The sequence below is a fragment of the Methanomassiliicoccales archaeon genome (assembly GCA_029907465.1).
Lineage (GTDB): Archaea > Thermoplasmatota > Thermoplasmata > Methanomassiliicoccales > JACIVX01 > JACIVX01.
Genome location: JARYLV010000005.1, coordinates 1 through 57,671 on the forward strand (window position 1 = coordinate 1; position 57,671 = coordinate 57,671).

Consider the following 57,671-nt stretch of genomic DNA (forward strand, 5'->3'; position numbering starts at 1 on the left):
CCTTAAAACAGTGATCCGCCCGTCCTTGATGCGTACGAGGGCTTTTGCCATTTCAAGCAGGTGTTCTCCCATCGAAATCCCTTCTGAATTGTCGTTGATCTCTTCTGACCAATGGCCGAATGAATTTTCTCATCAGTAGATTATTGCGCTGTCTTGCTACGATCCTGAACCCCATATGTTCATAAAATCCGATTGCTTCTTCATTATTTGATTGAACCCATAGTTCTACTCGCTCTGCATTTATGCGCGAAGCGATCGTCTCTATCCTCTTGATCATCGCTGCACCATAACCACGGTGCTGATATGCCCTTGCTACCTGTATTGAAGCGATAAAAACTCTCTTGTCCTCGATAAAAATGCAGTAATATCCGATGATCTTGCCATCGATCTCTAGTATTTCCGTTCTTGCGTCCTCGTCACATAGTGTATCAATAAGGAGCTCATCTTTCCATTCGACGCCCCAGGCCGATTGAATGATGTGAGCCATGTTGTCCCGACTGATCTTGGCGAGCACTGGCAGATCGTGCTTCTGAAATGAGCGGAACGACAATGAGAGGAATCTGTCAAGCCCCATGCGTGCTCAAAAGAGGAATGCCCTGACTTAACCTTTTCTGATTCTTTCTATTGAATTTTTAGGACCTAGGCAGTCGTAAAAGAGAGGAGCGCACTAAGCTATGAGGGAAAGAAATTAAATAGTTGCTTGCTTGTCAAAGTCGCAAGGTGTAATACATATGGTATACATTACTGAAGAGGCGACGAAGTTCCTGAACGATATTATCGAAAAGAATGACAAGAAGGGATATGGGATTAGGATCTACATCGCAGGAATTGGATGCTCCGGTCCCCAATTTGGAATGGCGTTTCAAGAGAAGAAAAATGAGGGCGATATCGAGGACAAGCAGGAAGGCTTCTCATTCTATTATGATGAGGAAACTCAAGAACTGCTTGAAGGTTGCAAAATCGACTACATTGAAACGCCTCAGGGCTCTGGTTTAATCATCCATAATCCAAACATCAATGGCTGCGATTCGTGCGGCGGCGGATGTCACTGATTGAAACACTCAATCAGGTAAACTTCAAACACTTTTGCTATCCTTTCCAAAATCTTCTTTTATGATTCAGCTGATTTGATCATGTGTTCGTTCAGCATCCCCTCATCAAGCCAAATAAAATCGAGGACAGAGCTTATCAGGCCTCACTTTCAAGAACATGCCTGGAAACCTCGACATTGATCGTCCTCCCAACGGGAATGGGAAAGACAGTCATTGCGTTACGCGTGATTGCTGAAATCCTTCTCAAAGAAGGTGGAAAAGTCCTCGTTCTTGCGCCAACAAAACCTCTCGTGGAACAGCATGCGTCATTTTTGAGGGAAAACCTCGTTGGAAAAAGGGTCGTATGCCTGACAGGCGAAGTTGATCCAGGAGAGCGAGAAGTCTGCTGGCTCGAAAATGATGTCATCGTTTCAACCCCGCAAGTCATTGCAAACGATCTGAGGTATGAAAGGATCAGTTTGCGGGATGTCCGGTTGATCGTTTTCGACGAAGCTCATCGGGCAGTTGGCAATTACGCTTACGTAAGAATTGCTGAAGAGTTCAAAGAATACGGCAGGTTGGTCATGGGTATGACGGCCTCCCCTGGGAGCAGCGGGGCGAAAATCGAGGAGGTGTGCAGGAATCTTGGCATCCAAAGAGTGGAAGTCCGCTCCGAAAGTGACCCAGACGTTGCCCCATATATGCAAGATGTCGAGATGCAAATTATCGAAGTCGACATCCCTGACGAGATGAAAGGGATCATTAGAATCCTAAGAGCGATGTTCGAATCATGCGTCCGAGACCTAATTACTCTCGGACTGATGGATGAAAAACGTCCAGTAACAAGAAAATACCTTTTAGAGATAGGTGAGACAATCCAGGAAAGACTTAACTCTGGTGAGAAGAGAAGTCAGCTGTACAGGGGGTTGAGCCTCCAGGCAATGGCGTTAAAAATCAACCACGCACTCGAACTCGCGGAAACGCAGGGAGCTACCGCACTGGCTAATTATCTTGAACGTATAAGATCCGAAGCGATGTCAGAAAACGGATCGAGGGCGTCAAGATCCATCGTGCAGTCAGATGATTTCGAAAGAATCAGAGACATGCTTAGAAGGACAAAAATGGAGCATCCAAAACTCTCCAGGGTTATGAGCATCGTGTCGAATCAGATCATTGCTCGCCCCGAATCCAGAACGATTGTATTCACCCACTATCGAGACACGTGCGAACTTGTCGCGAGCAAGCTCTCGAAGATCGAAGGTGCGAGGGTCGCAAAACTCGTAGGCCAGGCAGAAAGAGGGGAAGAAAAGGGACTCAAACAGAAAGAGCAGGTTGAGGTCCTCGAAAAATTCAGAAAAGGAGATTTTAACGTGATCGTTGCGACATCAGTCGGAGAGGAGGGTCTCGACGTCGCCTCGACCGATCTGGTCATTTTCTATGAGCCTGTGCCATCTGAGATCAGGAGCATACAGCGAAGGGGAAGAACAGGAAGACAAAGACCTGGACGGGTTGTCATCTTGAAGACGAGGGGGACGAGGGATGATGCTTACTTCTTCACAAGTCAAAGAAAGGAAAAGGCGATGAGACGGCGGTTGTTCCAGATCAACAAAGAACTTCAGAACATGGAGTGTACAGCAGAAAAAGGGGGGAAGGGTGAGTCAACAGAGCTTAAGAGGGATCAGAAGGAAGGCGGGCAAAAAACTGTCTTTGACTTCCTATGAAATCCTTCAATTCTGGAAAAGAATGCAAGCCTTATATTCTCATCAGTTTTATCTTAATGAATTATATACTCAGACTCTAATTGATAAGGTATGCTTTACAGAGAACTTGTGCGGGTTTACGAAGCGCTTGAGTCTACAACGAGCAGGCTCGAGATGACTGATATTCTTGCTGAATTCTTCAAAAGTGCGGATTGCTCTTCACTGAGGAAGATTATTTATCTAACACAAGGACAGCTATACCCTGATTTCTATCCTCAGAAACTGGGGATCGCTGACAAGCTTTTATTGAAAGCGATCAGCTTCACATCTGGTGTCAAGGAGCAAGTGGTCCAGGACCTTCTCGTGAAAGAGGGGGATCCTGGCAATGTGGCTCAAAAGGTCTTCCAAGGCAAAAAGCAGACAACGCTTTTTTCTACTTCACTGACGCTGGATAGGGTTTATGACAATCTCAGGAAAATTGCAGAAGCGGAGGGTAGCGGGTCGCAAGAATTGAAAATCAAAATGCTTGCAGACATCCTCCACGATGCAACGCCTGTTGAATCGAAATATATTGCGAGGATTGTAACGGGCAGGATGAGGCTCGGAGTTGCTGACATGACCGTTCTCGACGCGCTAGCACAAGCCTTCGCGGGAAAAGGTGAGAGGGACACGATCGAAAGGGCTTTCAATATTACCTCTGACCTTGGCCTTGTTGGTGAAATACTCTGCAAGGAAGGCGTCGAGGCATTGCGCAAGATAAGTGTGTCTATTGGAAATCCGATCAGAGCGATGCTGGCTGAACGCCTGTCATCACCCAAAGAGATTCTTGAGAGAATGGGAGGACGTTGTGCATTTGAGTACAAGTACGATGGCGTAAGGATCCAAGCGCATATTGATTCACAAAAAAGGATTAAACTTTTCTCGCGCCGTCTCGAGGATATAACAGACCAGTTCCCTGATGTCGTGAACGCATTGCGAGAGGCTTTTGTTTCAAGGGATGTGATCATTGAAGGAGAATGTGTTCCTGTCGACATCAATACGGGGGAAATGCTTCCATTCCAGGAGGTCTCACATAGGAGGGGCAGAAAGTATGATCTCTCAATCGCTGTGGAGGACTACCCCGTTCGAACCTTTCTCTTTGACTGCCTGTACCTTGATGGCACTGACCTGACCAGATCTCCTTTTCTGGAGAGGAGGAGGGCGCTCGAAAAGTGCATCAAACCGTCAGAAGATGTCAGATTATCTGAAATAAGAATCCTTGACCGTGTCGAGGATGTCGAACGGTTTTTCGAAGAAGCTCTCAAGGATGGCTGCGAAGGACTTATGGCAAAGTCCATCGGAGAGGATTCGATTTACCGCGCAGGTGCACGCGGTTTCCTCTGGATCAAATACAAGAAAGAATATAGGTCGGAGATGTCAGATACCGTTGATCTGGTTGTTGTCGGCGCATTCGCTGGGAGAGGGAGGCGGAAGGGAGTATACGGAGCGCTCCTTATGGCAACTTACAATGACAAAGAAGATACGTTCGAAACAGTTTGCAAACTGGGGAGTGGTTTCGATGACGCGACGCTCGCAGCTCTTCCGTCAATGCTTGAACCGTACAAACGGCAAACAGTCCATCCGAAAGTCAGATCAAAGCTAGAAGCGGACTACTGGTTCGAGCCCGCCATCGTCATGGAGGTCCTCGGATCAGAAATTACGTTGAGCCCGACCCACACCTGCTCGTATTCGCTCATAAAAGAAGATGCAGGGTTTGCGATCAGATTTCCGAGATTTACCAGCCGATTCCGCTCGGATAAGAACCCGCGTGAAGCGACGACGAGCGCCGAACTTACAGAAATGTACAAGCGCCAGTTGAAAAGAATTGAAGAATAGTGGCGTCATCAAAAAGCTTTATAAAGAGAAGTAAGATAAGAGCGGCCATGGAACTTGAACTCATTGAAAAAGGCAAGGATTCAATCAAGATCCGTATTAAGGACGCTGACATGACATTAATTTCTCCACTCGTTAGTGAGCTTTTGCTCGATGAGGGTGTTGCCGAGGTCAAATTCACAACTGGTCACCCGGAACTAGACTTCCCAGTTCTTTATGTAAGGGTGAAGAACGGTAAACCTCAGACCGCACTTAAGCGCGCATCCAAATCACTGGCAAACCAGTTCAAAGAGGCAAGAGAAAAACTCGAAAAGGAATTGAAGTAGGTCATGGATCACATCCCAAGCCACCCCAGAGAGAAAGAGTTGGGTATAGAAGTTTTCTTCACCGATACGCCAGGCATCGGTGGAAAGTTGAGGAAGGAGCCAGAGGATTTTATCGTCGAGGAAATTTCGGATTTCCCAGAAAAAGATGAGAACGGTCGCTATACAATTGCAAAAGTGACCTCAATCAACTGGGAGATGAATCGACTCGTGAGGCACCTCGCTAAGAGCCTAAGGATCAGTAGGAACAAGATAGGCTTTGCTGGAACGAAGGACAAGAGAGCGGTTACCACACAGCTGATGTCTTTTGATGCCCCTATTGAAAATGTCACTTCATTGTACATGCACCAAGTCGCTATCACCGATGCATATCGTGCTCGAAAACCGATCACGATCGGTGATCTCATTGGCAATTCTTTCAAGATCAGGATCAGGGAGTGTCTATATCACGATGAAGAGCTCGCAAAAATCCTCAAGGAGACCCTCTCGATTTTGGAGCAATCTGGTGGTTTCCCCAATTTTTTTGGGATCCAGCGTTTCGGTGTGATTAGGCCCGTGACCCATCACGTCGGTAGGTACATCATCAAAGGTGATTTTGAAAGGGCAGTCATGACTTACGTAGCAAATCCGATTGATTACGAGAGTGAAGAAGTTAGAGAGGCCCGCAGAAGGCTCGAGGAAACTAGAGATTTCGAAACTGCTCTCAGGGTCTTCCCGAGAAAACTTGTCTTTGAAAGGACCGTCATTTCACATCTTGTCAAACACCCTGGTGATTACGTCGGTGCTATTCGATCACTCCCAGAAAATCTCCAAATGATGTTTGTCCACGCATATCAATCATATTTATTTAATAAGATTCTCAGCGAAAGAATCAAGAGGAATTTGCCACTCAACCGGCCAGTCGTTGGGGATGTCGTTCTGCCTGCCGATGCAAGAGGATTACCAGATCACGATCACTACGTTCTCGTAACAAAGGAAAACGTCGACCTTGCGGAGAAAAGAGTTGCAGAAGGGAAGGCATTTGTCAGCGGCGTTCTGTTCGGTTCAGAGAGTGAGTTGGCAGAGGGAGAGATGGGAGCAATCGAGAGAGAAATCATCGAGGGCGAGGGGATCACCAAGAGTGATTTCGTTGTCCCTGAACTACCACAGTGCAGCTCGAGGGGCAGCAGAAGAGAGCTTCTTGCGAGAATAAAGAATTTAGAGTATTTCGTTGAGAACAATGAAGTATTGATCTCATTCTCTCTTGACCGCGGTTGTTACGCGACGGCCCTTCTCAGGGAAATCATGAAAGGAGACGTGACATCTTATTAGAGATCCATTGTCATAGAACCTGCGCAATCATAACCGCGTCCAGTCCCTCGAGCCCTTATCCTCTTCGCCCTGATCTGCTTTTTCCTTGGCCACTCTCGCTTCTTTTGACGCTTCCGGTTTCTCCCCTGGTTTCACGCCTTTCTTATCAATGGGTGTGCCACATCTCGGACAGTAATTCGATTTTGTAACACAATCTGCGCAAAGGAGCGTGCCGCAGGACGCACACCGCGTCACTGCCTGGCTTCCATGGAACAAACACCGACGTCCTTTAAGATCCTCAGTCTGTGGTGTTGCTTCAACCTTCCTTGTCTCCCCATATAACCTCGAATAGAGTTCCTGCTCCGTTCGCACCTTGGGCTTCTCCACCGGCTCTTTCCTGATATCAGGTGCCTTAGACTTCTCTTCCCTTTCCACGTCCACGAGCCGCACGCGCTCTGGTATTTCTTTGACGCGTACTGTCGGGGCTTTATACGCCTCTGTTTTCAATGACCTGAGAATACCAGCAAGTTTCCTCGCGTTATAGATTCCCAGACCGAGGTTTTCCATCAAACCGATTGCCGAGCGCTGCTCCTCAGGTAAATTGAGTGCCGCCCGAATGAAACGATCGGAACGCTCATCCGCTGCGGCGCCAGAGAAGTCGATTTCATTGACCGCCTCGATGTATGCTAGTACCTTCTTGGCCTTCCTGATATCTCTTTCTGGCATGTTCATAAAGACATCGCACAGGCGCAATCCGTATCTCCCCACGTTAGGATTTCTGTATGCAGCCAGTATTATCGATCGCGATAGCCGTTCGTATTCATCGAACTCTTCGTCGGTCAATGTATTAATGTTGACACTTTCCCTCTGGTCGAGATACCGCATCACATCATCAAGGTAGGAGAATGGGACACCTGCATCACGGAAGACTTCTTCCCTCGTGAGCCTCTTTCCCGCCCGATACTCATACTCGAGAAGTTTCTCAGCATGCACTGCGATCTCTTTCTCCCTGAGTCTCGCCTCTGCTACCTTCAATCCCTCTATTGCCAGCTCATAATTCCTATCGAGTTCCAAAGCCTTTTCAAAAGCCCGTTTGGCCTGTTCGTATTTTTCGAGACTCAATAATGCGGAGCCCTTTCCAGCCCAGGCAACCTTTTCCTTTGGGTCAATCCCTATCGCCTTGTCATAAGACTTGATGGCTTCCTCCGCATTCTCCAATTTCTGCATAATATTTGCTCGGACAATCCACGCTTCCTTGTCGTTCGGATCGAGGTCAATAGAACGATCAATGCTTGTGGTGGCAGCCGTTAAGTCGCCTAATTTCATCTGAACGGTCGCCATGCTCAACCACACTGAAGGGGTGTTGGCATCAATGGCAATAGACCGCTGATAACTTTCCAAGGCTTCTTCGAGCCGATTTAACTTCTCCAGGGCTTTCCCCCTGAAACGATAGGTCGCGGCGTCCTCAACGCCAAGTTCAATCGCCTTCGAGTAGCAACTCGCTGCCTCTTCATAATCCCCCATCCTAAAGAGTACACCGCCTTTGTATTTCCAAGCCTGTGCATCTGAAGGATCAAGCTGGAGGGCGTGATCAAACGACTCAATCGCCTCCCCGAGCCTGTCGAGTGATGCAAGCGCCCTCCCTTTATCGGTGTGGAATCTCGCATTTGACGGGGACATCCTGATACACTGCTCAAAAACCCGCAGAGCGTCGACGAAGTTGTGCATGAGAAGCAAAGCTCTTCCCTTATTATCAAGAGCGTATGGGTCGGTCGGATCCAATTTGAAAGCCTGGTCAAACGCCTCTACGGCCTCTCTATACCTCCCTAGTTCCGTTAGAGCGAGACCCTTGTGGTAAAATGCGACCTTGTCTGTATTGTCTATCTTGATCGCTCTATCATAATTTTCAATGGCCTCATCAAAACGGCCGATTTTTTCAAGTGCCATCCCCCTATCAATCAGCGCGAGCTTATTCCGCGGATCGATATGGAGAATACGTTCTGTCACGCTAAGGATTTCATTCAGATCCCCACCCGCGATGACCGCTAACTTTTTGTGTTCCAGGATGCTCAAATCGTACGGATCAATCTCTAGTGCCCTATCAAAGGATCTGATTGCCTCGGCGAGATCGCCAATACGGTGAGATGCAACACCTCTGTCGAACCATGCATTCTTGTTGCGAGAATCTAGCTTTATGATAAGGTCGCAAACCCCTATCACTTCGCTGTATTTTTCGAGTGCTTTTAGAGACTGCTTCTTTGCTTCAAGGACCTCAAGATCTTTCGGCGAAATATCGAGCGCGCGATCAAAGGCGGCGACGGCTTCGTCATGCCTATTCATTTTTGCAAGCACGTAACCCCGGCGAATGTGCACAAATCGGTTATCGGGGTCAATAGTGATCGCGACATCATACGATGAGAGTGCCTCTGGATACCTCTCGAGCCATTCAAGCGTGACGCCCTTGCTGATCCATGCATTCTTGTCATCTGGATCAAGTGACAGTGTCTTTTCATAACAGGCAAGGGCTTCTTCGAATCTCTTCGCACTTTCCAGAGCAAGCCCCCTAGAGTACCAGAGCTTGCTGTCCTGAGGATCAATATTGATGCCTCTTGTGAAAGCTTCTGCTGCTTCATCAAACCTTCCGAGCGCATAGAGACTGTCGCCACGCACACGCCAGAAGATCTTGTTCGATGGGTAAGAGGTCGCGCCAGCCGATGACCATTCAAGCGCCTCATCATATCGCCTCAGTGTGAAAAGGGCGATCGATATGTTCTTGAGCGCTTCTTCATCAGTTGGATCGACTTCAAGCACCCTTTTGTACATTTCAACGGCGTCGATTCTCTTATTAAGCCTGTCAAGTGCAATTGCCTTGTCCATGAGGGCGAATTTATTCTTGGGGTTGATCCTGAGGATATGATCACATGCCTCTAGAACATCCTTGTCCTTCTCGAGGTGCTTGAAGCACTCCTTGAGAATAACAAAGGTGCTCTCGCGATCTGGCTGTATTTTTGACGCTTTTTCAAGAGCCTTGATCGCCTCATGGAGCTTTCCAGTCTTGTAATAAGCGAAACCCTGGTCGTGCAACGCATCAACATCATCGGGACGTAACGAAAGGATGACGTTGCAGACGTCGATCAAATCATCGTATCTATTCAGGGCGTACAGCGCAATCCTCTTTTCCTTAAGCAACTCGGGCTCCCGAGGAAAACGCTCGAGCGCACTCGATACGGTCTTCAACGCTTCTTCCACCTGGTCGATTTTCATCTGGGCCTCCGCCTTTGTAACAACCCATTGGATGTCGTCAGGACTCAATTCCAGCAGCTTTGAACAGCACTCGACGAGCTCCGCATTTTTATCTAGTTTTTTCAGAACACTGCATTTTCCTTCTAGAGCCGGAAGATAATTATTATCGAGTTCTAGCGCCCGATCATATGACCTCAGTGCCTCTTCATATTTACCGAGTTGCTCCAGCATTGTCCCCGCTTCAAGCCAGGTTTGTTTATGAGATGGTTCAGATCTCAACGCTTCGCGGTAGTGCCGCAAGGCATCATCTACTTCGCCTTTTTCCCTATGAGAGCGGGCCTTGTTAAGATGTGCCGTGAAATTGCGAGGATCCAGGAGCAGCACTTCATCGTACACCATCGCTGCATCGTTATACCGGTTGAGGACAACAAGTGCATTTCCCTTGGCGAGAAGGACTTCTAGGTTCCGGGGAGAGAGGGAGATGGCTTCGTCCAATATTTTAAGGGCTTCCTCGGCTTTTTGATTTCGCATGAGGGCCTCTCCCTTTTTCCTCAGCCATGTTATCTTGTCCGAGGTCTTGGCGAGGATAATATCGTAATAGGAAATGTCGTTGGGATCGAGTTCGACGATCTTCTCGTAGCAACGGAGTGCTTCCAATTCTCTGCCACTGCCGTCAAGAATTTTCCCTTTCTCCGCCCACGCATTTTTATTGCTCGGATCCTGAGCAATCACTTTGTCAAGTACCAGCAAAGCCTCTTCGACCGAACCGATGGCTGCAAGTGATTTTGCCCTACAGATCGCCGCGCTGACAGAGCTGGGGGTCAGATTCGTAGCTTTGTCGACAGCCCTGACCGCCTCCTCAGGCAAACCAACTTTCAAATAAGCTTCGGAGAGAGACACCAAGATCTCTGAAAATTCTTTTGGATAGTTCTTCACATTCGGGATTTGCTCAAAAATCATATCTCTGGCTTTACCCAGTTCAGATTTTGCAGAATCAAGCTTGCCAGAACTAAATCGCAAATTGGCATCATCAATAATTTTTCTCGCTTTCCGCAATGTTTTTAGCTCCGCATCGAACAATGATTGAAAATATCCCATCCCATCACCAAACACTGCTTAAATGCCCATTTAACCTCAAAAAGCTTTTGGCCAGACACCCAGAACAATCTTTGATTCCTCGACCTTCTACGCTGATGCAGCAAGAGCGGGTAGAGGTGTGGATATATTTGAGAGAACCCCGAAAAACGAGATGCCGTTACTGTCGATATCCTGGCGAGGCTGCAGGTAGAGGAATCTAAAATGCAAAAACTTAAGTATAAGTGATCACATAATGATTTTTGTCTGACAATAGTCGGACAGAAACCTCTTAAGGGATGGGATGCAGAATTGACAGGAGATCACCAAGGCGAAGAGTTGCTGGAATTTGATTCGCGCGTTGCTGACTGGATGCGCAATCATACTATTGGCGATCTAAAGAGATTGGCACAGGAAATGGAGTTATCTGGTATTGATGCGAGGGAAGTGTGGGGATTTATTGATGATCTTCTTCCTGTTGCAATGAGTATGACAGGAAACTTGCCAGAAACCACGAATATCGACCTTGAAGAATTTGTTCTAGCCTTACCGTGATCTCCTGGGAAGGGGTGTATCAGACACCCCTTCGGATCATTTTGACAGAAAGTGGGTGTGAGTCTGGAACACTTTTTTGGTTTCTTTTACAGTCCGATAATTCTTGCAATCCAGACACCGACCGCTAAAAATTTAAAACCGATCGTTGTTAAGGAGGAATGAGAGAATATGCAGGTGTGATCTAGTCTGGTTAGGATTTTGGCCTTCCATAACCGATATCGATCGGTTGAGGACAGCCAACGGCCCGGGTTCAAATCCCGGCACCTGCACTTTTTTGTAAAATCTTCCAATCACAACTGCAGACACTCCCGCAAGATTTTCTTGATCGTTCTTTCTTTAACGTTCAAAAATGGATTGTCGCCGTTCGATTGATAATAGTTTGTCGTCAAAGTCTAGTGATATCCGCGATGATTTTTTCCCCGTAAACAACCATGCTCCCCTGGCCTTTACTGGCATTTTTCTGACTATTTTCAATAAAGATAGTCGCTCGTCTCACAATATCCTTGCATCTTTTTATTTCGAGACGGAATTAATTAGACCTACTGGTATTGTGGTAGTATCAAAGTACAATGCACAATGACTAATGTAGACTAGAATCTGATTCTGGCATGAAAAACATCTTTTCTTCTCCAATTAAATGGCCCATATTCTCTCAATGAATGTGATCCATTCACTACGCCGGAAATGGAGCCAATTACCGACAAAAGGGCAAGTAGCAGTTTAAATTGTGGACTACAGATACCTTCATTCGTGCAAGGATTCCTCTATATGAATTCGCGATAATCGTTTATGAAAAGATGAAGCGGATTCGGAATGCGCAAAGGAACGTGACTTGTTTCTCAACAACATTAGGCATTCATCGGCTTTTCATCGGGGATTGTCGTTCATAAACTCTGAATAATCCAGTCAAATTCTGTACGATAGAAGCGCTGAACTATTGGGTCTTTATTTAAACTGGAGGGGAAAGGTTGCAAAGCTTGTCCAATCCGGCAAATAAGCCGTGCCCAGTCTAAGATTTCTGACAGGAAATTGGTGAAACTCAAGCAATCGACGATGACCGGATTCGCTTTTGCATATGAGCGAATGTTAGTCTATACTACAAGATCTTTTGATTTAAGCAGTACTTTTGTCTAGCAGATGATCGAAACACCAAGATGTAGAGATCCATCGATACATCGGTGTCAAATCGCAAAAAACGTATTGGTCTTATCTAGGGGGATATAAGAACTCTATTCCAGAGGAATTTGAGTCTGGTAGGGAGTTGATCTTGTGCTGATACGCATGTTAAAAAGTAACAGTGGGGGGAAGGAGGCCTCGATTTCCCCCACTGAGGGATGGCTGTTCATCCTGAATTCCATCAAATAGCCTGATAGATACGCCAAACAATTTGTAGACTTCTTCCCAATCGTAGTGTTGAACGTCTGCTTCAAACATCAGGACACTTCCTATTTGCATCGATCAATTGCCGGTCACCTTTAAAAGGAATGCCGGGAGAGGTCACCGAAAGTACTCCAAAGATAGGCAGATAAACTACTCTTGTGCCAGATGCCTGACATTTACAGCCTCGCCACGCTTGGAGCGTACCATCTCTTCCCCGCACATAGAGGCGATCCCAACTGCCTTCAGCGACCCGTCTCTCAAAACAACTGCTTCATCGCCGATTCTTAAACTCCTATCCGCGTCCCTGACGCCAGCGACGAAAAGATTTCCCTTCAACTCAAAATCCTCGATCTCGACCCAATTTCTTCTTATCGGCAGAATCTTTTCAGCGCCTCTTAATGTTAAAGAGAGCATCCCTCGCTCTGGGGTGAGAATAGCGACCTGTTTGTCATCTTCCATGATTTTTAGATAGGGATACTTACCCCGCACTTCACAACCCTCGAGGAGGATTTCTCCACCGTGCCCAAATTGAAATCGCGCAATCGATTCCAGTTGACAGAGGCGATCTTCCTCTTTGCTCACAACCGGCAGATCCTTGCATATCCTCGCCAGTTCCACCTTCAAGGTCTCAAGTGATTCCCTCGATGTCGGGCTGCCGACGGAGGTGGTAAGACAATCGATACTCTCACTAACAAAATCCATCTCTTCCCCCAGATGGCACACAGTGGCCACATAATTATGTTTGGCAAGTGACCTGATCATATCTACCACAATCGACCTCTCTTCCATATCCCAATGTCCCGTCACCGGCACGTCGTAATGAGCAGCTGGATAGAATAATTCAAGTTCCATTGGAACGAGACCTAGAGGCGAGGTCACAACCACCTGATGCACGACCCGCCAGTTTTCAATCGACGTGATGATGTTTTCAATAATCCGATGCGTCCGAGAAAAGGAATAAGGTTTTTTAGCTGAACAAGGGAGCAGGAGGAGAACCTTCTTGCTCGAAGGTGGCTTGTAGCGCTCGAGCATCCTTCGTCGATGACGCCAGACATCAGGTCTATAAAGTGATTCTTTCGAATTGCAGAAGATCTTCTGACCAGTCACTGGCGTGTATTTCTCTTGGTACTCATAGAATTCCAGATCAAGAATTCGGAGAACCGCAACAGCCCAAGGATTGACATTTGCACGTAGTTCGACAAATTCCCTCAGGTGACCTCGTTTCATCATGAGTTTTACAAGTTGAAGCTCTCTCCACGCAGATTCCAAATTGAATTTAATAATAGACTCGCAAGTGTCGCCGGGAGATAACCATGACGTTTGATCGGCAGGCACCGATCCCTCTGGAAGACACAAGAGTCCGAGATTGCCGCTGTAGATCAGAAAAGATGAGTCGAATAAATCGACTCCGAGATAAACGAGAACCGCGAGATTACTGGGATCCATAATCCCTGGCAGGTAAATCAGCTTGCTTGGTCCAATCGCCTCCCTCAACCTCACAATGCTCTCAACGAGCAATCTCGCATTTCTTCTAAGCTCAAACGCTCCCTCTAATGAAACGATTTCTGCGCTTGAATTTTCGATTCCTATACACCGATTAGTGATCTCACCTGGTGCAGCTCGAACAATCGCCGCGTCCTCTGATACCCGTGAGATACCATCACCTTTCGCTGAGAGCCACGATAATGTTGGTTTGACATAGTCCTCTGGTGGAAACGCAATCAGTCGCCGATTGCATGAATCGATGATTTCGCGCTGGCCCTCATCATTTGCTTTTATAAGTAATTGAGCGAAGGATGGCAGGGGATAATTTCTAGACGAAAAGAAAAGAATGTTAGGCGTTTCAAGTATCGTTTCACCGCGTGACCACTTGGCGATCCTTCCGGGTCCTCCCCTGGAAATCACTTCGATCATATTCAGCGTATGAGAATCCGGACAATTTAAAGAATTGTCTATGATCCCATAAAAGAAAAAATAGTTACAAAGAAAAGATTGAAGGATTTCAGAACGTCGTAACGAGCCGGTGTTCCGAGATGATTGAGCGCGCTTCTTCCCAAGTCACCATTTCAACGCCCGTCATTGTCTCGATCTCGCCTACTCTTTCAAAAAGGTCCTCTCGAACACAGTATACAGGAGCATCGAAATCGAGGACATCCTGGATCGCCTCGATGTTCGAAGGCATTTGAATCGTATCTGGTTTCTGGGATGCAACTGCGTTCAGCGTCCCGTCACCAATCAACACGACTGATGTTCTTTCGATGATGCCACTTGCGATCATTGCGAGAGCAAGTCGAAGCCCTGCGAAAGCATCTTCCGTACCATATGGTGGCTTTGTAATCAATACAGCGATACTTTCAGCCATTGATTCACCTTGCCAACGTTATCATTCGATCACTTTCTGCAATGAATTTCGATAGGTCGTTGGTGAGGCTCCCGATCTTAGAACCTTTGATTTCCTCACCTCTCTTGATTCCGCGTGCCGCACAGCAGGTTTCACAAACCGCAATCGTCGCTCCCTTGTCAGCGAGTTCCTGAAGGATCTTCCCGATATTGGGAAACCGTTTTGGATCCTGCCCTTCCTTGATCGTCATAACCCCTTCACCGTATCCAAAAATGTTAACTTTGTAACCCTTGGCGATCGCCGCCTCAGCGATTTTCACCATGACGTTGGCATCCATATTCATCATTGTTCCAGACCTAATATGAATCGTCAGTGTCTTTGCCATAAAAACGCCTCCATCTAGATCCTCGATCATACGGTAATTATCTGATCATATTCTTCCATGATGAGATCGACGACGGCAGGGTAATCAATGACTTCGTATCCCTTCGCATCTTGTTCGCTGAACCCTCTAGCTTTTAAATCGTCTGAGATTATGTACGCCCTACCAACGATATCGAGAAGCTCTTTACTCCTCCTTCTGTCGACGGCGAAATAAACGGCATCCTCAAAGAGAACAGCAGCTCTCTTTTCGTTCCCAGCGATTTTATGGAGATGTTCCAGAGAGTGATACTCAGATGGTGATTTAAGCAGTACGAAAAGAACTGAGGGCATTGTATCACTATCCTATGAACAACTGTATGTCTGAGTCAGCGGCGATGTTCAGGAATGCGGCAGCTCCAAGCACCTTCACGCCATCAATCATGTCTTCCTTCTTCACTTGCATGAGATTCATCGTCGTACTGCAAGCATAAACATTAACGCCTAGCTCTATGGCCATTTTGAGCTGATTTGAAAAGTCCTCAATTCCGATTTTCGCCATGCGTTTTCTGAAGACGCCGGTAAATAGTCTGTATATCCCAGGCAATTTTGGGTTCGCTCCTTTCTTGAGTAGACTCAAACCGAAAAACGTGTAGAAGACATGGACTTCCATTCCCATGCTTGCCGCGGTATTGGCCAGTATGACTGACATCATCGCCTTATCAAAGGTTCCTTCTGAAACGACTATCGATAATTTCTTTGCTTCTGTCATTCGCTTCCCTCCCTGATTCATTAACTAGTATGTCAAAACCGCCTTGGCTTCGCCGATTTCCTTTACAAGGGTCGGGGCGTTTACGACGACGGCCCCATCGATCAAATCACTCGGTTCAATCCCCCTTTTTTTCATGCAGGGCGAACAAACAAGGAGTTTCCCACCACTACTGAGGTACGATTCAATCAGTTCGTCGACTGGTGGGAAACTGGATTCGTGAACCATTTTCGCATATCCTTTCTTTGCAAGATACACGCCCATCGATTGTAGTGCGACAACTGGTTGCATCTCAGACGCAAGTGCCGTCACCGCGACAACAAAAGGTAGCGTTGCCTTTTCTGGATTATCTTCTGCATGTGTTGCAATAATCAATAACTTATCCATTCCAGTCACCTCATTTCTTTTTTATAATATACTTATAAACTCCCCCTTCCTCCTTCATCTCAACGAGTTCATTTCCCGTTCTCTTGCACCACGCTGGAACATCTTCCTTGGAACCGACATCGTCAGCAATGAGTTCGATGAGGCTGCCAGGCTCCACTTCCTTGATCTTCTTTGCCAGTTTGACGATCGGCATCGGACACATAAGTCCTCTGCAGTCGAGTATTTCTGTTTTCATAAAACACTCTCCTCACGATTTTTTTTTAATCGGTTTTGCACGGTTGTGCAACAAATATATATAACCACTCGCTTATAAGCCTTTCGTATTACAGATTAGGGGAGAATTATGATACCCGAAAGACTCCTCTCAGAGGTTACAACCTGCCAAGACATCGCCAAATGTGCTTTCAATCTCAATGATTTTGAGCTACTTGTCTACAGGAAATTATCAGAGGTCGGTCCATCTAGTGCCAACAAGTTGGCCGAAATATTGGAAAAGGAAAGAAGCACTGTCTATAGAGCGCTCCAGAAACTCGTCGCATGCGGTTTGTGTTACAGAGAGACCAAAGGGATCGAGAGAGGAGGGTACTATCATCTTTACACAGCGATCGACCGAAGGGAATTAAAACAGAAACTCGAAGAGTGCGTCGAGAACTGGTACTCAAAGCTCAAGGAAGCACTTTCAAAATTTGGCTGATCCGTGCAAGACTCAGACCATTGTTAACATCTTATGTCCAACTATAACTCCCAAACGCAGGATGGCAACATCGAAGAGGTCATATAGGCACTTCGATAATTCAGAAATGAGGAACATGAGCACATTCAGGAATTCTGACATCGTTTCCATACGCGACTTGTCGAAAGAGAGTATTGAACAGATCATGGACCTCGCCGAAAGGATGATCCCTTATGCAAGAGGTGAAAAAAAGACAAGAGTGCTGGAAGGACGCATTCTCGCTAACCTCTTTTTCGAGCCCTCGACGAGGACGAGACTATCGTTCGAAAGTGCGATGGTGAGGCTCGGTGGCGAAGTCCTCGACGTTTCTTATCCGTTGATGACATCGGTCGCAAAGGGAGAGACGCTCGCTGACACAATCCGAATGGTTGAATCTTACGCAGATGTAATTGTCCTGCGACACCCTCATGAAGGAGCGGCGAGACTTGCGGCGCATTTCTCTACAAAACCAGTTATCAATGGAGGAGATGGCGCAGGTCAGCATCCAACCCAGACAATCCTCGACCTCTTCACGATTCGAAGAGAAAAAGGGAAGATCGAGGGAATGAATGTCGTGATGGTTGGCGATCTTAAATATGGGAGGACTGCACATTCTCTCGCCGAAGCGCTCGCACTTTTCGGGGCTCATTTGTGGCTCGTAGCACCTCAGAACTTACAGATGCCTAAGGAAACAATAAAGGAAGTTGAGCGATTGGGCCAGAAACCGAAGCTTGCTTCGAAACTGGAGGAGGTTATCGCAGAGGCAGATGTCCTCTATGTTACGAGAATCCAGAGAGAACGTTTTCCTGATCCGAGTGAGTACCTCAAGGTTGCTGGCTCTTACAGAATAGACAAATCTATTCTGAGGGAAGCAAAGAAAGACCTCATTATCATGCACCCATTGCCGCGCGTTGATGAAATCGCACCAGAGGTCGACAACACGCCTCACGCAAGGTACTTTCAACAGGCATTCAACGGTGTGCCAGTAAGAATGGCGATTTTGCTTCTTCTGCTAGGAGTGGATGTCAATGAAGGATTTTAGAGTGACGCCAATAAGAAATGGTACGGTCATCGATCATATCGAATGTGGAATGGCGCTGAAGGTTCTTAGAATCATCGGGGTCGACGGTGAGAAGATCCATTCAACAGTCAGCGTTCTAATGCACGTGCCTTCAAAAAAAGCTGGATGGAAGGACGTTGTGAAGGTAGAAGACAGGGAACTCGATCCGAGCGAAGTCGACAAAATTGCGCTCATCTCTCCGCGAGCGACGATTAATATCATACGCGATTTCAACGTCGCGGAGAAATACAAGGTCAGACTGCCAGATGTTGTCAGAGGTATTGTCCGATGTGGAAATCCAAACTGTATCACCAACCTATCAGAGCCAGTTGAGCCGGAATTCGTCGTGGAGTGCAAGGATCCGCCGATCCTTCGCTGTATCTATTGCGACAGAATTCTAGAAAATATATCAGATCATATTATCTGAATTATCTTAGCCAGATTAGCTCTTCTTTCGCGCGGATGACGATTCTTTGAAGATCGTCAAGAACACGGAGATCATCCATTTCTCGGTCTACAGTAGCGACGATGAGGAGATTTGGGTTGAACTCCGTAATGAATAATTTTTTCTTTTCAAACACGGCGAGAACATATTCCAATTTTTCTTTCATGTTCTCCGTCTTTGTCGATTCCGCTGATGAGTAAATGATTGCGATCATCGCTGAGAATGTTTCGGAGGGGATCTGAGAGAGAGATTTGCCTGCGATCATCAAACCAGTCTTCGAAATGATGAAGACATTCTGAATAGAGGGGTTTTTTTCCATCTCCTCGCGAATGATATTCTCAAGCACACTTTCAATCGATTTTGCTGGCCTCAAGAGGATCCCCCAGAGCGAATCGGAAATCGACTTACCCAGATAATATAGAGTACCACATTAGTGAAATATCATTTAATGATTTCCAAAGTTTGGGAAGTCTTTTGAAAACAGATGGGAGAAAAATGGCCTGAATTTCTACCGACATCCGCCTGACCCAAAGTCATCAAGTTTTTGATGTCATCTATTAACACCTCTGAGGCATCAATTAAATAAAGATAGATCATTACAAACTGATGGTGAATTCGGTGCCACTGCGACTTGACACCCTAAAATGCACAGGATGCGGGCTTTGCGAACTCGCTTGCAGTTTTAGGAGAGACCGCGTAATTACGACGATGAGATCAAGCATCATGTTGCATCTCGATGACAAGAAAAACTACTTTGGCGTCATGATCAAAAGACCTGACGATGAACTCGTGCTTGGCCGGCCTGAAGGAATCGAAATCCAGGGGAAAGGTAATCGGGGGGAGGAAGATGGTGCGGGTGCGAAGCCCATTCTACTCAGAGAAGAATGTGACGAATGTAACGGCGAGATTCCATACTGCGTGAAGATTTGTCCTTCTGGTTGCCTCTATGAAGGTGAATAGTATGGACTATATGTACACTGGAAACATGATCATTGTTGACCTCGAAAAGGGAGAAGTCCATGAACGTTCACTCGACGATGACATAGTCATCCGTTTCCTCGGTGGCGCTACCGTCAACAACACCCTCTATCAGGAATTTCAAGACAAAGACCCAGTCATCATCGGAACAGGACTTTTCACTTCCTCGATGATCCCCTGCTCATCAATGTCTATCATGACTGCGCGATCTCCGATCACTGGGAAAGTAATGCACGCTCCAATCGTGAACTTCATGGGTGCAGAGCTCAAGCTTGCGGGGTTTGATTTTATCGTCATTTATGGAAGATCTGACGATCCTGCATACCTTTGGCTTCATGACGAAATTGCGGATATACTGCCTGCTAAAGAGATTTGGGGAAAGGATACTTGGAAGACTGTTGACTACATAAGAGATGAGCAAGGCGAAGATAGAATTCAGGTTGTTTCTATTGGTCAGGCGGGTGAAAACAAAGGTACGATTGCTCAGTTCATTGTGAACTATTGGTCAGAGGGGGACAAAGTCGGCTTTGGTGCGCGGTTGGGCGAAATGCAGTTGAAGGCGATTGGTACGAGAGGAATGGGTGAGCTCGAAGTCGCTGACGCGGAACCTTTTTTTGACTTGTGTGTTGCCGCAATAGAGGATGCGAGAAAGAGAGTTGATGGGGCCCAAGGGATTCGAAGTCTCATCCCTCCATCCGCATCTTTAAAGAATTTTGATGAGATCAAGCATCGTGATTCCGCATGCTTCGGTTGTCCCTGGCCCTGCAGGACTTTTGTGAAATACAATGAACCCGCATCTGTACTTAAAGAGGGGGTCGAGGAACCAGGCGTACTGATTGTAGATGCTCCTGGCTATCTTGCATTTCTTAACGCAGGCTTTGACGCAATCGAATCAGCAAGACTACTTGAACTATCAAGCAGACTTGGCATCGAGCCAATAAATGCCTCAAACCTCATTCAAGGCCAGGAGTTTGAAAACGCTAGGAAATCCCTCGTTAACCTGGCATCACAAAAATCTGATGTATCCTCGGTCGTATCGGTTGAAGGGGCATATAGACCAGACGTCTTCAGTCCCTTTGCCCCCAATGGCGGTGATGAAACCGCAATCGCACTTGCTTATATTCTTGGCATTTGCCCACGGTATGCAGCGAGACTGGGGATCGATGTCGAGCGTGTCTCGGAATTCATCAAGGTCTGCATTGATTTGGATATGGAACCATCGAGTTTGAAATCGCTAGCGAGAACTATTTTCACGTGAGTTATGTTGGGACGGATTCTTGGTACAGGGATCATCGGTGATGATATGAAAGTGATCATTGTGACGGGCATGCCAGGCGCAGGAAAAGAGGAGTTTGTCAAAGTCTCGAAAGAGATGGGGTTCGACGTTGTGAGAATGGGCGACGTTGTACGGATGGAAGCGGCAGAGAAGAAAATCGCATCAGATGACCAGAACATCGGGAATTTTGCTCATTCAGAGCGATTGAAATACGGATACGATATCTGGGCGAAAAGAACGGTTCCTCTGGTAAAGAGCAAAAAAACGGTCATTGATGGATGCAGGGGAGAATCGGAACTGTCCATATTCAAGGACGCATTTGGTGAGGATCTAATCGTCATCGCGATTCATGCTTCAGCGAGAACAAGATACGATCGCCTCAAGAGGAGAAATCGATCGGACGCGCCAGCGAATTTTGAACAGTTTCAGGAGAGGGATCAAAGAGAGCTCAGATGGGGGCTCGGCAATCTCATCGCTCTGGCCGACCGCGTAGTCGTCAACGAGGGGACACTCGAGGAATTCAGAGAGAACGTGCGAGCGCTTTTGAAGGAAATAGATGGAAATGAAGTTCAAGACCGTTAGATTGTGCGCAGGCGATGCCTTTTCAGTCATACCGCAAGAGCCGGTCCGGTTCGATCTAGATCAGGCGGCTGCAATTCTTGAGAGGTATGGAATGGATATCATCAATCCAGGTGTGATGATCATCGCAAGACAGAATGATGTTGAGATGACCATCTATACAAATGGGCGGCTTTTGATCCGTCCGATCCGCAACAGAGAAGAAGCTGAATCAATTGCGATTGAGATCTATCGGCGCCTCAAAGATGCAAGGACAGAACAATCCTCGACCCCTAGTTGAGCGGGATTCCCTTCTGAACGGCGAGCAAAGAGACGATCCTCTTGAATTCATCTCTCGATATGCTTCCGACGAATTCATCCCTTGAATCCAAAACAACTACAAAATCATTCTGTGGTGACATGATCTTGAGTATTTCGGAGGCGTCCATGTAGTCCCTCACATAGGGCATCGAGGGATTTACAATTTGAGCTACCTTCACGTTACTCCTCTCATTCAGAGGAACGCTTGCGACCGCCTGAGAAGTAATGATGCCCAGAAGTACACCATTCTCGACGACGGGATATGTTAAGCGTCGCTCCACTATCATTTTCTTCAAAGCTTCATCGACGCTCATTGATGGTTCAAGCCAGTAAACATTTGGATTCATGATCGTGTGAACCTTCACGCCCTCGAGGGCGAGCATGAGTTTCGTCATCTGTGCTTCTTCCGACGCGCCCGTGTAAATAAAGAGAGCGACGAGCACGATGAAAATATCAAAGAAGACGATCCCGATCACTATCATTGCGACGGCGATTCCTTTGCCAATCTTCACTGCCATATCCGTTGCCCTTAACATCCCGACTTGGGACGCGAGTATCGACCTCAGAATCCTTCCTCCGTCCATCGGAAAAGCAGGGATGAGATTGAATCCTCCGAGCAACAGATTATAGAAGCCAATCGTGCCGCACATGATTCTTAAAGCTTGAATAGGCACGTTTCCTCGCGGAAGATCGTTGAGAAGTAACGCAATTGCGATGAGAACAAATCCAATTGCAAAACTCGTCGCGGGACCAGCAAATGCCATGGTGCCCTCAACTCTTGGATCACGCGGCGTCTCCTCGAGGTGCGCCACACCACCAAACAAGAAAAGAGTGATGCTCTTGATGCGATACCCGTGCCTCAGCGCGATGAAGGAGTGACCAATCTCATGGAGGAGAATGGTGAGGAAGAAAGTGATCGCACAAATAGCACCGAGCACCAGCTTCGCGGGAAGGGAGACGTCAAGAAATGAAAAGCCAAAAATAATGCCGTCAATTTTCACGCCAGTAAATGCAAAAAATGCCGCAAAGATCGGGATAATGATGAGAAAAGTGAAGTGAAAGTAAATGGGAATTCCCTTGATCGATCCCATGCGGAGTGATGTACGCACAGACAGTTATTCATTTATCCTGTCTATTTAATATTCGCTCAAGGTCGTCCAGAACTTCCGATCTTTATCAACCAAGTGGTCAGTTACGACTATCTTTCGACTTCAAAGAATTCAAGAACATCGCTTCATGCATAACCTTTATTTCCCCACAGGACCCGTCGCGAATCCAATTATCCTTATCAGTCTACCGTTGTAACGATTTTGTATGGAAACTGTTGGTCTTAGATATTGATATTAAGAACCCACAGGATTGAAGTTTCGAGTTTTTTGTTTTTTTTTCCTCGCGCTTACGTGAGCCGATCATTAAGTCCTGGCTAGACTAAATTGATGGTGACATCTTGTCTGGAGTCCTCAAAATTTTCCAGACATCATTCACATTCTTTTATCTACGAGAACAAGAATATGCCGCTTTCCCCCATGTCCGAACTTCAATCTAAGAACTTTGGGATCGATCCCTTCTGCAACAGAGGGATAATCATTATTTCGAAATTCCCCACCAGGAAAAATTACGATCGCTGATACTCATAAAATTCTTTTGAATTGTTTACAAGAAAAGTTCTAGACCATTGGGATTTTTGACCGATTCATTACGTTAATCACTAAAATTCATTATTTCTATGAACCTCTGTCATGCAGCGATGACGAAATCGATGTTCACAAAACCAGCTTTTTGATACAAAAGAAATATATATAATATAAGGAGCAATTATAACACAAAAAGCAAGGGGGTCAGATGAATAAGTTTTGTGGAGCTGTGCTCTTATCTGTCCTGCTGATGATCACAGTTCCACTGGTTTCTGAGAGACCTGAAATTGGTCAACATCAGAGTATTATCTCCCAAGCACAGCATTTTCTTTTAGAGGGTGAAAATGGTCCTGCCGGGAATTTCGATTTGTTCACAACAGTACTTCGAACGAAAAATGACCCGGCATTTATTCGAGTTGGTGATTTTAATAATGATAGTCGTAAGGACATCGCGGTCGGGAGTGGAGTTAATAAAACGATCGAGTTATTCTTTCAAAGGACAGATGGGACCTTTGCCATTGAGCCCAGCAGGACAATCAATCTCGGTTCCACAATCACCGGAATGGCAATCGGCGACCTCGACGGTGACGGTACCGATGACATTATAGTGACCTCGGCAACAATTCGACGGGCATACTTGCTTTATCAAAGATTTGACTATAGCATTAGCTACAAGGACGCAAGGCCAGATCCATATGGTGTCGTCATAAATGATTTCGATGGGGACGGATTCAATGATTTTGCATATGTAAGTTACAATTCTTCCATAAGCCCAAATTGCACCTTCACCGTTCATTTGAAGAAGACTGGCTTCTTTCCGGAAAATTATGTGAGGTTGGATATTCCAGCTGGTCTTTTCAGGGCTACTCTCATTGAAACAGCGGATTTAGATCAAGACGGACACCCAGATCTGGCGATTGGAGATACTGATTTTAGCAGAATAGCAATTTATAAAGGAGGTATAGTCAGCGGTATTCCCACTTGGACCCAAATTCAGATCATAGACTCAAGTTCTCTGAGAAATCCGATCGAAATGCATTTTATACAAGTCGATATGCTTGGGCCAGAAGAGCTTGTTGTGCTTTCAGAAAGAGATAATAAGATTACCATTTTCAAGTATGACAGCGCAATCCGGCAATTGATCGAATACATTACAAAAGAAAATCTTGATGATCCAATAACAACCACAATGCTGGATGCAAACGATGATTCAATTCACGATTTGATCTCTGTCTCAAGAGATTCTTGCCTCGTAGAGATTTTTCTAACAAAACTAGCCTTGCCATATGGCGAGCCGAATTTCACTTTTCCATCAAATGCATTTCCTCTGAAAGCAATTTCTGCGGACATTAATAACGACAGCCTCGATGATTTGATCATTTCAGCAGATGCTACTTCTTTGAATGGATCGATTACCATCTATTATAGACTTAAATCTGGCTTCCTTAGTAATGCGAATGAAAATATTTTTCTCGATGGAGGGAGCCTGCCGACATCGATCGTCCAAGGAGATTTTGATAAAGACGGGATCGTGGAAATTGGTGCTATATGCACGAACAACACTTTGAAATTCCATAAAATTAGCCAACATGAAACAGGATCGAAAGTAACTGGAATATCACCGTTTGAAGCTAAGACTGCGGATCTGACTAACGACACAGTCCCAGATATCGTTGTTTCGAACTCAGGGAGCAACAATATTACATTCTATTTTGGTGGAGACGCCTTTTTTCAAAACCAAGCAGTTTCATTATCACTACAGATAAATGAATCACTTGACAGCCCAAGAGGTATATCGATCAACGACATAAATGGCGACGGGAGACCTGATGTGGTCATCGCATGCGACTTTGGGATCCAGATATTTTTCAACATAGGAGCTCCTTCATATTTCGACGAATTCCATTCTTCCACAATCTTAGCGCCGGGGAGTAGTTACACTCATCTCACAACTGGTAATTTTAATGCGGGGTATGAGACCACGATGAGATGGCCTGCGATGATAGACATCGCAGCCTTCAATTCCAGCGCCCGTAAGCTAGAGATTTATTTCCAGCATTATCCTTCCCATTCTTTTTCGATCCTTCAACGAGCGGAATTCGTTCCAGATGCCTCGTCGGTTGCAGTCTCCCTGAACTCTGGGAAAATCAATAGCGATTCTCTGGTAGATCTTGTCGTGCCATTGAATAACGGGTTATTAGTGGTTTATATTCAGAAGACTGGCTTGCCAAATGGATTCTCAGATGGTTCAGGTTCAAAGTTTTCGACGTTTTTGCAGAACGGAATTTGGACTGGATCCATCGGTGATCTGGACGATGATGGGTTTGATGAAATTGCAGTCATGTCTAACCGCATCGGGTTAATCTCTAGTATTGAGTTCGACGGTTCCGCATTTAAACACATCCAGTCTTTTTCGTGTGGCGGTGGTTTTGGAAATCTATTGGTTGCAGATGTGAATGGTGATCTGAGACACGACTTACTGATTTCATCACCACTCTCTGCTGCAATTTCAATCAATTACCAGAATAATCTCCCGCCCCGCGCCCTCGCCCTTTGCGCGAGCAGTCCTCCACTCCAAGAGGGCACAGGAGTTTTCTTCGATGGCCGCAACTCTTCCGATTCTTATTCGGACAGGGCTTCCCTCAACTACACATGGTTTTTTGGTGATGGCCATATATATTATGGCGATACAGCTTTTCATATTTTTATGGCTGATGGGAATTATAATGTTTCATTGAGGGTCATTGACAGAGGGGGACTTTCGAACTACAGCAATATTACAGTAATCATCGAGGATCTATCTCCAACCGCCTCTTTTAATATCAACCCCAGTGAGGTCAACGAAGGTTCAGCGGTTGAGTTCGTTGATACCTCGAGATCATATCCTGACCCCATCATTTCTCGTCGGTGGGAATTTGGCGATGGAACTATCGTCGACGGGAATAGCAGTTCAGTCACACATACTTATATGAAAGACGGCACCTATCGTGTCAATTTGACCGTCACGGATTCCGATGAGTCAGTGAGTTCAACTTCCATTGAAATTCGTGTGCGTGACAACATTCCCTCCGTTTCTTTTATTGTATCACCTGCTTCTCCGATCGAGAATTCAAAAGTCTCTTTCATCGATAACTCTTTCTCGTATCCAGATACCATTGTCGCTTGGAACTGGGAGTTTGGAGACGGTGGTACCAGTAATGAGAAGAACCCTGAGCACATCTATTCTCAGAATGGAACCTTCACCGTAGTCCTCAGGGTTTGGGACGAAGACGGGAGTACTAATTCCTCTTCGCTGGTCGTTCAAGTGCGTGATTCCGTTCCTACGGTTCTATTCTCCTTCAATCCGCTGGATCCAAAAGAAGGTCAGCCAGTAATGTTTGAAGATAACTCAACAGCGTATGACGGAATTGTGTCCTGGTCATGGGACTTTGGTGATGGGACACATTCTAGCGAGAGAAATCCAAGCCACTATTACGCTGACAATGGCACATTTAATGTGAGACTTACTGTCGTCGACGGGGATGGGTCGGTTGCCTCTTTTGAGAGACAGCTCTCTGTCAAAGATACATCCCCCGTTATACTCAAGATGAGCGCACGATCAAATGGTGGCCAGATTATCGAGGATGCGGAGATAAGTATAGAAGTTGAAATAGGACTTGGATGGGAGAGCCCAAAGAATTTAGGATACTTCTGGGACTACAATTTTTCTGGCACCTTTGATATTTCTGAAATCACGCAAGTAAACAAGACAGTTCACTCCTACCCTAAGCAGGGTACATACTTAGTCGCGGTCAGAGTATGGGATTCTGATTCTTTCGTTGAGGAAAGCATCATCATAACTGTTTACAACGTAAAACCTGAGGCCAAGTTTTCCTATAGGCTCGTGCAAAGCGGGGAAATTCGATTTGATGCAAGCCTGTCAGAGGACACTATGAGCGATCTCACTACTTTGGAATACCAATGGAACTTTGATGATGGCAGAGGATGGTCAAATTGGAGCCGTAACCCGGTTGTCCTTCACATGTTCGAGAGTGATGGCAACTATAGTGTCTCGCTGAGAGTGAGGGACGATAACGGCGCAGTGGATGAGACGAGCGCGTGGGTAACCGTTGACAGAAGCCCGCCAAGCATAGGGAACATCATGGTTGGAGAGGCTATCGTGGGAAAAGCGATCACGGTAACCGCGAGCGTTGAAGACAATATCGCTCTGAGAAATGTGACCTTGTTTTACGAAGTTAACAATGAGACCTTCTCAACGCCGATGCTCAAAAGCGAAGGGTCGAGCAACATCTGGGTGGGTCAGATCAAGAGTTTAAACAAGACAGGGATTATTGTTTATTGGATTGAAGCAGTCGATGTCAGTGGGAATAAGTTCACAACGGGGAAGCTTGAAGTCCTTGTCACCGAGAAAGCGATCCAACCCTCTTTTTGGATCTTGGGCTTGAGCATCGCTGGGCTTGTACTTGGCGGTTTGTACGTATACGTAAGGCAGTTCTCGACAGCTGTTGATGAAGTCTTTGTGATCTACGAAAATGGATGCCTTATCGCCCACGATACACGCCGGTTGAAACCTGGAATGGATAATGATGTTCTCAGCAGTATGCTCGTCGCGATCCAGGACTTTGTAAAAACCGCATTCAAGGACGAGGACACAACAGCACTCAAACGGCTTGACTTTGGCGAAAAGAAAATCCTTGTTGAGAAGGGAGAGAAGATTTACCTGGTCGCTGTTCTCCACGGAAAGTATGACTCAAAGATCGCACAAAAGATGCCAAAAATTCTGAACGAGATCCATCGGGATTACGGCAGCATCTTTGCACAATGGGACGGGGATCTTGAAAAGGTGAGAGGTGTACGGGATAAAGCCCATCTCCTTTTTGCAAGAGAATGGAAGATCCCAGTCGAATTTTTCAAGTCGATCAGAAAACGCCTTAGTATTGAAAGAGCTCTGACGGTCGAATGCCCGATATGCGGTGAAAAGATTTCACCAAAGAATAGTCAGTGCCCCTCATGTGGGGCCGAGTTAGACTACGCCGATATATCTGAACTTGAAGATCTGGCAAAAAAAATTGGCCAGGGAGAGGGAACCCCAAGTATCAAGAATGAAAGTGGAGATCAGAATATAAAAGGACCAAACGATTCAAATGAAGACGGGTTGTGAAGTAAGCCACATATGTCCATCGAAAGGGAAACTTATCGATCGCCCACTCAATTGAGTGACTTATGAAGTATTATCTAAAACAAGATTGTTTACACAGACTCCTAATTCTGAGCCATAATTTCATAACTACCTCGATGTATTTATCGCCGTGTCTCCAGCCGAAACCCTCGTCCTGTTGGTGGTGCTCTGCGGCCTCTTAGCGGTCCTAGCCTATAAATTCAAATTGCTCAGCGCAAGCGGTAGCATAGCGTCAATCGCTGTGGGACTCACTATTGGCTGGTTCGGATCGATCAGTTGGTTACTCATCCTCATCGTCTTCGTACTCCTCGGATTTCTTGTCACCCGATATAAAATACAGCTCAAAATGGCAGGAGGATTACAGGAAGGCAAGAGAGGGGAGAGAACATACCGTAATGTGCTCGCCAATGGGTTTGTTCCATTGGTTATCGCTTTGGTCTCGTACTCCCTGGATTTGCAAAACGAACTGATAGCTCAGATCGCTTACCTTTCCGCGATCAGTGTCGCAGCGGCCGATACTACCGCAAGCGAGCTGGGTGTATTGAGCCCTCGAACCTATCTAATAACGAATTTCAATCGAGTGGCACCTGGCACAAATGGAGGGATATCCCTAGCAGGGACAATCTGGGCTGTCATCGCAGCAACCTTCGCATCAATAATCGGCTGGTTGGCGATTGTGCCAGGTATGTCGATTGATGTAATGGTGGTTATACCCATCTTTGCTGGCGTATCTGGATGTATGATCGATAGCTTCATCGGCGCTACGCTCGAGAACCGTGGATTTGTCTCAAAGCTCGGTACCAATGTCATTTCAATGCTTGCCGGCACTGTAATTGCCGTGAGCATCTTTCAGATGGTCCAGTAGAATTTACAATAAGCGCCAACAAGAAGGATTTGTCATTATCTAAAGCCATAGTCGCATCTGCTATGCATGTTACGTGAGATGGTTCAACCCAAAACAATTATCGACTACAATATTAATTAACATGTAGGGAATGGGTTGAGATAAGAGAATTAAAGTGACGCTGATGATGAAAGTAAATCTGAAGCGAGGAAACCTTTACTTGTTGCATGGAAGGGATCCAGGCAGACTATTCAATCTTTGCAATAGCGCTAGAAATCAGGGCAGCAAGATCCTCTGTATTACAAGGATGCATCCCGATCAATTAGGAGAGGAATACGGAATTCCGCAGGAACAAACTATTTGGATTTCACAAACGGTAGGGCCACGGAATATTAACCCGCAGAACATGGGAATCCTGACAGAGACCGTCGTTCGATTTCTTTCAGCTAATATAAAATCGATCGTTTTTCTTGAAGGACTCGAGTACCTCATAGCACAAAATGACTTCACTAAGGTATTGAAGTTCATCAATCATGCGTACGAAGCGGCTGCGATAAACAGAGGCATTATGGTTTTCTTGGTAGATCCCCGTGCTTTCTCAGCGAGGGAAATGGCGTTTCTCGAAAAATGTGCTGTCGCGATTTGCGAAGGTGATGAAGTTGTTATGAAAATGTCAGATTGAGTCTCCCGGGCATCTTATGTTTCATCTTTAGTTTCAATTGAGACGCCTGGTCGTTTCAATCAACAAATTATTTATAGATGCTTCCTGTTTAAGCGACACAACGCGAATGGTATGACGGCCATAGCGGCGGGGATACACCCGGTCTCATCCGAACCCGGCAGTTAAGCCCGCCCACGTTCCCTGTTGTACTGTGGTGCGCGAGCCCACGGGAAGCAGGGATCGCTGTCAGCCATTCGCACAATTTTTCACGATCAACACAAGGCAACAATGACCCCATCAACATTTCTGCATAAGCAGACTCATTCGAAGGTTAATTTGAGCAATAAAAGATTTAAGCATCAATGATCGTAATAGGAACCTAGAGTCGGTGCCGCTGATGGCTATTTCGTGGGATGTAATGGTCATTGCCGTCGGCGTGACGGTATTTGCGATCGTCGTCTTCTTTGAGCTGAGATATATGAGGTCGAAAAGGAAAGACAAGATCGAGACGGTGTTAATACGAGATGAAGCGTACAACGCATTGATTACTACCAGCGCTGTTTCAAAGGCCCTGAAAGAGAAGAACAAAGATACAACAGATGCAGATCGATTGATTTTCGAAGCGGAAAGAGCCTATCAGAGGAGAGATTATTTAACTTGTAAGGAACTGACTGACCAAGCCAAGGAGGCGCTCAGACATGCAAAATCAAAGGATTTTGAGGTTTTCGAGGAGATCGCTTCAACACCTGCACCGCAGGAGGAGCCAGTTGTTCCATTCCAAGAAGTCAAGAAACTCCCTGTGAACTACATCGAGTCAAAATTTATGATCGAGAGTGCACGGATAGGTATCGAGACAGCGAGCCAAAGAGGTTTGGACACAACGGCTGCGAGGGCCTATTTGGAAAGTGCTCAGAAATGTTTTGCAAGTACCGAGTACACGGAAGCGCTCAAATACGCGTATAAAGCGAAGAGGTGCGCGGATGGACAGACCGTCGATCGACCTGCATCGGCGGAAAAGAAAGATGAGGAGGAATTGAAGGAACGATCTGACGAGGCGGAGAAATGTTTACAATGCGGAGCATTGGTCAGATCTGAGGATAATTTCTGTGGTAAGTGCGGAGCAAAAATCAATAGGATTCCTAAATGCCCCTCCTGCTCCGCCGAAGTCGATCCTTCCGATAAATTCTGTAGACGATGCGGGACGAAACTTTAGTCTTGGCGTTCTAGAAGACATTTGCGATTCCCCGTCATTAAGGGAGACGCCATTAGGAGAATGATTTCGCAGATACGACTCAGTCTTTTGAGAAACACATGGACCCCCTCCATGTTCTGGAGCTTCGTCAAATTTATAACGACAACAATTCGACTATCAGTCTCTGAGAACCTTTTTATATACACCTTCTGATGCTTTTGCTGGTTGAATGATCCTCGTGAAATTAGGCGGTAGTGTCATCACGGAAAAGAGTCAACTGAGGAGTTTTCGCAAAGAAAACGTCGAAAGATTGGTCGATGAAATAAAAAGCGCGAGAAAGAAGATCATTCTTGTTCATGGAGCCGGATCCTTCGGACACCTACTTGCCAATGAATACAGCCTGCAAAAGGGTTTTATCTCAAACAACCAGATACCCGGTCTTGCAAAAGTAATGGTCGATGTGAGGGAACTCAACCTGAATGTCATGAAAATTCTCGAGGAGAAAGGCATTGCTGCTGTCTCCATACCTCCGAGTACATCAACAAGATTGAACTCTGGCGAGATCGCCTATCTTGATTACGACCTGTTCGAACGATTTATCGAACTAGATACGATGCCCGTGACATTTGGCGACGTCTGCCTCGACAAGAGACAGAAGTTCGGGATTTGTTCTGGCGACCAGCTCATGGAAAAACTTGCGAGCCATTTCAAACCGGAAAGGGCGATATTTTGCACGGACGTCGATGGCATTTTCTCATCCGATCCAGCATCAAATCCCGATGCTAGATTGATCGAAGAAATCGATCGATCGATTCTAGAGCGCATACCAAAGAGTTCTAAGTATGTAGATGTGACTGGAGGCATGTTTGGGAAAATTGAGCGAATGGTACGTATCGCGTCGAGGAACTGCGAATGTCTCGTAATTAACGGTAATGTCCCTGGAAGGCTCAAAGCAGCACTCAAGGGAGACACCGTAAAAGGAACAAGAGTCGTTGGTGAATGAGTCTATGAGGCGTATCGAGAAAAGGAAGGCTGACCATGTCGAGGTCTCGATTGAAAAGGATGTCAGTTTTCACTATAACTATTGGGACGATGTGAAACTCGTACACAACGCTCTGCCAGAAGTCGACTTCGAGGAAATTGATACTTCAACAACGCTATTCGGCCGCAAACTCTCATTTCCTCTCATCGTTACCGCAATCACAGGAGGATATGGAAAAGCGGCTGAGATCAATAGGAACATTGCGAAGGCCTGCGAAGAAATGCAAATCGGAATGGGGGTTGGAAGCCAACGTGCGGCGCTCGAGAACGGTGACGAGAGTAGCTATTCTGTAATCAAAGAGTTCGATATACCGTTAAAAATCGGGAACATAGGGGCACCACAATTGGTAAAGCAACGGAACAAGAGGGCTTTCGATCTATCTTCCATCGAGAAGGCTTTTCAGATGATCGATGCCGACCTCCTCAGCGTCCACCTCAATTTCTTGCAAGAAGTTGTACAGCCTGAAGGGGACACACGGGCAAGGGGATGCTTGGAAGCGCTTAGAGCGGTCGCCAAGGAGTTCCCAGTAATGGTAAAAGAGACGGGCGCCGGAATTTCGAGGGAAGTAGCCGAGAGACTAAAGGGGACCGGGATTAGAGGGATTGATGTCTCTGGTGCTGGAGGGACGAGTTTCTCCGCCGTCGAAAAGTTCAGATCAGAGAAAATCGGCGATGAAAGGGGTGTAGCATTGGGAGAGACTTACCGAGACTGGGGGATCCCCGCGCCTGCCTCCGTCATACTAGCAAACGTCGGACTTCCCTTGATCGCAAGTGGGGGGGTTATGAATGGCCTCCATATCGCTAAGGGTATCATTCTAGGTGCTCAATGCGCTGGCGTTGCGAGATCGATTCTTACCGCTGCGATGGACTCGGCAGAAGCTGTCGTCAAGAAATTGAAGATCATGCAACTGGAATTCAGAACCGCGATGTTCCTGACAGGCTGTGCTAGAGTTTCAGATTTTCAAAAAAAGGAGTTTGTGCTCACAGGATTGACAAAGGATTGGCTTGAACAGTGCTGGAGGAGGAGGATATGAGCATTCTTTCAGAAATGAGAGGGATCATCGAACGAGTGGACAGGAGTTTGATGTCATACCTTGAGGAAGGGAAACCGGAGAAATTGATGAAAGCCGTACGCCATTATCCTGAGGCTGGGGGAAAGAGATTAAGGCCACTGGTAGCATACCTCGTCGCTGAGGCTGTTGGCCATGATGGTGAAGGCTCCATTCCATTCGGATGCGCCCTTGAAATCATTCATAATTTTACGCTGATCCACGATGACATTATTGACCAAGACCCTATGAGAAGGGGGAGACCATCAGTCCACGTTCTTTTCGACATTCCGACAGCGATTATCGCGGGAGACGCGATGTTCGCGCGTGGATTCGAGGTAATCGGCAAGACCAAAACGACGCCAGAACGATTGAATCGATTATACGCAATTACTTCTAGAACAGTTTGGTTGATTGCCGAAGGGCAGCAGATGGACTTCGACTTCGAGACGCGGAACGATGTGACACCGCAGGAATACTTGGAGATGGTTGAGAAAAAAACCGCGGTTCTGTTTGCTTGCGCAGCAGAGGGGGGCGCGATTATTGCGGGGGGGTCAGAAAACCAGATAAGAGAAATGAGAGAATATGGGAGGATGCTCGGCATTGCCTTCCAGATCTGGGATGATGTCCTCGGGATCACGGGAGAAGAAGAACAACTCGGAAAGCCTGTCGGGTCAGACATCCGGAACGGTAAGCGTACACTTATCGTTCTTCATGCATTGAAGGAACTCGACGACAGAAAGGACAAGACGAGAAAAGAGCTCCTTGTATCCACGCTAGGCAACGAAAAGGCGAACGAGGAGAGGATACATGAGGTTCTCGATGTGCTTCGCGATCTTGGCAGTATTGATTACGCGAAGGAGACTGCCCTTTCTTTTGTAAAAAAGGCGAAAATGAATCTCGAATGTCTCGATGACAGCAAAGAAAAGGAGATGCTATCGGCACTCGTCGATTTCGCCGTCGGAAGAAAAAAATGAGTGTCATCAAGAAAGACAAAGACCTAGCACGAGATTCCCCGGTCTGTGAGCACGAATTCTGCGATCCGATTTTCAGGAAGATGTCGGTGCTTAACGAGAATTGCTCTTCTTCGCCCCGGCGACAACTTCTCCAGGCGTATAATCACTTTTGCATTGTGATGGAGTGCATGGCCACCTAGCGCTTCGTATGTGCCCTTCTCAACGTCCGTGTAAACCTGAGATGTCAGCAATATCGGAATGTTCATTTTCCTTGCGACGCTGAGCAACTTGACCGTCTGATTCGCAATCGATCTCCTTTCTGACCTTTCTTCCTGCCTGCTCGTCAGGCGGTAATACATCGTCGCGGAATCAAGTACGATCAGGCCGATGTCGGGATTGCCCTCTGCCATCTTGACTGCCCTGTCGACCATCTTCTCTTGCTCATCGAAGCTATGAACCTCGCTGAACAAGATGTTCTTCACAATTACATCGAAATCGCCACCAGCGATTTGGCGCAATCTATCCAGAGAGACACCTTCCGTATCGATGTAAGCGACTTTCCTCCCATGCTTGACGATATTGCATGAAAGGAGAAGGCAAAGGCTGGTTTTGCCGGTGCCAGCCTCTCCGTAGATGAGAGTCAGACAGCCAGTCTCGATACCACCATCGAGCATTGAGTCCAGCGTAGCGCAACCGAACGGGATCCTATCCACAATCAGAAAAGGTAGTTGAAAACAATAATCTTTGTTGTTGGTTTCATGAGCGTGCAACAGTCACGGCCGATAGAATCATTGTACCTCTTGCAGAATCTCATCCAGAGCATCGGATCGAACGCCAGTGTTCAGAGTTTAGAGGCCCACGAGAGAACAATATAGAAATCTGTTGCATTTAGAAACTGAAATCTAAATGATTTAGATGTCTAACGATCCATTATGTATCGTCATTCAATTGGTACTTCCCCAAATCAATTATATTGATTTTTCACGAGTCTTTCTGAGGAACAAGACGAGGAGAAGGGCACCAATGACCTGGAAAATCGCCATGATAATGAGACCGATGTCATAGGAAGAAGTGAATGCGACTGCCATGCCGAGGAGAACGGGTCCGAACACCGCCCCACCGTTTGCTATACCATTCATAATCCCTGTTGCGCTCCCAATCAGTCGCGCCGGAGTAATACTTTGCAATAGCGTGAACGATGTAGGCGCCATCACGCCAAGGAAGAAGAAAATAGCGCTAGCGACAAGAACGACATGGTCATGAGGAAATACTACGATTAGTAGGAGAAGAAAAATCGCGTCGATTACAGCGAAGATGAACGCCGTCTCGACACGCCTCCCTGTCCGATCGCTTATCCACGATCCAGTATACATGCCACAGAGCCCGCCAATATACGGAAGTGAAGCTCCCCAAACTAACTCCTCAACAGAAAATCCCTTGGCAACGAGGAAATAAGTGGGTAGCCAGAGAGAGAGCCCCCACCACGCCAAATTAATGGATAGAAACGAAAAAGTGATGATGAAAAGACCTTTGATTCTTACCGATTCACTCAAGTTCTGTCTTGTCAGCTCGATAAGGGAACGCATGGATATACGCGATTCCGGCCGAGATCGTGCTTCATGCGGATGATCGCACAGACACCTCCAGAGAGGAATCAAGAGAATGAAGCCAGCCGCTCCAACTGCATAGAACATGAACTGCCAGCTTGTTGCAACGATCAGCGGGAGAAGCAGAAGCGGCACGAGGAGATTCGATAAAAATCCTGAACTAAGGTATAACGCATTGACTCGTGCCCGACCCGAGGGTGGGAACCATGTGCCGACGACCTTACTTGCACTGGGAAAGAGCGGACCTTGTGAAAGACCAAGAAAGAATCTTGCCAAAATGAAGATCATAACGAAGGTGCCAAAAAAGCCCGTGAGAACGGTTAGGGCCGACCATGCCAGGACAGCAAAAATGAGACTTTTTTTGGGCCCGAAATAATCGATAAGCGGGCTGATAAAGATATTTGAGATTCCGTATCCGACAAGAAAGATGCCAAGTAAAACCCCACCCAGTTCACCGAGCTGCTCAGACCCCCATCCATATTCATCGGCCACGAATGGAAGTGCGACAGAAACATTTGCCCTGGCAATGTAGCCGACGAGTGTTGCAAGAAAAAGGGTCAACGCAATTGTTGCCGCACGTCGCGACGATAATCGTATTATATCATCGTTCTCCACAGATATCATCAGGAGATTTCATGCCGGTCTTATCATCTTTTTTAATAATGTTTTAAATCGTTGAGAAACAGAATTAGTATACTCTTAACAGAAACTTCTTCGTTGGACGAGACGAGACTGAGGCAGTAATGGGAATATCATCTATTGACTGCCGTAGGAATGTCCCGAAGGATCTTTTTCCTTTCCCGGATGCAAGAAAGGGTCAGGACTTGTTTCTTAAACATGCTAGGGAATGTGTCAAGCACGGGATTCATCTTTTTGCACACGCCCCCACGGGACTCGGTAAAACAGCAGTGAGTATGGCAGCAGCGCTGGAATACGTCTTACAGAACGAAGGGATTCTTTTCTTCCTGACTGCGAGACAATCCCAACACGCCGTTGCAGTCGAGACGGCCAAGCGAATCCACGAAAAGGAAGAGATCAGGGCGATAGATATCATCGCTCAAGAAGATATGTGCCTTGCAACGAGAGAAAGACGTATCCAGTGCATAAACGACAACGCCTGTTTTTTCTCGAGAGAGATCACAAATGAAATGATTGAAAGGATACTTGCGCAGCCCTTGCATGTACAGGAGCTGATGAGAGTCTGCCTCAAGGAGGGTGTTTGCCCGTATTTCGCAGCGATGTGCGCAATGCCCCGATCAGATCTCGTCGTCTGCGACTACAATCACTTCTTCGCGTTCAATACACGGCCGATCCTCGATAGGTTCAAAAAAAAGATTTCCGAAACGGTCATTATTGTCGATGAAGGCCACAACCTACCGAGAAGAATCATCGAGAATCACACTGGAATTCTAACTTTGCATTCGATCCAACGGGCGGTGAATTCAAAATCGTTTAAGAAATTTCGCGAAGATATTGGTGCCATCAGGAGCGCTTTTCTCAAGATATTATCAACACACCAAGGTGATGAACTACTTAGCACGAGAGAGCTGGATGACATGCTCATCGCCAATGCCTGCATAGATACTGAGGGGCTTGCGCGTGAATTCTCAAAACACCTCGAGCCATTAGATTTGATGAAACATCGTGAGATCATCACTTTTCTTTCAATGTGGCACCGGTTCGGTGAGTCAAGTGTTAGGTATGTCGACAGGAGCTCGAAATCAATCGTCGTGCACTTGATCGATCCGGCCCTGATATCTAAACCCGTATTTGACGCAACACGTTGTGTGATCGTGATGAGCGGCACGCTTCACCCCCCAGAAATGTTTGCCGATCTTCTCGGTGTGAAAGGGAGATGCGCGTGCCGGCGATATCCATCGCCATTTCCTGTTGAAAATCGGTTAATTCTAGCCGTACCCCAGGTTTCGTCAAGGTACAGGACGCGTTCGGAAACCACCTATTCAACTATGGCGAAGATCATCACAGACATTTCTGCTGTCGTCCGGGGCAACGTGCTCTGTTTCTTCACCTCTTACGATTTCCTGGACGCAGTTAGATCGAAATTGGATCCAATGAAGTTTGCAAGAAGCGTTTTGATAGAAAAGAGGGGGTGCAGGAAGAGTGAGAAGGAAGCGATAATCACGGAATTAACGCGCAATCAACACTGCTTGGTACTCGCGCCGATTGGTGGGTCATTTTCAGAGGGTGTTGATTTCAAGAACAATATCATATCCTGTGTGATCATCGCAGGTTTTCCGATGAACCCTCCATCAATCGAGAATATTGCAATAAAAGATCGATTTAAAGATAAGATAGGGGAAAGGATGGCGGAACTCTACTTCGATATTTATCCCGCAATTTCTAAGGTTCTACAAGCGGCAGGACGTGCCATTAGGAGTGAAAGCGATCGCGCTGTAATCGCATTGCTCGATGAAAGATACTCTGATCCTACCATCAAGGGTGTTTTTCCCAATGATTTTCAGATCAAGACCTTTGAAGACCCGATAAGTATGATCCATGACTTCTTTACGGCAAAAAATATCAATTCTGATTGAGTCCAGTAAGACCTTTCAATGTTGACTGGAAAAGCTCTCCTATCGCTTTAAAAGAAAATGATTCCAGAACCCCTTTCACTACGAATAAATGTTCTTTCTCAATCAATATCAAAAGTAGGCATAAGATTAATTATCGTTAAACTAGAATTACAACACATCACAAATCAATTCAGAATAATGCAGTGAAAAATGATGATCGCTAGACCTTTTCGTATCGAAGATAAAGAGGGAGTCATTAGATTACTGTGCAGCAATAGTATATGGCCTTCCGCGGAAATAGATATCGAGCCTTCGAAGTATTGGGACTGGAAATTCCTTCGGAATCCAGCAGGCTCTGGCATTATCTGTGTAGTCGAAGAAAAAGGCGAGGTCATTTCCCACGCAGCTGCAGTCCCTATATTCATTTGGGTGAGAGGTGAGGTTGTATTGGGATCGCAAGGCGTTGATGTCCTTACCCACCCCGAATATCGTCACAAGAATGCTGCTATGCTCGCAATAAAATGTAGAAACGAACAAAGGGAAAAAAAGAATGTCCAGATCGATCTCGCATTTACGAGCGATCGTTTTCATGCTGATTTTGCGAAGAAGAGCGGGCACAAAGAAATCGGCGTCGACATGGTCCGGTATGAACTCATTACAAGACCCTCCTTGTTCTTCAAGGGTGGTTTTTTAGAGAAATCAAAGAAACTCATGTACGAGCAATACATCCGCCTCAGAAGATTCATTACATTGAATGGAATCCTTGGGGCCGACGATCTTAAAATCATACCGGGAAACAGGTTTGACGAAAACATCGATGATTTGGTGTCATCCGCATTGATCCAATTTGATCTCGCTGTTTTCAAAGATCAAGAATATCTCAATTGGAGATACGCTGACAAGGACGCGGGGGAATTTAACATACTCCTCGCGTACGAGAATGGAACGGTAATCGGCTATATTGTATTCAAATTCATAGGGAATAAGCCCGTGAAATATGGCGAGATTGTTGATATCCTTGTGAGGCCTGGTTCTAATTACGCCGCCACCATTCTTCTAGCCGAAGCGATTGAACGTCTTCTTGAAAAAGGAGCGGTTAGTGTTTATTGTTGGCTTCCGAGTAGGCACCCCTACACCTCGTCCTTGAGGAAAATTGGCTTCCTGCGACCGAGAAAACAAAATGATCAATCGATGATCATTCTCTACAAGGACCGGAGTGATAAGAGAATAATGCAAGGAATCGTCGAGGAAAGAAGAAAAAAGGTGCACTTCGTTTTTGGCGACTCTGATTGGATCTGAACGGTTTCAAGAACATCAGTGAACTGAATATTGCAACTTAGAGCAGTTCAAATCGAATTTAGCTCCAAACATCTCGAAGATTTTAGATTTAGCAGAAGAAAAAAAAAGATTATTAATCGTGTAGCATTTTTCGATGCGTGGAGATTATCAGAAGAGGCGCTGAAGCAGAAATTAGGGTAGATAGGTGGATGGGTCGAACGGTTATCGTCAAGAGCAGAGTGCCGAAGAATTATAGGCACCCAGAGCTTGACCGTCAATTGCGGGCCCAGCGCACGAAAAACGAGGCAAGACTTATACGTGAGGCCAGACAGCTCGGCGTCCCAACGCCAATTATTTACGATATCGATCTTCATAAAGCAGAACTGGTAATGGAAAAGATTGAGGGCGAAAGGGTTAAAGATGCGCTTTCAAAAGCGGATAGTAAAGATCTCGAAAGGATTTGTTTGGAGATCGGTCGATTAACCGCGATGCTTCACAGAAATGGGATCGCTCATGGAGATCTTACGACATCGAACATGATCCTCCGTGACGATAAGATCTGGCTCATCGACTTCTCGTTAGGCGAAAAAAATGCCAAGATCGAAGAACTCGGGGTGGATTTTCATCTGTTAAAGGAAGCGTTTCTCTCAGCGCATTCGGAGATATTTGACAAATTCCAGATCGTGATCGACTCCTACAGAGAACATTTCGAAAATGCTGACGCCGTCATCAAACGGATGAAGGAGATTGAGAGCAGGGGGCGGTATACTTAGATGAGGCTCTCCATCGTCACATCGAACCGATGGAAAATCGAAGAACTCGGCGCTGCACTTACTCCGCTCGGTATCGAGGTTGAAATGAGCGATGTTGATTGCGAGGAAATCCAGGCGGATTCACTTGAAGAGGTTGTGCATCACTGCCTCGATGAGCTCAAAATGAAAGGCATGACGAATTTCATTCTCGATGATTCCGGCCTCTTTATTAGGCATTTGAAAGGGTTTCCAGGCGTATATTCCTCTTACGTTTTCAAGACGCTCGGATGTTCTGGCATTCTTAAATTGATGAATGGTGTCGAGGATCGTGAAGCCTATTTTCAATGCTGCATTGGTTGCATAATTGATGACAAGGAAATTATTGTTAGTGAGAGAACGTATGGAGTGATCAGCACAGAAGAGCGAGGGGATGGAGGGTTTGGATTTGATCCGATCTTTATCCCAAAGGGCGGAACGCGGACATTTGCAGAAATGTCCATAGAGGAGAAGAATCGTATTTCTCACCGTGGGAAAGCGATTTCCGCGTTAGTGAGCGCGCTGGAGGAGCGATTTTTCGCCCCAGACAGGAGAGGACAATGAAACTGCAAGACAGGAGAATCATCGTCACTGGTTGTGCGGGATTTATCGGCAGCCATCTGACCGAGCGCCTCGTTAATGCCAAGAATGAGGTCATCGGTATCGATAATTTCAGCGCTGGAAAACGAGAATTCCTCGCATCGATAGAGGGGAATAGGAATTTCGAGTTGCTCAACGGCGATCTACTTTCCCTTAATTTGGACGAGATTTTCTGTGGTTCCGAAATCATTTTTCATTTTGCAGCAAATCCTGAAGTTAGAGTCGGCACCAGCGACACACGCATACACCTTGATCAAAATGTATTTGTCACATACCGCGTTTTGGAAGCGGCTAGGAAACAATGCATCAAGAGTATCGTCTTTCCATCTACCTCAACAGTTTATGGTGAGCCTGAAATCATTCCGACGCCGGAGAATTACGGCCCCCTTCTACCAATATCGCTTTACGGCGCTTCGAAGCTAGCATGCGAAGCGCTCATAAGCGCTTACTGTCACACTTTTGACATGAGTTCTGTAATTTTCAGATTTGCAAATGTCGTGGGCCCGAGAAGCACGCATAATGTTCTTCACGACTTCTTGAAAAAGTTGGAGAGGGATCCGAAGAACCTCGAAATCCTTGGTTCACCCCCTGGGACGAGAAAGTCGTACATCCATGTTTCAGAGTGCATCGATGCGATGATCCTTGGCACTGAAAAAGCGGGATCATCGGTGGAGATCTTCAACATCGGTTCGGAGGACAGCATTACCGTCAAGCAAATTGCTGACATTGTCGTAGAAGAGCTGGGCCTTGCTGATGTTGCTTATCTGTGGACAGGGGGAGTCAAGGGAGGCAGAGGCTGGGTTGGTGATGTCAAAGAGATGCTTCTTTCTATCCAAAAAATTGAACGACTTGGATGGAGACCGAAATTGAGCAGTGCCGACGCAGTGCGAAAAGCCGTAAGAGAAATGATTGGAGAGCGTCGGGTAGAACGATGATGCTGGCGCATTCATCGGAATTATCTCAATAGCGGAGCCCTGCTAATGTGCCTTTCCCGTCACATCAATCTGAATTAACCAGTCAGTGAACGCGAACGTCCAATTACTGAATGAGGTACTAGATGTCGGTGAAGCGTTCGCCGGCAAGCCCCCCGCATACATCGATCCAGTTGTGTCTATAACGAGCCAGTGCCCTAGATCATCAGAGAGGACATGCATAGTGACGTTCGTCCCATAGAAAGTGCGTAATGATTGCTGGATACGGGGAAGTTGATATCCATCAGATGCGATAAAAACACTCGCAAATGCATGTCCTTCGATGATGTTGATGCGTGCATTACCGCCTAAGGCTGTGATGATCGATGCAAGGAGAATCGCTTGATCCTCGCAATCACCACTCCCCCTTTGCAAGGTCTCGTAGGCACTCTGCCAGTAATCACCAGTTTCATCTGATTTGTAAGTGATATGCGATCTAACCCAATCAAAAGCTTCTGCGATCTGAAGAGTAGAATAGTTCCCAGGATAAGACGCACGAATTTCTTCGACAACGTCTCCAACAGAAGAAACGTTGACAAGTGAGTTCACTTTATTATAATAATTCTTGACGTTTTTCTGCACCGAGTAATTCCGTGGTTCTTCAAGGGGTTTTATTTCTGCGAACCTGTCACCGCTGTCAACGGTGCCGTAGTCGTGCCATTTATTGAAGGATGAGTCTGAGACACATAACTTCAACATGATAGTATACATCTTATATTGTGGATCAGGAGGTGCGCGGAAAGCGAGGACGCCGAGCGGCTTTGTTTCTCCTGGATAAACATATATACTCGAGGATCTGAAATATTCTACAGTATAGTTGATCCATTTAAGTCCATAACCGTAAATGAAGAGTGCTGTATTGCCCTTGTTTTCTATTTCCAGGGATAATACACCACCGTAGCTGGCATATACGCTACTCATTGCCCATCTGAGAGTATATGAATAAGTCGGTTTCGATGCGGAAAGCGGCGACGGAAGAGAGATTGGCAGATTCGAAATAAAAAGGATTTTAGGTGCCCTGAGGTCGTCATGCGTAAAGCCTTCCTCGGATGATTCGAATAAACAGCCAGAGAAAAAGGAAGATGAGAGGAGTATCAGAACCACAAGGAATACCACGGGCCTTCTCATCATACCACCAACGATGAACGAGCGATAAAAATTCTTCCCGGAGAAGTAGAAAACTGTATTATGCAATTGTGGAAGCATTGTTCTATTTTCCGAAATTTCGCGACGCGCTCAAAAAAACGAGATATAGGAAATATTTAATTCGAATTGCCCTATTCCGAGGAAGAGCGGGGCCGTGGGGTAGCTTGGTCCATCCTTCGGGCTTTGGGAGCCTGAGACCCCGATTCAAATTCGGGCGGCCCCATTAATGAATTTTTCCGTTAACCAGTTGAGGTGTATAAGTTTAATTCTATTCGCCCAGTTCTGAATTGATCTGATCGCTCTGCGCGCTATCATTTCACAAAAAAAAGGAAAGGGATTACTGGAGTTTCCATTTCGCCGTCATCTTGACGATGAGGAAAATCACCAACGCCACGATAATGAAAGTGATCAATGCAACCAAGAAGTCCCCGATGCCGAAATATTGGCTGCCAACCTGGACTGTGAAGGTCGAAAGATTCTCTAGTCCAGGGAGTGCCAGGCCGATGAGAGGCATTAGGAGATCCTTGACGAGCGCTTGAACTAGAACCCCAAGATAAACGCCCATAATGAAGGCGACGGCGAGTCCTATGACCTTATACTTCGAAAGAAAATCGATGAACTCAGCGCGAAAACCCTTGGGCGGAGGAGGTGCTGGCTTAGGTTCCAAAATCTCTCTGATTCGTCGTAATTCTTCCAGTAACTTATCCTCTCGTTCCATATGTTATAACACCTATTTTGCCGTATTAATATATTGCCAAAACCATTGTTAATATGTCTTTTAATAGCTACAGACTGAATTCCCTGTGCGAGACTGGACGTTAATTGCTTAATTTTTGTGAGTTTTTCTGGAATACTTAATGGTCAATAACTGGCTTTGACAATAAACTTCTTTCTAGGAGAATTTCATCTTGCAACTGATCTATCACTTGTGAACTACGTCAAACCGCAAGAGATTTCCTGAAAAAGACTATTATCCATATCGAGAAACAAGGTGAAGAAAAGACTGGGGGAGGTGCCCCAATCAATTTTTTGACAATACCTTGACATTTCTATTCGACTATTGACCGCTCATTATTTTTTTACTGAGATCTTCTGCGAGATGTATGATTTTCTCATGGTCTGCTGCAGTCGGAGGCCCGTTGATTTCAATGGCTCCTACAATCTCGATTTTTGTTGGTTCGAGGATTTCCGCAGCCTGTTTTACCGCTCCTCCACCCCATCCATAGGAGCTGAGAACAGCTGCGTACTTCGCAGGTGGCCTTAGCGCCTTAGCCAGCATTGCAATATAGAGTGCGATCGGATGCAATCCGCCGAGAACCGTTGGGGCACCAAGTACGATTGCACTGGAATCCACGAGGTCCTCTGCAATGTTCCCGACATCAGAATTCGCGATGTTGTAAAGTCTCACATCAACACCGTTCGCCTGTAGAGTCTCCACCATTGTATCCACCATAGCAGCAGTTGAGTTCCACATCGTCGTGTAAATCACGAGCGCTTTCTTTTCAGTTTGCCCAGTTGTCCATTTCCTATAGTATTCAATCATCCTTTGAGGGTGCCGGTGTACGGGGCCGTGACTCGGAGCGATCAGATCAATTTCCATCTTTTCGATTCTTTCGATCGCTTTTTGCCCCATTTTCCTGAAAGGCATCATGATTTCGCCGAAGTATCTCTTCGCTAGAGAGGGTAGCTGTTCAACCTCATCGTCCCAGAAACCAAAAGCTGTGTGCATTCCAAGAAAATCGCAAGGGAATAAAACCTTGTTCTCGATGAGATAAGTGAACATGGTCTCGGGCCAGTGCAACCAGGGCGCATCGATGAACTTTAAAGTTTTCCCGCCGAGGTCGATCGTATCGCCTTCTCTGACTATCATGATTCTTTCTGATGGCACACCGTAATAAACCTGAGCGACCTTCGCGCCCTTCTCCGTTGCGACGAGCATTGCCTTCTTTGCATATCGCATGACGTAAGGTATCCCTCCTGCGTGGTCAGGCTCAGCATGGTTCATAACGACATAACCAATCGAGTCGAAGTCAGCAATACTGTTAATTTTTGCCGCTAGATGATCTTCAAAACCTGGGTTAACCGTATCGATAAGGGCGTTGTTCTTATCTCCAATAACCAGATAGGCGTTATATGAGGTGCCATAGGGCAAAGGGATAAGGGCATCGAATAGTCGCCTCCACCAATCTTTGACGCCAACCCAGTACACACCTTTCGAAATTTCCCTTACATCGAGTTTCATTTCAATCACCACCGAACTTCCAATGATCAGCTTTGCTAGCCCTTCGCTGATAGAGAATAAGATGCAAGCATCCTCAATATCAATTCATCGCCAAAACAATTCGTAAATCACGGACGCTAAACACAAAGGGCGAAACTGATTTTAAGGGGAAGGAGGATAGAGCGCGCTTGAACTATGGCTGATAGTTTACTAAAAATCGGAATGGAAGCACCTGATTTCGAGCTACCTTCAACTCTTGGTGAGAAAATCAGTCTCAGAGGTATCCTTGGTTCTGGGCCCGTCATCATCGTTTTTTATGTTTCGGATTGGGGGATGATGTGCAATGTGGTGATGCGGGCGTTCAAGGAAATGTATGAGGAATTTCGCAAATACAATGCGAGAATTCTTGCGATCAGCACAAATAGCATCTTTTCTCACCGGGCCTGGGCTGAACACATGAAGTTTCCATTCCCCCTGTTGAGTGATTTTGATGGAAAAGTTTCAAAAAAGTATGGGGTCCTTTACGGCCAAGAGGGATATCTAAAAGGATATTCAAATCGGGCCGTTTTTGTCCTGGACTCCAATGGTGTTATTAGATACATCTGGATCGCAGATGATCCCTCCTTTGAACCAAATTACGAGGAGATCCGCGCTGAAGTGAAAAAGGCTCACGGAAAGTGATCACTCTTGAGAAACTCGAGCTGATAAAACTCGTCGAAACTGTACTTTTTAAGAAGAAATAAGTCATGGAAAAATGCGATCATTTCTTCTTCGGACAATCGCTCGTGAAGAGGTGGTCCGAATGATGTTGTTTTTTTGTGGAAATCGACGACGCTTAGGCGCCCACCCTTCCTCAGTACCCTCGAGATTTCCGATGAGAGGCGTTCCTTTTCCTCTATTTCGTGGATCACGTTGATCGCGAGGACATGATCGATTGTTTCCGATTTTATGGGTAAATCGGGCAGTTCCGCAATCAGGGGGAGGACCCTATCTCCTACATTCCCTGTGACTCTCTTTATTAAAGATTCAAGCATTTCGCGTTCAGCGTCGAGTGCGATGATGTATGCAGCACGAACTGCGGCTGGAATCGCGACATACCCTACCCCGCTCCCAATATCGAGGCAGACCTCATGATCACGGATCTCCGCCCGCTCTACAATTTCTTCGGCGGGTTGTATTCTCATTCGACGATCATCAACAAGACTCGCTTTGTTATCAGGACTGAAACGATGTGGCGGCATTTCGACATCTCTCCAAAACAGCTTTTTTAATAGTCAATCGACTGCGGTCACGATGAATTTCAGTGGCAACATCGAGCAATTTAATAGATGCTCGGTGAAGCGGTGAGTCGATCACAAAGGTTTCATATTCCCCCCCTTCACCACTTACATTAACCCGATAGCGGCTATGAAGTGAAAGCAGTGAAGTTAGGATGTCATCGTTAATTTCTTTTCCCAAGTATGAAGGTCCAAGCCCTTCAGCCGAGACGCTCACGATGATCGATTTAATTCCCGCACCGATTTCTTCTCTCAGCACTGTCAATTCGTTCTTGCGCCATAGAGGGGAGAAAACGCGTATGCCAAGATCTTCACAAACACTGTTGACCCTATCCCATTGATAATCCGAAGCAATCGCGCCAGTGATGATGCCATCGACTTCAAGATCAGAGAGGATCTCTCTCAATGCAAAGAGATCACTTTCCTCCGTCCCATCACTTTCAATCGATATGAGAGTTTTTTCCATTGCTCTGGCATGAAGTGGTAATAGATGAAGGTTGGGTGTGTGAAAAAGCCACGAATCGGGATTGGATGGAATGACGCTAACGAGATAATCGACCGTGTGTCCCTGTTGCTCCATGAGATATATCGCGAAAGTTGAGTCTTTCCCGCCTGAGAAAAGCGATGCTAAATTCACGGCAGAGTATCAGAGTTAGGGAAATTTCAATATTTTCACGAGGTGCAATCCCGAGAAATCAACTTTATCTTCCAAAAAAAGGGAGATCGAGAATCTTAATTATGCGCGATTGGAATGTCCGGTCTAATGTATTATTGTCCTCGTTGTGAAAAAGGGATAAGGAAGGAGAGAATCGATGAGATCGATAAGAAGCTAAAGGAGATGTTCAACCTCGATTCCCTATCAAGGAAGATCTGTCCAGTCTGTGGATGCTCGTTGATCGAGTTGACTCCAGAAAAGGGTGAGTGTCTTGCGTCTCGACGATCTCACAAGTGAGGAGTTTAAGAAAATTATGCAGCTTGATCCCGTCATATTTGTACCAATTGGTGCAACTGAAGCACACGGTGACCATCTTCCCCTTTCGACCGATTCACTCCAGCCCGAAGCCATCGCAATGCAGCTTGCTGAAAAGATCGGAGGGCTTGTAGCTCCTCCAATTAGATATGGATGCCACAGTTCAACAAAGAACATGCCAGGAACGATTTCAATCAGATTTGAAACACTGAGAAGCATAGTTTATGAAATCCTGGCTTCCCTAGCGAAAAATGGTGCGCGGAAAATCGTAATTCTGAGTGGACATGCGGGCGCTGTCCATATGGCAGCGTTGAAGCTTGCATGCCAAGACGCGGTCGAGCAATTCGATTTGAAATTGATGCTCCTGACGGATTACGAAATTGCAAAAGAACTTGGGGAGATAATCAAATTTGATTCGACTGATGGCCACGGCGGACTCATCGAAACGGCGCGGCTTCTAGCAATCGCCCCAGACCTCGTCAAAAGCCGTCGCCGGAAAGGGAAATTCCTTGACAAAAAATTCATGATTGTAAAAAATCCAGAAACTTGCTATCCAGATGGCATAGTTGGTGACCCGACGAACGCGACTCGGGAAATCGGCGAACGCATAAACAACTATATCATTGAGAGAATTGAACAATTGATCAATGAGAATTTTGGGAGAGAAAATCATGATCAAGAAGGAGATCGCCGCTGAGAAAGCAGTCGAACGAATAAAGGACGGAATGATCGTCGGCCTCGGGACAGGGACAACTGTCTATTATGCTTTACGGAAAATCGGTGAATTGTGCAAGAAAGGATTGAACGTCATCGGTGTGCCCACCTCGATCGAGACTGAACGGCTCGCAAAGGAATTTGGCATTCCGATCACATCGATCGATGATGTCGAAGTGATCGACCTTACAATCGACGGAGCGGACGAAGTTGATCCCGATATGCGGCTCATTAAGGGGTTAGGGGGCGCATTGCTCAGAGAAAAGATCGTGGCGTACGCTTCGCGAGAGGAAATCATCATCGTCGACGATTCTAAGGTCGTTAACGTCCTCGGGACACGTTCGCCATTGCCCGTTGAAGTCGTGCCTTTCGGACACAAGATGACGAGGGAAAGACTTGAAAGACTCGGTTGTACCGCAAAACTCAGGGGGAATAATGCGCCGTTTGTAACGGACAATGGCCTCTACATTTATGACTGCTATTTCGGAAGAATCTACGACCCCGAGGAAATAGAAAAACGAATAAATTCGATTCCTGGCGTTGTTGAGAACGGTCTCTTCATCGGTCTTGCCACTGAGATCGTCGTGGGCACCGACCATGGGGTAACTGTGAAAAAACGCGATCGGGTTTAGTTTATCTGGCCCTGCTGCTGTGCCACCCTGGCATCTTCAGTTTCAGGGACACCTTCTGAGCTCAACGACGCGAACTGCTTCAATTGATTGACATTCTGCTCGATCTTCTCGATGCGCTTCCGTTCTTCCTTTTCGATCGTTTCAATAATCTTCTCAAATGGTATGGCTAGGCGATATGCATGAATCGGACGCCCTTTCCCTTCCTTTTTGATGTCTCTTTTCGTCACCCATTTTCGCCGGCGCAACTCCTGCATCGCGATTGAGACTTCTGGCTGACGCAATGCCGTCGAAACCTCGATTTCCACCGATGTGGTCTCCGGCTTCTTTCTCAGAAAAGCGAGTGTTTTGGCGACATTTCTCGGCATTCCCGTGCTCATCAAAAGCTCTACCAGCGCCTCATCCCTCTTGTTGAAGCCCCTTTCAGTCATGTCTTTCGATTTTTATTTAATTATTAAGAAGATATATATTCTTTTCTATTTGAAAAATAAATTCAAATCTTCTGGCCATGTGCCAGAATGCCATCGCTAATGATGTAATTGCAAATAGAGAACCATCCTCAGCTATCAAAAATATGAATTTTGTCCAGACGATCAGGATTCTCAAGAAATCTGATAAGAATTTATATATTAAATGAGTATTAGGGCAACTTGCGCCCAAGGTGAAAGTTCATGAAAATGCCTAGAATCATTAGGACTTACTGCCCTCACTGCAAGACTCATACAGAACACGAAGTCGAAAGGGTCAAGAAAAAGAAAGCGAGTGAGCTCAAATGGGGGCAAAGGAGATTCAGGAGGGCAACCGCTGGTTACGGTGGTTTCCCGCGTCCGAAACCAGAAGGCCGTGAAAAGCCCACTAAACGGATCGCTCTAAGATATCGATGCAAAGCATGTAAAAAGGCTCATCAAAAACCGTGCTTTAGAGCTAAGAAATTCGAACTAGTGGAGTGATTCCGATGGCCGATGTCAGGACTGGTAAGTTTATAAAGATCAAATGCCCCGATTGTGGTAACGAGCAGATCGCTTTCAAAAAGCCATCTACACCTGTCGTGTGCCATGTCTGCGGTTCGACTCTCATCAAACCGACTGGTGGAAAGGGCGAAATTAAGGGCGAGCTGCTCGGGGTGGTCGACTAATGGTCAGAATAAGCGAATTCCCTGAAGAGGGCGAGCTCGTTGTATGCACTGTTCAAAACGTTAAGAATTTCGGGGCTTTTGTGACCCTTGACGAATATGACAATAAGGAGGGCTTCATCCACATTAGGGACGTTGCCACTGGATGGATAAAATACATTAGGGATTATGTGCGTGAGGGCCAGAAAATCGTTTGTAAGGTTCTCGGTGTTGATCCTTCAAAGGGACATATCGATCTCTCATTAAAGTCAGTTAATGAACACCAGCGAAGGGAAAAGATCCAACAATGGAAGAATGAGAAGAAAGCAGAAAAGCTTATGGAGATTGTCGCTCAACGTCTCAATAAGAGCGTCCAGGAGTGCTACGAAGAGTTCGGCTATAAACTTATCGAAAAGTATGGCACACTCTATGGTGCTTTTGAGCAATGTGCTGGCAATCCGAATTCGCTGATCGAGAATGATCTAGAGGGGCCATGGACGCAGGTTTTCATCGAAGTGGCAAAAGAGAATGTCATCCCACCATTTGTCCAAATCGATGGGCAAATCGAATTAACTTGCGCGCTTCCAGACGGCGTGGAAAGAATAAGGAAGGCACTCATAGAAGGTTTGGAATCTGCAAAGGAAAAGGTCAAAATTCAGTATGTCGGCGCGCCGCGGTACCGGATAGTGGTAACAGCTCCAGATTACAAGACCGCTGAAGATGAAATGAAAAGAGTCAGCGATAAGATACTTGCCACAATTAAACAGATGGGGGGACAGGGTATCTTCTCCCGTGAAACGAAATAAAAGAGTGGTTACCTGAGAGATTGTATGATATTTAAAAGGGGAAAAGTTAATAATGAGAACTTCGCTTAGAAAATGCCCAAAGTGCCAGGAATATACGTTGGGGGAAACTTGCCCGAGATGCGGAAGGAGAAGTGTCGTGGCAACTCCGCCAAAATTTTCCCCTGAGGATAGATATGGAACATATAGAAGAAGATTGAGGAAGGAGAGAGGTGATGATTACGGAGTATATCAAAACGATATTCTATGAAGATCCAAAATTGGAAAATCCTATACTAGTTGAGGGGTTACCGGGTGTCGGAAACGTTGGCAAACTTGCTGCTGAGCATCTGCTCGAACAAATAGAAGCGGTCAAATTTGCGGAGATCTATTCGAAGTACTTTCCCCCACAAGTGCTGGTCGACGACGAGGGGCTGATCAAACTTGTGAACAACGAGCTCTATTACTCCAAAGGTGACGGGAAACGGCCAGATCTAATCATTCTCGTCGGCGATTATCAGGGACTCACACCAGACGGACAATACGAACTTTCAGACCATGTCTTACAAATAGCGAAGAAATATGGTGTCAAGATGATCTTTACCCTGGGCGGATATGGTGTAGGGAAGATCGTTGAAAAACCTCGCGTTTTAGGGGCGGCTACCGATAAAGAGCTCGTTGAGGAAATGAAGAAGCATGGCGTCGTCTTTTCAAAGGGAGAGCCAGGAAGCGGCATCGTTGGAGCGAGCGGCCTTCTGCTTGGCCTCGGCAAGATCTATGGGATGCGAGCGGTATGTCTTATGGGCGAGACATCTGGCTATTTCGTTGACCCCAAAGGCGCCGAGGTCGTACTAAGAGTTCTCGCCGAGGTCCTGAGCGTCGATATCGATTTCAGCGCGCTCGAAGACAAAGCTGAACAGATCGATCTCATCACATCAAAGATCCGGGAGATTGAAACACCACCTGAGCCGAAGAGAGAAGACCTAGGCTATATCGGATGAGGAGTCAGTTTTCTGGAATAAAGAAGCGAGATCGCTTCCAATTTTTTTAATTCTTTCATTTTTGATATTCTGTGCAAAACTTACATCCTGGTAAAATAAATCATCTACTTCATGCGATCATTCCACTATCAAAAAAAATAAAGGGGGGAGGTAATCGTGACCTCTCATCGGAGAATGTGCATCCCATCCCATTCTCACAAGCTACTTTTTCAGGTATCGTTCCTCGAAGATCTCCATCGATGCGAGCGTCTTTTCTGCTTCCTCCATTTTTCTAATCTTATCCATGACTAGGTCAAGTCGTGCATAAATGAAATCTCTGATCGCGGCCCTGATTGCCTCAGACCTTGACGGAAAGTCATCGACTTTGACGAGGAAGTCAAGTGCCCTGATATACCTGCTAGGCAAGCGTATCGTTATTTTTTCTAGCTCTTCCTCGGCCATTATTGCACCTGGAGATCTAAGAGGTACAAACGACCTCTTTTGTCTGACAAGAAAGATATTATCGCGTCTATATTTAAATATTGTTGTCCTCAAAACAAAATCTCCCAGCCATAAATTTTAAGGAAGGAAAGAACAAAATTCTAAATACGACCCCGATAATAGGGTTGAGGGTTCCCGACTTAGCTCAGTCTGGCTAGAGCGGCTGACTGTAGTGGGTTACCGGATTGCCGGTCAAACAGCCGCCGAGATCAGCAGGCCCCCGGTTCAAATCCGGGAGTCGGGACCATTCTTGCTAATCATTCGGAAATAATTTCTTCGCTGCCTCACTTGCGCGATTCAACACTGCCATCTCGTCAATGCCCTTGATCTCCCAATTCTTCATCAAAACCTTTCCATCGCATATGACTGTCTTGACATTTGCTTGCGACGATGAGTAGACTACATTTGAGACGAGCGTGCCACGTCTGATAGGCGATAGATTTGGTGCCGTGCCGTCAAGAATCACGATGTCTGCTTTCTTGCCGGGCTCAATCGATCCTATCAATCGGTCCAACCCAATTGCTGTAGCACCGCCGATTGTCGCAAAATCAAGAATTTCCTGAGCACTAAGAACAGTAGGATCCCATCGACTCGATTTCTGAATAAGCGAGAGTGTCTTCATCTCTCCAAACATGTCAAGACTGTTGTTCGTCGTCGAACTATCAGTACCGATCGAAACAACAACCCCTTCTTTCCTCATCTCAGGAATCGGCGCAACGCCACCGGTGGCCAGTTTCATGTTCGAAACAGGGCAGGTCGAAACACTTGTGTTGTTCTTTGCAAGTATCCGCACCTCGTTGAGTGTCAGCCAGCATGCGTGGGAAGCAAGGCAATTTCTTCCAAGAAATCCGATTTTCTCAAGATATTCAGCTGGCCGCATCCCCGTTTTTTTCCGATGATCGTTAACTTCTTTCCTCGTCTCAGACAAATGAAAATGTAGGAGGAGATTCCTCTCATCGGCATATTCTTTTGCTTCGAGGAATGTTTCCCTCGAGCAAACGTAAACGCCCTGGAGACCAACGCCAGGTGTGATCCTGCTTCCTTTGTTAGCAATCGACTGGCAGAAGCGCTTGCAATTGTCAAGGGGTCGACCCTTTTGCGTTGTGAATTCCTCGTCAAGCACAGCCCAACATAAGACTGCCCTTAAACCCATTTCGTCAACAGCCTTTGCGATAATGTCTTCAGCATAGTATAAATCTACAAATGTTGTCGTCCCACTGCGAATCATTTCCAAACATCCAAGCTGCGTACCAGCGTAGATATCCTCAGGTGTTCTTTGGGCATCAATCGAAAAGACTCTTGAAAGAAAATCTGGAAATGAAACGTCATCGGCAACTCCCTTCATGATTGCCATTGAGATATGGGTGTGGGTGTTGATCAAGCCCGGCAGAACTATATCCCCGTGTGAGTCGATTTCTTCGTCAACGTCCGAGGAGACTTTTCCGATATCCTTGATGATGCCATCTTCGATGAGGAGGTCGCCGCGGAGGATCTCTCGATTTTTATTTTGAGTAATGATCCACGCGTCCCTTATTGCAATTTTCATTCACTCGATGATCGAGGCCTAGAATATTAAAATTTAGCAAGACCTATGGTATCGGATAGGGAACTCCTCCGGTTCAAAAAAAAGTTTCAGAAAAGAATATTTCAGATCGCATCATTACTTCGATAAATCAGCTATTGAAGGCGTCAACTTGACAACGATCACATTTCTAGGCACCAGCGGCGGAAGATTCGCCACGATATACCAAGCGAGAAGCACCGGTGGCATTTACATTAGCGATAGTGCCAGAATTCATCTCGACCCAGGGCCAGGTGCACTCGTTGCAATGAAAAAAATGTCAATCGACCCTGCGAGAACGGATGCCATACTCATTTCACACTGCCACCCAGACCACTATACTGATGCAGAGATACTGATTGAAGGGATGACGTGCGGTGGTTTTGGGCGCAGAGGAATCGTCATCGGAAGTAAGAGTGTAATTGACGGGAAGGATGCTTTTGGACCGGCAATTTCAAGATATCACCGTTCGCTGCCTGAAAATGTTTTGTCCCTTAAGCCAGGAGATAAGACTTCAGTTGACGGGATTCTGATCGAGGCGACGCCAACAATTCACAGCGATCCTACTGGCATTGGATTTCGTTTTCACACTTCTAACGGCATAATTTCGTATGTGGGCGATTCAGAAGTTGGCGAAGAGGTCATAAAGGCACATCGTAGTAGCCGTGTGATAATCTTGTGCGTGACAAGGCCTCTCGGCTCGAGAATATCCTACCATATGAACACAGACGACGCGGCTGAATTTGCAAGATCAGTTTGTCCGGAAATTGTTCTCTTGACGCACTTCGGCATGAAGTTGCTCAGCGAGGGAGCAGAGAAGCAGGCCAAGTACATTGAAAAGGAATCAGGTATTGAGACAATCGCGATGACCGATTTTGCCAGCGTTCATATTGGAGACGAAATACACATCAACAGAAAGCGCCGCCGAAATTGAACAAAGTCGATTGCCCGTTGCAAGTATATAAGCGCTTGAATTGCGCCCGATGAAAATGCATCGGACAATGTCGAAGCTCGAACATGTTAGTAGATAGTTTTTTATAGTAGTGCATATTATGCCGAATTAGGCGCTCGGGGCCGGTGGCTCAACTTTCCTCCTAAGCTTTTTTTGTTATCCCCACCACGCCGGCCTCGGGCGCCGAACCCCCCTTTAGTTTTTTTTAACTGTTAAATTTGGCCACAGTATTCGCAAGGGATTGGAACCGAAGCACGCAGAAGTATTATTCTTATTCAAATTCAATAAGGTCAATGCATGATGCTCGAGGAAGAAATCCTAAAGAGGATCACACCTGACACAGAACACAGAAGATTCGTCGATCGAGTCGTGTCAGATCTCATGAAGAAAGTTGAAAAGGAAATATCCAGATTCAATTTTCCACTGGAAGCCCGACTCGTCGGATCAGTTGCGAAGGACACATACCTTCCCAGACCTGATATCGATATCTTTGTCATGTTTCCGCCATCTGTTGATCGAGACGAGTTAGAGACGATCGGGCTAGACATCGGAAGGAGAGTTCTCGGAGGTGAGGAGCGCTACGCAGAACACCCGTACATTCACGGGAAATACAGGGGACTCGACGTCGATCTCGTGCCATGCTACAGAATTGAAAATCCTTCGAAAATAAAAAGTGCCGTCGACCGAACCCCGTTCCACACTGAGTTCATCAAGAAAAAAATTACAGAACACCAGAAGCCAGAGGTTCGTCTTTTGAAACAGTTTATGAAAGGCATTGGGGTGTATGGAGCTGAGGCGAAGATACAGGGGTTCTCGGGTTATTTGGTCGAGCTACTCGTCCTCAGGTACGGAGATTTTCTTTCGGTAGTAAAATCAGCGTCCCAGTGGAAATACGGCGAGAGACTATGGCTCGAGCGCCCCGGCGACACTAAGTTCGACGATCCACTGATTTTCTATGATCCAGTTGATCTCTCACGGAATGTCGCCTCTCCTGTCTCAATTAATTCATTTTCTCGATTTATTTACGCATGTGCATCTTATTTAAAAGAAAAGAATGAACGCTTTTTCTTTCCGAAAAAGAGGGAAGACTGGAAAATCAAAAGAATTAGAGAATGTTTCAAAAAAAGAGAGACGGCTCCAGTCATCGTTCGCTTCGATCGGCCGGATATTATCGATGATGACCTATACCCTCAGATTAGGAAGACAGAAGAGAGCATATCCAACCTCCTCAAAAACCACGACTTCACGGTCGTCGACAGGGTGTCACGCGCCGATCGTTACGTACTGATTGCATTTGAGATTGAATCCTTGAAACTGCCGACTGCAAAGAGACACGAAGGGCCGCCGATGTGGATAGAGCATTCAAAACGATTCCTCGAGAAATGGAAAGGAAAGACAGGACTCAGCGAGCCATTCATCGACCAAGGGAAGCTCGTTGTTATCGCGAGGAGGGAGTACACAGATGCGGCTCAGCTACTACGTGATAGGATCAAAACGACTTCACTCGGAAAGGATCTCAAGCAGGTAAAATTCGACGTGATATCAGGGAAAGCGGTTTTCAGAAAGGAGTATAGAAAGATCATGACCGATATACTTGATAAGAGAATGCCGTGGGAAATCTAGCAGTGTCATCGTCAGCCGGTCACCTGGATCGTATATATGTCCGATATCGCCTGATTTCCCGACGAGTCGGAGGCAACGATATAGAAGGCATATGGCCCAGGACCAGAAAAGTCCGAAAGATCCTTCAAGATCTCATAGATATGATCTGAAGCAAGGGTCATATTATCGAGGGGCAAGGCTGAAAATCCTATCTGAACGGAACTCAACCTGCCATTATCAGCAACCTTTGCCGTTATATTGATTATCGCATCGCGTGGAATATTTGAAAACGCATAGGCTGAGGGTTTCTGAGAAACCCAGTTGCCACTCCCGTCCTGGTACCAGATCGTCACTTCCGAGATTTGCGGCGGCGTGTGGTCGCTAAATGGAGGATTCATCATGAGTATCCATATGCCAAGGAAGAGAAGGAAGAAAAGCGCGAGATTACCAAAAAGGGTTTTCTTTTCAATCTCATTGGGCTTGATTTTTACTAGAATGTATATATATCTCAATGCAAACATGCCGATGAAAAGAACGACCAGCCCCAGTAATACGTTAATTTCGCCAACAAGGAACGCTACGATGCCACAGAGAATGGCAAAAAGCGCTGTCAACAGAAGAGTCTTTGTTCCCCTGATGTCATTTTCAAGGAAAGCCTTTTCGTCGAATTCTGGTGGGATGAACTCGTACTCCTCTTCAACGACTTCTTTCTTCTTTTTTCGGGCCATGTCGACACCCTAACGCCGAGAGGATTAAAAACCCTTTGGATTATCTATTGATTGAGAATATTGCTCGAGACATCAGAAACGGGAAAGCATTAGGAAACGATTTTCGAACCAGCAGGGGATGATTATTTCAAAAATATAGTGTTAGATGGTGTAATTTCATTGCAAAGGGCTTTTACTTAAAATAGGATGACTTCCATGCTCTATTTAACCCCACTTTCGATGAACTCGGGGGGTATATATTATAAATGTTCGTAGGATTAGATATGAAGAGGTGCTTTAATGCCCGAGAAAAAACTTGAAGAGTTGCCGGGTGTTGGCCCTGCAACTGCTGAGAAACTTCGTGACGCCGGTTATACGGATCTAATGAGTATCGCGGTCGAATCACCGAAGACCCTGGCTGAAATAGCGGAAATCGGAGAGAGCACAGCCGCAAAGATCATCGCCGCAGCGAAACAGGCGGCGGATGTAGGAGGATTTGAAACGGGAGA

General features: G+C 46.2%; 58 protein-coding genes, 3 tRNA genes and 1 rRNA gene (1 of these 62 running past the window's edge). 40 read left to right on the plus strand and 22 right to left on the minus strand.

What is annotated here, in order from left to right:
- Positions 1-52: 52 nt before the first annotated feature.
- Positions 53-574 carry a GNAT family N-acetyltransferase gene (locus tag QHH00_02990; protein ID MDH7508349.1) on the minus strand — a complete coding sequence of 174 codons (522 nt, stop codon included), beginning with the start codon at positions 572-574 and terminating at the stop codon, positions 53-55.
- Between the two features lie 157 nt (positions 575-731).
- Between QHH00_02990 and QHH00_02995 the strand changes: the two genes are divergently transcribed.
- The 5 genes from QHH00_02995 to truD all read left to right on the plus strand — a co-directional run bounded on the left by QHH00_02995 (position 732) and on the right by truD (position 6,237).
- On the plus strand, positions 732-1,052 hold the full coding sequence (locus QHH00_02995; protein ID MDH7508350.1) for an iron-sulfur cluster assembly accessory protein: 321 nt from the start codon (positions 732-734) through the stop codon (positions 1,050-1,052).
- A gap of 83 nt (positions 1,053-1,135) precedes the next feature.
- Positions 1,136-2,752 (plus strand): helicase-related protein, encoded by a 1,617-nt coding sequence (locus QHH00_03000; GenBank protein MDH7508351.1) that lies wholly within the window; start codon positions 1,136-1,138, stop codon positions 2,750-2,752.
- Between the two features lie 90 nt (positions 2,753-2,842).
- Entirely contained in the window at positions 2,843-4,606 is a 1,764-nt protein-coding gene (locus QHH00_03005) for an ATP-dependent DNA ligase (protein MDH7508352.1), read from the plus strand.
- Positions 4,607-4,653: 47 nt separating this feature from the next.
- Positions 4,654-4,929, plus strand: coding sequence for an RpoL/Rpb11 RNA polymerase subunit family protein (locus QHH00_03010; GenBank protein MDH7508353.1), 276 nt, complete (start codon positions 4,654-4,656; stop codon positions 4,927-4,929).
- Positions 4,930-4,932: 3 nt separating this feature from the next.
- On the plus strand, positions 4,933-6,237 hold the full coding sequence (gene truD, locus QHH00_03015; protein MDH7508354.1) for a tRNA pseudouridine(13) synthase TruD: 1,305 nt from the start codon (positions 4,933-4,935) through the stop codon (positions 6,235-6,237).
- Positions 6,238-6,264: 27 nt separating this feature from the next.
- Here truD and QHH00_03020 read toward each other — a convergent pair whose 3' ends face one another.
- Entirely contained in the window at positions 6,265-10,359 is a 4,095-nt protein-coding gene (locus QHH00_03020) for a tetratricopeptide repeat protein (GenBank protein ID MDH7508355.1), read from the minus strand.
- A gap of 486 nt (positions 10,360-10,845) precedes the next feature.
- Here QHH00_03020 and QHH00_03025 point away from each other — a divergent pair, with 486 nt between their 5' ends.
- Both QHH00_03025 and QHH00_03030 read left to right on the plus strand, forming a co-directional pair.
- Positions 10,846-11,088: a hypothetical protein gene (locus QHH00_03025; protein ID MDH7508356.1), complete on the plus strand. Its 243-nt coding sequence runs from the start codon at positions 10,846-10,848 to the stop codon at positions 11,086-11,088.
- A gap of 170 nt (positions 11,089-11,258) precedes the next feature.
- Positions 11,259-11,357: transfer RNA gene (locus tag QHH00_03030), tRNA-Gly, on the plus strand.
- Between the two features lie 1,261 nt (positions 11,358-12,618).
- On the opposite strand, the gene arcS is transcribed toward QHH00_03030, so the two are convergent.
- The 7 genes from arcS to QHH00_03065 form a co-directional block, all read right to left on the minus strand.
- Positions 12,619-14,382: an archaeosine synthase subunit alpha gene (arcS, locus tag QHH00_03035; protein MDH7508357.1), complete on the minus strand. Its 1,764-nt coding sequence runs from the start codon at positions 14,380-14,382 to the stop codon at positions 12,619-12,621.
- A gap of 88 nt (positions 14,383-14,470) precedes the next feature.
- Complete coding sequence (locus tag QHH00_03040; protein ID MDH7508358.1) at positions 14,471-14,830, minus strand: DsrE family protein; 360 nt, start codon at positions 14,828-14,830, stop codon at positions 14,471-14,473.
- Between the two features lie 4 nt (positions 14,831-14,834).
- Positions 14,835-15,194: a DsrE family protein gene (locus QHH00_03045; protein MDH7508359.1), complete on the minus strand. Its 360-nt coding sequence runs from the start codon at positions 15,192-15,194 to the stop codon at positions 14,835-14,837.
- A gap of 26 nt (positions 15,195-15,220) precedes the next feature.
- Positions 15,221-15,523, minus strand: coding sequence for a sulfurtransferase complex subunit TusB (tusB, locus tag QHH00_03050; GenBank protein MDH7508360.1), 303 nt, complete (start codon positions 15,521-15,523; stop codon positions 15,221-15,223).
- A 7-nt stretch (positions 15,524-15,530) separates the two neighbouring features.
- Positions 15,531-15,941, minus strand: coding sequence for a DsrE/DsrF/DrsH-like family protein (locus QHH00_03055; protein ID MDH7508361.1), 411 nt, complete (start codon positions 15,939-15,941; stop codon positions 15,531-15,533).
- A 24-nt stretch (positions 15,942-15,965) separates the two neighbouring features.
- Positions 15,966-16,325 (minus strand): DsrE family protein, encoded by a 360-nt coding sequence (locus QHH00_03060; GenBank protein MDH7508362.1) that lies wholly within the window; start codon positions 16,323-16,325, stop codon positions 15,966-15,968.
- A 10-nt stretch (positions 16,326-16,335) separates the two neighbouring features.
- Positions 16,336-16,560: a sulfurtransferase TusA family protein gene (locus QHH00_03065; GenBank protein MDH7508363.1), complete on the minus strand. Its 225-nt coding sequence runs from the start codon at positions 16,558-16,560 to the stop codon at positions 16,336-16,338.
- Positions 16,561-16,668: 108 nt separating this feature from the next.
- Between QHH00_03065 and QHH00_03070 the strand changes: the two genes are divergently transcribed.
- From QHH00_03070 to pyrI, 3 genes are all read left to right on the plus strand, one after another.
- Entirely contained in the window at positions 16,669-17,019 is a 351-nt protein-coding gene (locus tag QHH00_03070) for a helix-turn-helix domain-containing protein (GenBank protein MDH7508364.1), read from the plus strand.
- 61 nt (positions 17,020-17,080) lie between these two features.
- On the plus strand, positions 17,081-18,079 hold the full coding sequence (pyrB, locus tag QHH00_03075) for an aspartate carbamoyltransferase (protein ID MDH7508365.1): 999 nt from the start codon (positions 17,081-17,083) through the stop codon (positions 18,077-18,079).
- Positions 18,066-18,524, plus strand: a complete 459-nt coding sequence (gene pyrI, locus QHH00_03080) for an aspartate carbamoyltransferase regulatory subunit (protein MDH7508366.1) — start codon at positions 18,066-18,068, stop codon at positions 18,522-18,524. The genes pyrB and pyrI overlap by 14 nt, the downstream gene beginning before the upstream one ends.
- Before the next feature lies 1 nt (position 18,525).
- On the opposite strand, the gene QHH00_03085 is transcribed toward pyrI, so the two are convergent.
- Complete coding sequence (locus QHH00_03085) at positions 18,526-18,915, minus strand: roadblock/LC7 domain-containing protein (protein MDH7508367.1); 390 nt, start codon at positions 18,913-18,915, stop codon at positions 18,526-18,528.
- Positions 18,916-19,160: 245 nt separating this feature from the next.
- Between QHH00_03085 and QHH00_03090 the strand changes: the two genes are divergently transcribed.
- The 4 genes from QHH00_03090 to QHH00_03105 are packed head-to-tail and all read left to right on the plus strand — an operon-like array spanning position 19,161 to position 21,655.
- A complete protein-coding gene (locus QHH00_03090; protein ID MDH7508368.1) occupies positions 19,161-19,502 on the plus strand; it encodes a 4Fe-4S dicluster domain-containing protein in 342 nt (113 codons plus the stop codon).
- 1 nt (position 19,503) lies between these two features.
- Positions 19,504-20,778: an aldehyde ferredoxin oxidoreductase N-terminal domain-containing protein gene (locus tag QHH00_03095; GenBank protein ID MDH7508369.1), complete on the plus strand. Its 1,275-nt coding sequence runs from the start codon at positions 19,504-19,506 to the stop codon at positions 20,776-20,778.
- A gap of 3 nt (positions 20,779-20,781) precedes the next feature.
- Positions 20,782-21,378 (plus strand): AAA family ATPase, encoded by a 597-nt coding sequence (locus QHH00_03100; GenBank protein MDH7508370.1) that lies wholly within the window; start codon positions 20,782-20,784, stop codon positions 21,376-21,378.
- Positions 21,353-21,655, plus strand: coding sequence for a hypothetical protein (locus QHH00_03105; GenBank protein MDH7508371.1), 303 nt, complete (start codon positions 21,353-21,355; stop codon positions 21,653-21,655). Before QHH00_03100 ends, QHH00_03105 begins: the two co-directional genes overlap by 26 nt.
- Here QHH00_03105 and QHH00_03110 read toward each other — a convergent pair.
- Complete coding sequence (locus tag QHH00_03110) at positions 21,648-22,766, minus strand: site-2 protease family protein (protein MDH7508372.1); 1,119 nt, start codon at positions 22,764-22,766, stop codon at positions 21,648-21,650. The genes QHH00_03105 and QHH00_03110 overlap by 8 nt on opposite strands.
- 751 nt (positions 22,767-23,517) lie before the next feature.
- Here QHH00_03110 and QHH00_03115 point away from each other — a divergent pair.
- The 8 genes from QHH00_03115 to QHH00_03150 all read left to right on the plus strand — a co-directional run bounded on the left by QHH00_03115 (position 23,518) and on the right by QHH00_03150 (position 34,252).
- A complete protein-coding gene (locus tag QHH00_03115) occupies positions 23,518-28,470 on the plus strand; it encodes a PKD domain-containing protein (GenBank protein ID MDH7508373.1) in 4,953 nt (1,650 codons plus the stop codon).
- A 148-nt stretch (positions 28,471-28,618) separates the two neighbouring features.
- Positions 28,619-29,353 carry a DUF92 domain-containing protein gene (locus QHH00_03120; protein MDH7508374.1) on the plus strand — a complete coding sequence of 245 codons (735 nt, stop codon included), beginning with the start codon at positions 28,619-28,621 and terminating at the stop codon, positions 29,351-29,353.
- 163 nt (positions 29,354-29,516) lie between these two features.
- Entirely contained in the window at positions 29,517-30,014 is a 498-nt protein-coding gene (locus QHH00_03125) for a DUF835 domain-containing protein (protein MDH7508375.1), read from the plus strand.
- Between the two features lie 110 nt (positions 30,015-30,124).
- Positions 30,125-30,245: ribosomal RNA gene (rrf, locus tag QHH00_03130) — 5S ribosomal RNA — on the plus strand.
- A 145-nt stretch (positions 30,246-30,390) separates the two neighbouring features.
- Positions 30,391-31,206 (plus strand): zinc ribbon domain-containing protein, encoded by an 816-nt coding sequence (locus QHH00_03135; protein ID MDH7508376.1) that lies wholly within the window; start codon positions 30,391-30,393, stop codon positions 31,204-31,206.
- Positions 31,207-31,414: 208 nt separating this feature from the next.
- Positions 31,415-32,188, plus strand: a complete 774-nt coding sequence (locus QHH00_03140) for an isopentenyl phosphate kinase (protein ID MDH7508377.1) — start codon at positions 31,415-31,417, stop codon at positions 32,186-32,188.
- Positions 32,189-32,192: 4 nt separating this feature from the next.
- A complete protein-coding gene (gene fni, locus QHH00_03145; GenBank protein MDH7508378.1) occupies positions 32,193-33,260 on the plus strand; it encodes a type 2 isopentenyl-diphosphate Delta-isomerase in 1,068 nt (355 codons plus the stop codon).
- Positions 33,257-34,252, plus strand: coding sequence for a polyprenyl synthetase family protein (locus QHH00_03150; protein MDH7508379.1), 996 nt, complete (start codon positions 33,257-33,259; stop codon positions 34,250-34,252). Before fni ends, QHH00_03150 begins: the two co-directional genes overlap by 4 nt.
- 23 nt (positions 34,253-34,275) lie before the next feature.
- On the opposite strand, the gene radB is transcribed toward QHH00_03150, so the two are convergent.
- A complete protein-coding gene (radB, locus tag QHH00_03155; protein MDH7508380.1) occupies positions 34,276-34,944 on the minus strand; it encodes a DNA repair and recombination protein RadB in 669 nt (222 codons plus the stop codon).
- A gap of 255 nt (positions 34,945-35,199) precedes the next feature.
- Positions 35,200-36,462 (minus strand): MFS transporter, encoded by a 1,263-nt coding sequence (locus QHH00_03160; GenBank protein MDH7508381.1) that lies wholly within the window; start codon positions 36,460-36,462, stop codon positions 35,200-35,202.
- Positions 36,463-36,581: 119 nt separating this feature from the next.
- Here QHH00_03160 and QHH00_03165 point away from each other — a divergent pair, with 119 nt between their 5' ends.
- The 5 genes from QHH00_03165 (at position 36,582) to QHH00_03185 (ending at position 41,973) form a co-directional block, all read left to right on the plus strand.
- Positions 36,582-38,393: an ATP-dependent DNA helicase gene (locus tag QHH00_03165; protein MDH7508382.1), complete on the plus strand. Its 1,812-nt coding sequence runs from the start codon at positions 36,582-36,584 to the stop codon at positions 38,391-38,393.
- A gap of 192 nt (positions 38,394-38,585) precedes the next feature.
- Positions 38,586-39,671 (plus strand): GNAT family N-acetyltransferase, encoded by a 1,086-nt coding sequence (locus QHH00_03170; GenBank protein ID MDH7508383.1) that lies wholly within the window; start codon positions 38,586-38,588, stop codon positions 39,669-39,671.
- Positions 39,672-39,808: 137 nt separating this feature from the next.
- On the plus strand, positions 39,809-40,423 hold the full coding sequence (locus QHH00_03175; GenBank protein MDH7508384.1) for a KEOPS complex kinase/ATPase Bud32: 615 nt from the start codon (positions 39,809-39,811) through the stop codon (positions 40,421-40,423).
- Positions 40,424-41,002: an XTP/dITP diphosphatase gene (locus QHH00_03180; protein ID MDH7508385.1), complete on the plus strand. Its 579-nt coding sequence runs from the start codon at positions 40,424-40,426 to the stop codon at positions 41,000-41,002.
- Complete coding sequence (locus QHH00_03185; GenBank protein MDH7508386.1) at positions 40,999-41,973, plus strand: NAD-dependent epimerase/dehydratase family protein; 975 nt, start codon at positions 40,999-41,001, stop codon at positions 41,971-41,973. Before QHH00_03180 ends, QHH00_03185 begins: the two co-directional genes overlap by 4 nt.
- 42 nt (positions 41,974-42,015) lie before the next feature.
- Here QHH00_03185 and QHH00_03190 read toward each other — a convergent pair whose 3' ends face one another.
- Positions 42,016-43,137 carry a transglutaminase-like domain-containing protein gene (locus tag QHH00_03190; protein MDH7508387.1) on the minus strand — a complete coding sequence of 374 codons (1,122 nt, stop codon included), beginning with the start codon at positions 43,135-43,137 and terminating at the stop codon, positions 42,016-42,018.
- Positions 43,138-43,303: 166 nt separating this feature from the next.
- Between QHH00_03190 and QHH00_03195 the strand changes: the two genes are divergently transcribed.
- Positions 43,304-43,378 (plus strand) — tRNA-Pro (locus QHH00_03195).
- A gap of 114 nt (positions 43,379-43,492) precedes the next feature.
- On the opposite strand, the gene QHH00_03200 is transcribed toward QHH00_03195, so the two are convergent.
- Together QHH00_03200 and QHH00_03205 are read right to left on the minus strand one after the other, a co-directional pair.
- Positions 43,493-43,873, minus strand: a complete 381-nt coding sequence (locus QHH00_03200) for an MscL family protein (GenBank protein MDH7508388.1) — start codon at positions 43,871-43,873, stop codon at positions 43,493-43,495.
- A 339-nt stretch (positions 43,874-44,212) separates the two neighbouring features.
- Positions 44,213-45,397, minus strand: a complete 1,185-nt coding sequence (locus QHH00_03205; protein MDH7508389.1) for an FprA family A-type flavoprotein — start codon at positions 45,395-45,397, stop codon at positions 44,213-44,215.
- A 174-nt stretch (positions 45,398-45,571) separates the two neighbouring features.
- Here QHH00_03205 and QHH00_03210 point away from each other — a divergent pair, with 174 nt between their 5' ends.
- Positions 45,572-46,057, plus strand: a complete 486-nt coding sequence (locus QHH00_03210) for a peroxiredoxin (protein MDH7508390.1) — start codon at positions 45,572-45,574, stop codon at positions 46,055-46,057.
- Here the strand turns inward: QHH00_03210 and QHH00_03215 are convergent.
- Both QHH00_03215 and QHH00_03220 read right to left on the minus strand, forming a co-directional pair.
- Positions 46,045-46,560: a class I SAM-dependent methyltransferase gene (locus tag QHH00_03215; protein MDH7508391.1), complete on the minus strand. Its 516-nt coding sequence runs from the start codon at positions 46,558-46,560 to the stop codon at positions 46,045-46,047. The two genes, QHH00_03210 and QHH00_03215, sit on opposite strands and share 13 nt — an antisense overlap.
- 31 nt (positions 46,561-46,591) lie before the next feature.
- Positions 46,592-47,290: a diphthine--ammonia ligase gene (locus QHH00_03220; GenBank protein ID MDH7508392.1), complete on the minus strand. Its 699-nt coding sequence runs from the start codon at positions 47,288-47,290 to the stop codon at positions 46,592-46,594.
- A 126-nt stretch (positions 47,291-47,416) separates the two neighbouring features.
- Between QHH00_03220 and QHH00_03225 the strand changes: the two genes are divergently transcribed.
- Genes QHH00_03225 through rpiA form a run of 3 tightly spaced genes read left to right on the plus strand, consistent with a single transcriptional unit; the run spans position 47,417 to position 48,969 of the window.
- Entirely contained in the window at positions 47,417-47,605 is a 189-nt protein-coding gene (locus QHH00_03225) for a hypothetical protein (GenBank protein ID MDH7508393.1), read from the plus strand.
- Entirely contained in the window at positions 47,580-48,320 is a 741-nt protein-coding gene (locus QHH00_03230) for a creatininase family protein (protein ID MDH7508394.1), read from the plus strand. Before QHH00_03225 ends, QHH00_03230 begins: the two co-directional genes overlap by 26 nt.
- Complete coding sequence (rpiA, locus tag QHH00_03235) at positions 48,295-48,969, plus strand: ribose-5-phosphate isomerase RpiA (protein ID MDH7508395.1); 675 nt, start codon at positions 48,295-48,297, stop codon at positions 48,967-48,969. The genes QHH00_03230 and rpiA overlap by 26 nt, the downstream gene beginning before the upstream one ends.
- Here the strand turns inward: rpiA and QHH00_03240 are convergent.
- Complete coding sequence (locus QHH00_03240) at positions 48,966-49,397, minus strand: ArsR family transcriptional regulator (GenBank protein MDH7508396.1); 432 nt, start codon at positions 49,395-49,397, stop codon at positions 48,966-48,968. The genes rpiA and QHH00_03240 overlap by 4 nt on opposite strands.
- A 240-nt stretch (positions 49,398-49,637) precedes the next feature.
- Here QHH00_03240 and QHH00_03245 point away from each other — a divergent pair, with 240 nt between their 5' ends.
- From QHH00_03245 to QHH00_03260, 4 genes are all read left to right on the plus strand, one after another.
- Entirely contained in the window at positions 49,638-49,916 is a 279-nt protein-coding gene (locus QHH00_03245; GenBank protein ID MDH7508397.1) for a 50S ribosomal protein L44e, read from the plus strand.
- Positions 49,917-49,921: 5 nt separating this feature from the next.
- A complete protein-coding gene (locus tag QHH00_03250; protein MDH7508398.1) occupies positions 49,922-50,101 on the plus strand; it encodes a 30S ribosomal protein S27e in 180 nt (59 codons plus the stop codon).
- A complete protein-coding gene (locus QHH00_03255) occupies positions 50,101-50,883 on the plus strand; it encodes a translation initiation factor IF-2 subunit alpha (protein ID MDH7508399.1) in 783 nt (260 codons plus the stop codon). Before QHH00_03250 ends, QHH00_03255 begins: the two co-directional genes overlap by 1 nt.
- Before the next feature lie 212 nt (positions 50,884-51,095).
- A complete protein-coding gene (locus QHH00_03260; GenBank protein ID MDH7508400.1) occupies positions 51,096-51,860 on the plus strand; it encodes a proteasome assembly chaperone family protein in 765 nt (254 codons plus the stop codon).
- Positions 51,861-52,061: 201 nt separating this feature from the next.
- Here the strand turns inward: QHH00_03260 and QHH00_03265 are convergent, their stop codons facing one another.
- Entirely contained in the window at positions 52,062-52,301 is a 240-nt protein-coding gene (locus tag QHH00_03265; GenBank protein MDH7508401.1) for a ribbon-helix-helix domain-containing protein, read from the minus strand.
- A 173-nt stretch (positions 52,302-52,474) separates the two neighbouring features.
- Between QHH00_03265 and QHH00_03270 the strand changes: the two genes are divergently transcribed.
- Positions 52,475-52,587 (plus strand) — tRNA-Tyr (locus QHH00_03270).
- Between the two features lie 6 nt (positions 52,588-52,593).
- Here QHH00_03270 and QHH00_03275 read toward each other — a convergent pair.
- Complete coding sequence (locus tag QHH00_03275) at positions 52,594-53,886, minus strand: amidohydrolase family protein (GenBank protein MDH7508402.1); 1,293 nt, start codon at positions 53,884-53,886, stop codon at positions 52,594-52,596.
- A gap of 148 nt (positions 53,887-54,034) precedes the next feature.
- Between QHH00_03275 and QHH00_03280 the strand changes: the two genes are divergently transcribed.
- Together QHH00_03280 and cca are read left to right on the plus strand one after the other, a co-directional pair.
- Complete coding sequence (locus QHH00_03280) at positions 54,035-54,835, plus strand: MBL fold metallo-hydrolase (protein ID MDH7508403.1); 801 nt, start codon at positions 54,035-54,037, stop codon at positions 54,833-54,835.
- 315 nt (positions 54,836-55,150) lie between these two features.
- Complete coding sequence (cca, locus tag QHH00_03285) at positions 55,151-56,476, plus strand: CCA tRNA nucleotidyltransferase (GenBank protein MDH7508404.1); 1,326 nt, start codon at positions 55,151-55,153, stop codon at positions 56,474-56,476.
- An 11-nt stretch (positions 56,477-56,487) separates the two neighbouring features.
- On the opposite strand, the gene QHH00_03290 is transcribed toward cca, so the two are convergent.
- Positions 56,488-57,183, minus strand: a complete 696-nt coding sequence (locus tag QHH00_03290) for a hypothetical protein (protein ID MDH7508405.1) — start codon at positions 57,181-57,183, stop codon at positions 56,488-56,490.
- A 279-nt stretch (positions 57,184-57,462) separates the two neighbouring features.
- Between QHH00_03290 and radA the strand changes: the two genes are divergently transcribed.
- On the plus strand, positions 57,463-57,671 hold the 5' end (the start) of the coding sequence (gene radA, locus QHH00_03295) for a DNA repair and recombination protein RadA (protein ID MDH7508406.1). Its footprint extends 1,255 nt past the window's final position; only the first 209 of its 1,464 coding nucleotides appear in the window; the start codon lies at positions 57,463-57,465; its stop codon lies beyond the right edge, outside the window.

What these genes read in the sequence shown, in the direction of transcription:
- QHH00_02990 (MDH7508349.1), bottom strand. Translation starts at nt 574, where the DNA reads ATGGGGCTTGACAGATTCCTCTCATTGTCGTTCCGCTCATTTCAGAAG.
- QHH00_02995 (MDH7508350.1), top strand. Translation starts at nt 732, where the DNA reads ATGGTATACATTACTGAAGAGGCGACGAAGTTCCTGAACGATATTATC.
- QHH00_03005 (MDH7508352.1), top strand. Translation starts at nt 2,843, where the DNA reads ATGCTTTACAGAGAACTTGTGCGGGTTTACGAAGCGCTTGAGTCTACA.
- QHH00_03010 (MDH7508353.1), top strand. Translation starts at nt 4,654, where the DNA reads ATGGAACTTGAACTCATTGAAAAAGGCAAGGATTCAATCAAGATCCGT.
- truD (MDH7508354.1), top strand. Translation starts at nt 4,933, where the DNA reads ATGGATCACATCCCAAGCCACCCCAGAGAGAAAGAGTTGGGTATAGAA.
- arcS (MDH7508357.1), bottom strand. Translation starts at nt 14,382, where the DNA reads ATGATCGAAGTGATTTCCAGGGGAGGACCCGGAAGGATCGCCAAGTGG.
- QHH00_03040 (MDH7508358.1), bottom strand. Translation starts at nt 14,830, where the DNA reads ATGGCTGAAAGTATCGCTGTATTGATTACAAAGCCACCATATGGTACG.
- QHH00_03045 (MDH7508359.1), bottom strand. Translation starts at nt 15,194, where the DNA reads ATGGCAAAGACACTGACGATTCATATTAGGTCTGGAACAATGATGAAT.
- tusB (MDH7508360.1), bottom strand. Translation starts at nt 15,523, where the DNA reads ATGCCCTCAGTTCTTTTCGTACTGCTTAAATCACCATCTGAGTATCAC.
- QHH00_03055 (MDH7508361.1), bottom strand. Translation starts at nt 15,941, where the DNA reads ATGACAGAAGCAAAGAAATTATCGATAGTCGTTTCAGAAGGAACCTTT.
- QHH00_03060 (MDH7508362.1), bottom strand. Translation starts at nt 16,325, where the DNA reads ATGGATAAGTTATTGATTATTGCAACACATGCAGAAGATAATCCAGAA.
- QHH00_03065 (MDH7508363.1), bottom strand. Translation starts at nt 16,560, where the DNA reads ATGAAAACAGAAATACTCGACTGCAGAGGACTTATGTGTCCGATGCCG.
- QHH00_03070 (MDH7508364.1), top strand. Translation starts at nt 16,669, where the DNA reads ATGATACCCGAAAGACTCCTCTCAGAGGTTACAACCTGCCAAGACATC.
- pyrB (MDH7508365.1), top strand. Translation starts at nt 17,081, where the DNA reads ATGGCAACATCGAAGAGGTCATATAGGCACTTCGATAATTCAGAAATG.
- pyrI (MDH7508366.1), top strand. Translation starts at nt 18,066, where the DNA reads ATGAAGGATTTTAGAGTGACGCCAATAAGAAATGGTACGGTCATCGAT.
- QHH00_03095 (MDH7508369.1), top strand. Translation starts at nt 19,504, where the DNA reads ATGGACTATATGTACACTGGAAACATGATCATTGTTGACCTCGAAAAG.
- QHH00_03100 (MDH7508370.1), top strand. Translation starts at nt 20,782, where the DNA reads ATGTTGGGACGGATTCTTGGTACAGGGATCATCGGTGATGATATGAAA.
- QHH00_03105 (MDH7508371.1), top strand. Translation starts at nt 21,353, where the DNA reads ATGGAAATGAAGTTCAAGACCGTTAGATTGTGCGCAGGCGATGCCTTT.
- QHH00_03110 (MDH7508372.1), bottom strand. Translation starts at nt 22,766, where the DNA reads ATGGGATCGATCAAGGGAATTCCCATTTACTTTCACTTCACTTTTCTC.
- QHH00_03115 (MDH7508373.1), top strand. Translation starts at nt 23,518, where the DNA reads ATGAATAAGTTTTGTGGAGCTGTGCTCTTATCTGTCCTGCTGATGATC.
- QHH00_03125 (MDH7508375.1), top strand. Translation starts at nt 29,517, where the DNA reads ATGATGAAAGTAAATCTGAAGCGAGGAAACCTTTACTTGTTGCATGGA.
- QHH00_03135 (MDH7508376.1), top strand. Translation starts at nt 30,391, where the DNA reads ATGGCTATTTCGTGGGATGTAATGGTCATTGCCGTCGGCGTGACGGTA.
- QHH00_03140 (MDH7508377.1), top strand. Translation starts at nt 31,415, where the DNA reads ATGATCCTCGTGAAATTAGGCGGTAGTGTCATCACGGAAAAGAGTCAA.
- fni (MDH7508378.1), top strand. Translation starts at nt 32,193, where the DNA reads ATGAGGCGTATCGAGAAAAGGAAGGCTGACCATGTCGAGGTCTCGATT.
- QHH00_03150 (MDH7508379.1), top strand. Translation starts at nt 33,257, where the DNA reads ATGAGCATTCTTTCAGAAATGAGAGGGATCATCGAACGAGTGGACAGG.
- QHH00_03160 (MDH7508381.1), bottom strand. Translation starts at nt 36,462, where the DNA reads ATGATATCTGTGGAGAACGATGATATAATACGATTATCGTCGCGACGT.
- QHH00_03165 (MDH7508382.1), top strand. Translation starts at nt 36,582, where the DNA reads ATGGGAATATCATCTATTGACTGCCGTAGGAATGTCCCGAAGGATCTT.
- QHH00_03170 (MDH7508383.1), top strand. Translation starts at nt 38,586, where the DNA reads ATGATCGCTAGACCTTTTCGTATCGAAGATAAAGAGGGAGTCATTAGA.
- QHH00_03180 (MDH7508385.1), top strand. Translation starts at nt 40,424, where the DNA reads ATGAGGCTCTCCATCGTCACATCGAACCGATGGAAAATCGAAGAACTC.
- QHH00_03185 (MDH7508386.1), top strand. Translation starts at nt 40,999, where the DNA reads ATGAAACTGCAAGACAGGAGAATCATCGTCACTGGTTGTGCGGGATTT.
- QHH00_03190 (MDH7508387.1), bottom strand. Translation starts at nt 43,137, where the DNA reads ATGAGAAGGCCCGTGGTATTCCTTGTGGTTCTGATACTCCTCTCATCT.
- QHH00_03200 (MDH7508388.1), bottom strand. Translation starts at nt 43,873, where the DNA reads ATGGAACGAGAGGATAAGTTACTGGAAGAATTACGACGAATCAGAGAG.
- QHH00_03205 (MDH7508389.1), bottom strand. Translation starts at nt 45,397, where the DNA reads ATGAAACTCGATGTAAGGGAAATTTCGAAAGGTGTGTACTGGGTTGGC.
- QHH00_03210 (MDH7508390.1), top strand. Translation starts at nt 45,572, where the DNA reads ATGGCTGATAGTTTACTAAAAATCGGAATGGAAGCACCTGATTTCGAG.
- QHH00_03215 (MDH7508391.1), bottom strand. Translation starts at nt 46,560, where the DNA reads ATGAGAATACAACCCGCCGAAGAAATTGTAGAGCGGGCGGAGATCCGT.
- QHH00_03225 (MDH7508393.1), top strand. Translation starts at nt 47,417, where the DNA reads ATGTATTATTGTCCTCGTTGTGAAAAAGGGATAAGGAAGGAGAGAATC.
- rpiA (MDH7508395.1), top strand. Translation starts at nt 48,295, where the DNA reads ATGATCAAGAAGGAGATCGCCGCTGAGAAAGCAGTCGAACGAATAAAG.
- QHH00_03240 (MDH7508396.1), bottom strand. Translation starts at nt 49,397, where the DNA reads ATGACTGAAAGGGGCTTCAACAAGAGGGATGAGGCGCTGGTAGAGCTT.
- QHH00_03245 (MDH7508397.1), top strand. Translation starts at nt 49,638, where the DNA reads ATGAAAATGCCTAGAATCATTAGGACTTACTGCCCTCACTGCAAGACT.
- QHH00_03250 (MDH7508398.1), top strand. Translation starts at nt 49,922, where the DNA reads ATGGCCGATGTCAGGACTGGTAAGTTTATAAAGATCAAATGCCCCGAT.
- QHH00_03255 (MDH7508399.1), top strand. Translation starts at nt 50,101, where the DNA reads ATGGTCAGAATAAGCGAATTCCCTGAAGAGGGCGAGCTCGTTGTATGC.
- QHH00_03260 (MDH7508400.1), top strand. Translation starts at nt 51,096, where the DNA reads ATGATTACGGAGTATATCAAAACGATATTCTATGAAGATCCAAAATTG.
- QHH00_03265 (MDH7508401.1), bottom strand. Translation starts at nt 52,301, where the DNA reads ATGGCCGAGGAAGAGCTAGAAAAAATAACGATACGCTTGCCTAGCAGG.
- QHH00_03275 (MDH7508402.1), bottom strand. Translation starts at nt 53,886, where the DNA reads ATGAAAATTGCAATAAGGGACGCGTGGATCATTACTCAAAATAAAAAT.
- cca (MDH7508404.1), top strand. Translation starts at nt 55,151, where the DNA reads ATGATGCTCGAGGAAGAAATCCTAAAGAGGATCACACCTGACACAGAA.
- QHH00_03290 (MDH7508405.1), bottom strand. Translation starts at nt 57,183, where the DNA reads ATGGCCCGAAAAAAGAAGAAAGAAGTCGTTGAAGAGGAGTACGAGTTC.